49 protein-coding genes (2 of these 49 running past the window's edge) are annotated in these 57320 nt (G+C 57.7%); 24 read left to right on the top strand and 25 right to left on the bottom strand.

Annotated features, from left to right (window positions below):
- Nucleotides 1-109 carry the end of a GIY-YIG nuclease family protein gene (locus QPL98_RS05250; protein ID WP_014422188.1) on the top strand. 170 nt of this gene lie to the left of the window's left edge, so the window shows 109 of its 279 coding nt (coding positions 171-279); its start codon lies off the left edge, out of view; its stop codon occupies nucleotides 107-109.
- Here QPL98_RS05250 and QPL98_RS05245 read toward each other — a convergent pair.
- On the bottom strand, nucleotides 87-980 hold the full coding sequence (locus QPL98_RS05245; protein WP_023009116.1) for an alpha/beta hydrolase: 894 nt from the start codon (nucleotides 978-980) through the stop codon (nucleotides 87-89). The two genes, QPL98_RS05250 and QPL98_RS05245, sit on opposite strands and share 23 nt — an antisense overlap.
- 70 nt (nucleotides 981-1050) lie before the next feature.
- On the opposite strand from QPL98_RS05245, the gene QPL98_RS05240 reads away from it, so the two are divergent.
- Together QPL98_RS05240 and QPL98_RS05235 are read left to right on the top strand one after the other, a co-directional pair.
- Nucleotides 1051-2040, top strand: coding sequence for an alpha/beta hydrolase (locus QPL98_RS05240; RefSeq protein ID WP_011786266.1), 990 nt, complete (start codon nucleotides 1051-1053; stop codon nucleotides 2038-2040).
- A 57-nt stretch (nucleotides 2041-2097) separates the two neighbouring features.
- Nucleotides 2098-2754 (top strand): OmpA family protein, encoded by a 657-nt coding sequence (locus QPL98_RS05235; RefSeq protein ID WP_014422186.1) that lies wholly within the window; start codon nucleotides 2098-2100, stop codon nucleotides 2752-2754.
- A 69-nt stretch (nucleotides 2755-2823) separates the two neighbouring features.
- Here QPL98_RS05235 and QPL98_RS05230 read toward each other — a convergent pair whose 3' ends face one another.
- Complete coding sequence (locus QPL98_RS05230; protein WP_011786264.1) at nucleotides 2824-3108, bottom strand: hypothetical protein; 285 nt, start codon at nucleotides 3106-3108, stop codon at nucleotides 2824-2826.
- A gap of 188 nt (nucleotides 3109-3296) precedes the next feature.
- Complete coding sequence (gene serA, locus QPL98_RS05225) at nucleotides 3297-4526, bottom strand: phosphoglycerate dehydrogenase (protein WP_011786263.1); 1230 nt, start codon at nucleotides 4524-4526, stop codon at nucleotides 3297-3299.
- A gap of 189 nt (nucleotides 4527-4715) precedes the next feature.
- On the opposite strand from serA, the gene QPL98_RS05220 reads away from it, so the two are divergent.
- Both QPL98_RS05220 and QPL98_RS05215 read left to right on the top strand, forming a co-directional pair.
- Nucleotides 4716-6119 carry an FAD-binding oxidoreductase gene (locus QPL98_RS05220; protein ID WP_303292851.1) on the top strand — a complete coding sequence of 468 codons (1404 nt, stop codon included), beginning with the start codon at nucleotides 4716-4718 and terminating at the stop codon, nucleotides 6117-6119.
- Nucleotides 6119-6796, top strand: coding sequence for a Sir2 family NAD-dependent protein deacetylase (locus tag QPL98_RS05215; protein ID WP_303292850.1), 678 nt, complete (start codon nucleotides 6119-6121; stop codon nucleotides 6794-6796). The genes QPL98_RS05220 and QPL98_RS05215 overlap by 1 nt, the downstream gene beginning before the upstream one ends.
- Before the next feature lie 8 nt (nucleotides 6797-6804).
- Here the strand turns inward: QPL98_RS05215 and QPL98_RS05210 are convergent, their stop codons facing one another.
- The 5 genes from QPL98_RS05210 to QPL98_RS05190 all read right to left on the bottom strand — a co-directional run bounded on the left by QPL98_RS05210 (nucleotide 6805) and on the right by QPL98_RS05190 (nucleotide 11469).
- A complete protein-coding gene (locus QPL98_RS05210; RefSeq protein ID WP_303292849.1) occupies nucleotides 6805-8109 on the bottom strand; it encodes an AarF/ABC1/UbiB kinase family protein in 1305 nt (434 codons plus the stop codon).
- Between the two features lie 60 nt (nucleotides 8110-8169).
- Nucleotides 8170-8832: a fumarylacetoacetate hydrolase family protein gene (locus QPL98_RS05205; protein ID WP_303292848.1), complete on the bottom strand. Its 663-nt coding sequence runs from the start codon at nucleotides 8830-8832 to the stop codon at nucleotides 8170-8172.
- Between the two features lie 14 nt (nucleotides 8833-8846).
- A complete protein-coding gene (locus QPL98_RS05200) occupies nucleotides 8847-9389 on the bottom strand; it encodes an adenine phosphoribosyltransferase (RefSeq protein WP_011786258.1) in 543 nt (180 codons plus the stop codon).
- A gap of 31 nt (nucleotides 9390-9420) precedes the next feature.
- Complete coding sequence (locus QPL98_RS05195; RefSeq protein ID WP_011786257.1) at nucleotides 9421-10719, bottom strand: NCS2 family permease; 1299 nt, start codon at nucleotides 10717-10719, stop codon at nucleotides 9421-9423.
- 132 nt (nucleotides 10720-10851) lie between these two features.
- On the bottom strand, nucleotides 10852-11469 hold the full coding sequence (locus QPL98_RS05190; RefSeq protein WP_303292847.1) for a trimeric intracellular cation channel family protein: 618 nt from the start codon (nucleotides 11467-11469) through the stop codon (nucleotides 10852-10854).
- A 120-nt stretch (nucleotides 11470-11589) separates the two neighbouring features.
- Between QPL98_RS05190 and QPL98_RS05185 the strand changes: the two genes are divergently transcribed.
- On the top strand, nucleotides 11590-11724 hold the full coding sequence (locus QPL98_RS05185; RefSeq protein WP_303292846.1) for a hypothetical protein: 135 nt from the start codon (nucleotides 11590-11592) through the stop codon (nucleotides 11722-11724).
- A 155-nt stretch (nucleotides 11725-11879) separates the two neighbouring features.
- Nucleotides 11880-12860, top strand: coding sequence for an NADPH:quinone oxidoreductase family protein (locus tag QPL98_RS05180; protein WP_303292845.1), 981 nt, complete (start codon nucleotides 11880-11882; stop codon nucleotides 12858-12860).
- A gap of 396 nt (nucleotides 12861-13256) precedes the next feature.
- On the opposite strand, the gene QPL98_RS05175 is transcribed toward QPL98_RS05180, so the two are convergent.
- From QPL98_RS05175 to QPL98_RS05140, 8 genes are all read right to left on the bottom strand, one after another.
- Nucleotides 13257-15086 (bottom strand): long-chain-acyl-CoA synthetase, encoded by a 1830-nt coding sequence (locus QPL98_RS05175; RefSeq protein WP_303292844.1) that lies wholly within the window; start codon nucleotides 15084-15086, stop codon nucleotides 13257-13259.
- 68 nt (nucleotides 15087-15154) lie between these two features.
- Entirely contained in the window at nucleotides 15155-15979 is an 825-nt protein-coding gene (locus QPL98_RS05170) for an NAD(P)-dependent oxidoreductase (protein WP_199452362.1), read from the bottom strand.
- A complete protein-coding gene (locus QPL98_RS05165) occupies nucleotides 15976-17934 on the bottom strand; it encodes an acetyl/propionyl/methylcrotonyl-CoA carboxylase subunit alpha (RefSeq protein WP_303292843.1) in 1959 nt (652 codons plus the stop codon). Before QPL98_RS05165 ends, QPL98_RS05170 begins: the two co-directional genes overlap by 4 nt.
- Nucleotides 17935-18162: 228 nt before the next feature.
- Nucleotides 18163-18987: an enoyl-CoA hydratase/isomerase family protein gene (locus QPL98_RS05160; protein ID WP_303292842.1), complete on the bottom strand. Its 825-nt coding sequence runs from the start codon at nucleotides 18985-18987 to the stop codon at nucleotides 18163-18165.
- Between the two features lie 181 nt (nucleotides 18988-19168).
- Nucleotides 19169-20329 (bottom strand): citronellyl-CoA dehydrogenase, encoded by a 1161-nt coding sequence (atuD, locus tag QPL98_RS05155; protein WP_014422173.1) that lies wholly within the window; start codon nucleotides 20327-20329, stop codon nucleotides 19169-19171.
- Nucleotides 20330-20359: 30 nt separating this feature from the next.
- Complete coding sequence (locus QPL98_RS05150; protein WP_303292841.1) at nucleotides 20360-21976, bottom strand: acyl-CoA carboxylase subunit beta; 1617 nt, start codon at nucleotides 21974-21976, stop codon at nucleotides 20360-20362.
- A gap of 9 nt (nucleotides 21977-21985) precedes the next feature.
- The gene (locus QPL98_RS05145) at nucleotides 21986-22852 is read right to left on the bottom strand and encodes an SDR family oxidoreductase (RefSeq protein ID WP_121207154.1); all 867 of its coding nucleotides are present in this window, start codon (nucleotides 22850-22852) and stop codon (nucleotides 21986-21988) included.
- Between the two features lie 224 nt (nucleotides 22853-23076).
- A complete protein-coding gene (locus tag QPL98_RS05140; RefSeq protein ID WP_183576520.1) occupies nucleotides 23077-24873 on the bottom strand; it encodes an acyclic terpene utilization AtuA family protein in 1797 nt (598 codons plus the stop codon).
- Between the two features lie 132 nt (nucleotides 24874-25005).
- Here QPL98_RS05140 and QPL98_RS05135 point away from each other — a divergent pair, with 132 nt between their 5' ends.
- From QPL98_RS05135 to QPL98_RS05100, 8 genes are all read left to right on the top strand, one after another.
- Nucleotides 25006-25635, top strand: coding sequence for a TetR/AcrR family transcriptional regulator (locus QPL98_RS05135; protein WP_183576517.1), 630 nt, complete (start codon nucleotides 25006-25008; stop codon nucleotides 25633-25635).
- A gap of 294 nt (nucleotides 25636-25929) precedes the next feature.
- Nucleotides 25930-26994 carry a hypothetical protein gene (locus QPL98_RS05130; RefSeq protein WP_199452358.1) on the top strand — a complete coding sequence of 355 codons (1065 nt, stop codon included), beginning with the start codon at nucleotides 25930-25932 and terminating at the stop codon, nucleotides 26992-26994.
- A 63-nt stretch (nucleotides 26995-27057) separates the two neighbouring features.
- Nucleotides 27058-28068, top strand: coding sequence for a putative solute-binding protein (locus tag QPL98_RS05125; RefSeq protein WP_022991428.1), 1011 nt, complete (start codon nucleotides 27058-27060; stop codon nucleotides 28066-28068).
- A gap of 15 nt (nucleotides 28069-28083) precedes the next feature.
- Nucleotides 28084-30135, top strand: coding sequence for a TRAP transporter large permease subunit (locus tag QPL98_RS05120; protein ID WP_114434156.1), 2052 nt, complete (start codon nucleotides 28084-28086; stop codon nucleotides 30133-30135).
- A gap of 150 nt (nucleotides 30136-30285) precedes the next feature.
- Nucleotides 30286-32898, top strand: coding sequence for a S8 family serine peptidase (locus tag QPL98_RS05115; protein WP_303292840.1), 2613 nt, complete (start codon nucleotides 30286-30288; stop codon nucleotides 32896-32898).
- Nucleotides 32895-33392, top strand: coding sequence for a protease complex subunit PrcB family protein (locus QPL98_RS05110; RefSeq protein ID WP_303292839.1), 498 nt, complete (start codon nucleotides 32895-32897; stop codon nucleotides 33390-33392). Before QPL98_RS05115 ends, QPL98_RS05110 begins: the two co-directional genes overlap by 4 nt.
- A 94-nt stretch (nucleotides 33393-33486) precedes the next feature.
- Nucleotides 33487-35382, top strand: a complete 1896-nt coding sequence (gene parE, locus QPL98_RS05105) for a DNA topoisomerase IV subunit B (RefSeq protein WP_303292838.1) — start codon at nucleotides 33487-33489, stop codon at nucleotides 35380-35382.
- Nucleotides 35383-35478: 96 nt separating this feature from the next.
- Nucleotides 35479-37245 carry an SLC13 family permease gene (locus QPL98_RS05100; protein ID WP_303292837.1) on the top strand — a complete coding sequence of 589 codons (1767 nt, stop codon included), beginning with the start codon at nucleotides 35479-35481 and terminating at the stop codon, nucleotides 37243-37245.
- On the opposite strand, the gene QPL98_RS05095 is transcribed toward QPL98_RS05100, so the two are convergent.
- A complete protein-coding gene (locus QPL98_RS05095) occupies nucleotides 37233-38516 on the bottom strand; it encodes an EAL domain-containing protein (protein ID WP_011786237.1) in 1284 nt (427 codons plus the stop codon). The two genes, QPL98_RS05100 and QPL98_RS05095, sit on opposite strands and share 13 nt — an antisense overlap.
- A 580-nt stretch (nucleotides 38517-39096) precedes the next feature.
- Here QPL98_RS05095 and QPL98_RS05090 point away from each other — a divergent pair.
- Both QPL98_RS05090 and QPL98_RS05085 read left to right on the top strand, forming a co-directional pair.
- Nucleotides 39097-39645, top strand: a complete 549-nt coding sequence (locus QPL98_RS05090; RefSeq protein WP_303292836.1) for a cytochrome b — start codon at nucleotides 39097-39099, stop codon at nucleotides 39643-39645.
- 60 nt (nucleotides 39646-39705) lie between these two features.
- Nucleotides 39706-40287: a YceI family protein gene (locus QPL98_RS05085; RefSeq protein WP_303292835.1), complete on the top strand. Its 582-nt coding sequence runs from the start codon at nucleotides 39706-39708 to the stop codon at nucleotides 40285-40287.
- Between the two features lie 177 nt (nucleotides 40288-40464).
- Here QPL98_RS05085 and QPL98_RS05080 read toward each other — a convergent pair whose 3' ends face one another.
- Together QPL98_RS05080 and QPL98_RS05075 are read right to left on the bottom strand one after the other, a co-directional pair.
- The gene (locus QPL98_RS05080) at nucleotides 40465-40689 is read right to left on the bottom strand and encodes a hypothetical protein (protein ID WP_303292834.1); all 225 of its coding nucleotides are present in this window, start codon (nucleotides 40687-40689) and stop codon (nucleotides 40465-40467) included.
- A 92-nt stretch (nucleotides 40690-40781) separates the two neighbouring features.
- The gene (locus QPL98_RS05075; RefSeq protein WP_303292833.1) at nucleotides 40782-41036 is read right to left on the bottom strand and encodes a hypothetical protein; all 255 of its coding nucleotides are present in this window, start codon (nucleotides 41034-41036) and stop codon (nucleotides 40782-40784) included.
- Between the two features lie 173 nt (nucleotides 41037-41209).
- On the opposite strand from QPL98_RS05075, the gene parC reads away from it, so the two are divergent.
- Complete coding sequence (gene parC / locus QPL98_RS05070) at nucleotides 41210-43516, top strand: DNA topoisomerase IV subunit A (protein WP_303292832.1); 2307 nt, start codon at nucleotides 41210-41212, stop codon at nucleotides 43514-43516.
- Nucleotides 43509-44741, top strand: coding sequence for a phosphoserine phosphatase SerB (gene serB, locus QPL98_RS05065; RefSeq protein ID WP_222196950.1), 1233 nt, complete (start codon nucleotides 43509-43511; stop codon nucleotides 44739-44741). Before parC ends, serB begins: the two co-directional genes overlap by 8 nt.
- 51 nt (nucleotides 44742-44792) lie before the next feature.
- Here the strand turns inward: serB and QPL98_RS05060 are convergent, their stop codons facing one another.
- The 3 genes from QPL98_RS05060 to epmB form a co-directional block, all read right to left on the bottom strand.
- The gene (locus tag QPL98_RS05060; RefSeq protein WP_303292831.1) at nucleotides 44793-46877 is read right to left on the bottom strand and encodes a GGDEF domain-containing response regulator; all 2085 of its coding nucleotides are present in this window, start codon (nucleotides 46875-46877) and stop codon (nucleotides 44793-44795) included.
- Between the two features lie 102 nt (nucleotides 46878-46979).
- On the bottom strand, nucleotides 46980-48794 hold the full coding sequence (locus tag QPL98_RS05055; RefSeq protein ID WP_303292830.1) for a GTPase: 1815 nt from the start codon (nucleotides 48792-48794) through the stop codon (nucleotides 46980-46982).
- 177 nt (nucleotides 48795-48971) lie between these two features.
- A complete protein-coding gene (gene epmB, locus QPL98_RS05050) occupies nucleotides 48972-50039 on the bottom strand; it encodes an EF-P beta-lysylation protein EpmB (RefSeq protein WP_183576509.1) in 1068 nt (355 codons plus the stop codon).
- A 45-nt stretch (nucleotides 50040-50084) separates the two neighbouring features.
- On the opposite strand from epmB, the gene efp reads away from it, so the two are divergent.
- Together efp and epmA are read left to right on the top strand one after the other, a co-directional pair.
- Nucleotides 50085-50660, top strand: a complete 576-nt coding sequence (gene efp, locus QPL98_RS05045; protein ID WP_011786227.1) for an elongation factor P — start codon at nucleotides 50085-50087, stop codon at nucleotides 50658-50660.
- A 9-nt stretch (nucleotides 50661-50669) separates the two neighbouring features.
- Nucleotides 50670-51638 carry an EF-P lysine aminoacylase EpmA gene (epmA, locus tag QPL98_RS05040; RefSeq protein ID WP_303292829.1) on the top strand — a complete coding sequence of 323 codons (969 nt, stop codon included), beginning with the start codon at nucleotides 50670-50672 and terminating at the stop codon, nucleotides 51636-51638.
- Between the two features lie 6 nt (nucleotides 51639-51644).
- On the opposite strand, the gene asd is transcribed toward epmA, so the two are convergent.
- Nucleotides 51645-52505 (bottom strand): archaetidylserine decarboxylase, encoded by an 861-nt coding sequence (asd, locus tag QPL98_RS05035; protein WP_303292828.1) that lies wholly within the window; start codon nucleotides 52503-52505, stop codon nucleotides 51645-51647.
- A 195-nt stretch (nucleotides 52506-52700) separates the two neighbouring features.
- On the opposite strand from asd, the gene motA reads away from it, so the two are divergent.
- Nucleotides 52701-53552: a flagellar motor stator protein MotA gene (motA, locus tag QPL98_RS05030; RefSeq protein ID WP_141067191.1), complete on the top strand. Its 852-nt coding sequence runs from the start codon at nucleotides 52701-52703 to the stop codon at nucleotides 53550-53552.
- A gap of 30 nt (nucleotides 53553-53582) precedes the next feature.
- On the top strand, nucleotides 53583-54542 hold the full coding sequence (gene motB / locus QPL98_RS05025) for a flagellar motor protein MotB (RefSeq protein WP_303292827.1): 960 nt from the start codon (nucleotides 53583-53585) through the stop codon (nucleotides 54540-54542).
- Nucleotides 54543-54558: 16 nt separating this feature from the next.
- Here motB and rsgA read toward each other — a convergent pair whose 3' ends face one another.
- Nucleotides 54559-55614, bottom strand: coding sequence for a small ribosomal subunit biogenesis GTPase RsgA (gene rsgA, locus QPL98_RS05020; protein ID WP_113879997.1), 1056 nt, complete (start codon nucleotides 55612-55614; stop codon nucleotides 54559-54561).
- A 105-nt stretch (nucleotides 55615-55719) separates the two neighbouring features.
- Here rsgA and orn point away from each other — a divergent pair, with 105 nt between their 5' ends.
- Nucleotides 55720-56262, top strand: coding sequence for an oligoribonuclease (gene orn / locus QPL98_RS05015; protein WP_011786221.1), 543 nt, complete (start codon nucleotides 55720-55722; stop codon nucleotides 56260-56262).
- On the opposite strand, the gene queG is transcribed toward orn, so the two are convergent.
- Nucleotides 56257-57320, bottom strand: partial view of a tRNA epoxyqueuosine(34) reductase QueG gene (queG, locus tag QPL98_RS05010; protein WP_226595641.1) — the 3' portion only. 25 nt of this gene lie beyond the right edge of the window; the window shows 1064 of its 1089 coding nt (coding positions 26-1089); its start codon lies beyond the right edge, outside the window; the stop codon is at nucleotides 56257-56259. The two genes, orn and queG, sit on opposite strands and share 6 nt — an antisense overlap.

The raw sequence follows: 57320 nt of genomic DNA, 5'->3' as shown, positions 1-57320 counted from the left end.
CGGCGACAGGAGCCGCGCCTCCCGACTGGAATGGCAGGTCAAGCGCTGGCCCAAGGTTCGAAAGGAAGCTTTGATCCGGGGTGTCGTCAGGCTTGAAGATGATGCCTGATGTGACGCCCGGCAACGGCCAGAGCGTCTCTGGCCCGGTCAAGCTGCGCGGCGTGCACCTGGAATACATGCCAGAGATTGTTGTAGATCTCCAGCGTGGTTTCCACGTGTTCCTGTTTGGCCGCCTCCGCCAATCGACGGGCGTCGTTGAGCAGAACTTCCTGGCTTCCGACCTGAATCAGCAGGGGAGGCAGGCCACTCAGGTCACCGTAGACAGGCGACACCAGCGGGTGCGTCAAAGGCACGCCGTTGGCATACATTTTCGCGGCTTTGAAGGTCCAGGCAGCGTGCAGGACCGGTTCACATTCCGGAGTGTAAAGATCCTTTTCTGACAGATCTGTCCAGGGCGAGAAGCAGGTGACGGATGAGGGTAGTGGATGACCGTGGTCGCGCAATCGCATGGCCAGTACCACCGACAGACCGCCGCCGGCGGAATCTCCGGCCAGGGCAATGGAGCCGGGGCTTACCCCCTGGTTGATCAAGGCCAGATATACGGCTTCGGCATCGTCCGGCGCGGCTGGAAACGGATGCTCCGGCGCCAGCCGGTAATCCGGGATCAGTACGTCGCAGCCAGAGAATTTGGCCAGATGGCCGGCAATGCCCCGGTGGGTATCGGCAGAGCCCATAACATAGCCTCCGCCGTGAAAATACAGTACGGTGCCGCCAGAACGGTCTTCCGGGGAGGCGCGCAGCACCGGTACATCGCCCAGGTCTTCCCACGCGAAACTGACGTCTTTAGGCGGGTAGGATGTTCGATAAGCTTCCCGGGTGTATCGGCGCTGCACCGATAACGGAAACGCCCGGGACAGGACGGGCTTCACAAAACGGTGCATGGTCCCTCTCAACCCGGCCTCAAGAAGCGGCTGGAACATCTGTGTTCTCCCTTGTGAATGCGTTAGGATGACTGGCATTTATGGATTCATGACAGGCGTTTAACTCTACGTGTACTGGAAAACAGATACCATAGAAATACCGAATTGGGACAGACATTCCCTGCTGGACCGTCTGGAACCGTTTGATCCGTCCGCCAGCCGGGAACTGAGTTCCGAGATGGAGGCGTATTGCCGGTTCTATGGCCTTGATCTTTGGGTTGAGCATCCGGATGTGGTCTACCATCAGGGGTACATCTGTGCCGAGCGGCATGAAGTGATGGTGCATTACTTCCGGCTGCCGGAGAGCGCCAGCCCGAAAGGCACGGTGTTCATTCTGCATGGTTATTTTGATCATGTGGGTCTGTATACCCAATTGATTGACCGCTGTCTTGGTGCAGGCTTCGATGTTCTGGCCTACGATCAGCCCGGGCACGGATTGTCGAGTGGCACGCCGGCCGCCATTGGCAGTTTCCTGGAGTACCAGGCCGTACTGTCGGAAGTAATGGCGAAGGTCAGGGACAAGATTCGGGGGCCCTGGTACGCAGTGGGGCAGAGTACGGGTGGCGCAATATTGATTGACTACCTGCTGTCGAACCACCACAACCGGGAGTCCTCGGCGTTCCGCAAAGTGGTGTTGCTGGCGCCACTGGTAAGGCCTATGGGCTGGCTGGGGGCAAAGATTCTCCACAGTCTGGTCAAACCGTTCCTGACTCGCTGGAAACGGGTATTCGGCCCGAACAGTGGCGATACCCGCTTTCTTCGGTTCCTGCGGGAACACGACCCGTTGCAGGCAAGAGCGGTTCATGTCGATTGGGTGACTGCATTGCGACAATGGGTGCCGCACATTGAGTCGGCGAGGCCGGTGGATTTTCCGGTCACCGTGGTGCAGGGTGAGAAGGATCTGACGGTAGACTGGCAGCACAATCTGAGGATTATCCGGAATAAATTCTCCTCAGTGAAGGAACGAAGAATACCGGACGGTCGTCATCATCTTGTGAACGAAGCGCAGGATTTGCAGGCGACGGTATTCAATACCATTATCGATACATTCTCGGAGTAAGCAGTGGCTGTAGTGCCAAAAGCTCCGGACCAACGATTACAGAAGCGGGAGAAGACAGTGAAAAAGACAATTCTTGCCTTTGCGGTAGCAACTGTTGGCCTGAGTGGCTGTATGACCTATGACCCGTATACCGGGGAAGAGAAAACTTCGAACGCCACCAAGGGCAGTATTATTGGCGCGATCGGTGGTGCTGCTATTGGCGCAGCAACCTCCAGCAGCAGTGATCGTGGCAAAGGCGCACTGATTGGTGCCGCTGGCGGTGCGGCCGTGGGTGGCGGTATCGGCTACTACATGGATCGCCAGGAAGCCCAGCTGCGCCAGAAGCTGGAAGGTACCGGTGTTCGCGTCGTCCGTAATGGTGACCAGATCGACCTGATCATGCCGGGTAACATCACCTTTGATACGGATCAGTCCACCATCCGTTCCGGTTTTACCGGCACTCTTGAGTCTGTGGCTCTGGTTCTGAAAGAGTTCGACAAAACCATCATCCAGATTGAAGGCCATACTGACAGCACCGGTTCAGACAGCTACAACCAGCTGTTGAGCGAGCGTCGCGCGTCTTCTGTCCGTGACTTCCTGTTGAATCAGGGCATTGAGCCCCGTCGTACCCGGGCCACCGGTTATGGCGAGCGCTACCCGATTGCTTCCAACGATACGGCGGCTGGTCGTGAGCAGAACCGTCGCGTTGAGCTGACGCTGGTGCCGATGCAGTAATATCCTGCTCAGCATTCAACAAAAAAGCCCCGGTTTATGCCGGGGCTTTTTGCTTTCTGGCTGTCGCAATCAGTTGGTGTTGCTCGGCAGCCATTCGTCGATTCGCTTCTTCAGATCCTCCAGCTGATCTTCGCCGGAGTCCTTGAGTTCGCCCAGTTTGCTTCGGGCAGTCTCGATGTGGTCTTCAACGGCCTGAATGCGCTCTGAAAACTCTCTTTGAATTTCGGCTTCCGCTTGGTCATCCTTTGCCTTGGCCATCTTTTCGTCGGCTTCGGCACGCAGGCTGTCGATCTGTTTGCTCCAGTACTCGGTCTGGGTTTCCAGTTTCTTCTGCAGAGATTCCTTCAAGGACATAATTACCTCCATGCTGGGCCTGTTCCGGCCCGGTTTGAATGACTGGTACTTTTCAGCATGGCTACGTATGGCCGAATCTCAAGGGCGGCAGCATGAAGTTTTGTTGAAATGCGGCGTTGTGGCCCGAAATGGCATAAAAAAACCGGAGCTCCCAGGGGGATGCTCCGGTTCTTGAAGGCAGCTGTCTGTCAGAACAGTACGCGGCAGCGAATAGTGCCTTTTACCTGGCGGAGCTTTTCCAGCGCCAGCTCACCGTAGGCCTTGTCCACATCGACCACCACATAACCAATATCTTCCTTGGTTTGCAGGTACTGGCCACAGACGTTGATGCCGTTTTCGGAGAACACCTGGTTGATTTCCGACATTACGCCCGGCACGTTCTCGTGAATGTGCAGCAGGCGGTGCTGGTTCGGGTGCGACGGCAGCGCCACTTCCGGGAAGTTCACCGAAGAAACGGAGGTGCCGTTGTCGCTGTACATGGCCAGCTTCTCGGCCACTTCGCGCCCGATGTTTTCCTGGGCTTCAATGGTTGAGCCACCCACGTGCGGAGTCAGGATGCAGTTGTCGAACTCGCGCAGTGGCGAGACAAACTCTTCGTCGTTGGACTTGGGCTCCACCGGGAATACGTCGATGGCCGCGCCCAGCAGTTTACCGGAGCTCAGCGCATCGGCCAGGGCGTCGATATCCACCACGGTACCGCGGGAAGCGTTCATCAGAATGCTGCCCGGCTTCATCTGGGCAAACTGCTCGGCCTTGAACATGTATTTGGTTGCCGGAGTCTCCGGTACGTGCAGGGAAACCACATCGGAAATGTTCAGCAGTTCCTGTAGCGTGCCCACTTGCGTGGCGTTACCAATCGGCAGTTTGGAAACCACGTCGTAGAAATAGACGTCCATTCCCAGGCTTTCGGCCAGCACGCTGAACTGGGTGCCGATGTTGCCGTAACCGATGATGCCAAGCTTCTTGCCACGAATCTCATAGCTGTTCTTGGCGGATTTCAGCCACTCGCCACGGTGGGCTTTGGCGTTTTTTTCCGGCACGCCGCGCAGCAGCAGGATGGCCTGGGCCAGAACCAGTTCTGCCACGGAACGGGTGTTGGAGAAAGGCGCGTTGAACACGGCCACGCCACGGCGGGTCGCGGCCTGCAGGTCAACCTGGTTGGTGCCGATACAGAAGCAGCCCACAGCCACCAGCTTCCTGGCGGCTTCAAATACTTTCTCGGTCAACTGGGTGCGAGAGCGGATACCAACGAAGTGCGCATCGGCAATCTTCTCGATCAGCTCTTCCTCACCCAATGAATGGGTCAGATACTCGATATTGGTGTAACCCGCGGCATTCAGGGTATCAATGGCAGATTGATGCACGCCTTCCAGCAGCAGGATCCGGATTTTGCTCTTTTCGAGAGACGTATTTGACATGGGCTTGCTTCCGAACCTTTCGTCACGTGAAATGACCTGCAGCCAGGGATCGTCGGCCTGGCTCACAGAACAGGGGCGGTATGATACCATAAACGCAGATTTTCACAGCGCGCCGGTTTGCCTGAATCAATTCTTTGTGAGTGATCTCTGAACAGGCCCTGGCCCAACTTCGAAGAGACTGACACATCCATGAGTTCCGAACAGATCATCGCTTCCCTTAAAGAGCTGGTTGCCACCTCTGAAAACCCGGGCAAGGTTCTCACCGATCCTGCGGATCTGGACAATTACGGCAAGGACTGGACCAAAATCTACCCGCCCAAGCCGCTGGCCATTGTCCTGCCGAAAACCACGGAGCAGGTGCAGGCGCTGGTGAAGTTTGCCAATGACAATCAGGTGGCTCTGGTACCTTCGGGCGGACGTACCGGCCTGAGTGCAGGCGCCGTGGCCGCCAATGGCGAAGTGGTGGTAGCGTTCGACAACATGAACCAGATTCTGGATTTCAACGCCAGTGATCGCACCGTACGTTGCCAGGCCGGGGTGGTGACCGAGCAACTGCAGACCTTTGCCGAAGAAAACGGCCTGTACTATCCGGTGGATTTTGCCTCCGCCGGGTCGAGCCAGCTCGGTGGCAACCTGTCCACCAATGCCGGCGGCATCAAGGTCATTCGCTGGGGCATGAGCCGGGACTGGGTTGCCGGACTGAAAGTGGTGACCGGTAAAGGTGATGTGCTGGATCTGAACAAGGATCTGGCCAAGAACAACACCGGCTACGATCTGCGACATCTGTTCATCGGTGCCGAGGGCACCCTGGGTTTCATTACCGAAGCCACCATGAAGCTTACCCGCAAGCCGGACGACCTGACCGTGCTGGTGCTGGGCCTGAATGACCTCACCAACACCATGGATGTCTTGCAGGCTTTCCAGAAAAAACTGGATCTGACCGCCTACGAGTTTTTCTCTCACCAGGCCATGGGGCATGTACTGGCCCACGGCCAGGTTCAGGCACCGTTCGAGACCGAGGCGCCATATTATGCGTTGCTGGAGTTCGAGGCTGTTTCTGATCAGGTGATGGAAGATGCCATGGCACTGTTTGAGCAGTGTGTGGAAGAAGGCTGGGTGCTGGATGGCGTCATCAGCCAGAGTGAAACCCAGGCACAGAACCTTTGGCAACTGCGTGAGCGGATTTCCGAATCCATCGCGCCGCGGATTCCCTACAAGAACGATATCTCGGTGGTGGTGTCCAAGGTTCCGGGCTTCCTTCAGGAAATCGATAGTGTGGTTACCGAGCACTACCCCGATTTCGAGATAATCTGGTTCGGCCACATTGGTGACGGCAACCTGCACCTGAATATCCTCAAGCCTGAGGATATGGCGAAGGAAGACTTCTTCGAAAAATGTCAGCAGGTGAACAAGTGGGTGTTTGAAATTGTCGAGCGTTATCAGGGCAGTGTCTCTGCCGAGCACGGTGTGGGCATGACCAAAAAACCCTACCTGCAGTACACCCGCAGCGAGGCGGAAATTGCCTACCTGCGCGGTATCAAGCAGGTATTCGATCCCAATAACATCATGAACCCGGGCAAGATCTTCGACTGATGCAAGAGCACATTGTCGTACTCATCGGCGCTGGAATCAGCGCCGAAAGCGGCCTCTCCACCTTCCGGGACAACGGCGGGCTGTGGGAGCAGCACAGTGTGTACGACGTGGCCACGCCGGAGGCGTTCGAGCGCAATCGGGATCTGGTGCTGAGGTTCTATAACGAGCGCAGGCGGCAACTTCAAACCGTTCAGCCCAATCCTGCGCACCGCTTGCTGGCGGAGCTGGAAAGCCGTTTTCAGGTGACCGTGGTCACCCAGAATGTGGACGACCTGCATGAGCGCGGCGGTTCCAGCAATGTGCTGCATTTGCACGGTGAACTCACCAAGGCCCGCAGCTCCGCCTATCCGGACCTCATTTACGACATCGGCTACAACGACATCAATCCCGGGGATATCTGTGATCGCGGTGCCCAGCTTCGGCCCCACATCGTCTGGTTCGGCGAAGAAGTCCCGATGCTGGATGCGGCGGCAGAGGTGGTGCGCACCGCAGATCAGTTGCTGATTGTGGGTACGTCGCTGCAGGTATATCCAGCGGCGGGGCTGGTCTACGAGGTGGACATTGATGTGCCCATCACGGTGATTGATCCCGGCGAACCTGCGTCCGTCTCCCGGGCACGGGTGATTCGCAAAGGGGCCTCGGAAGGGGTGCGGGAGTGGGTTTCGCGTTATTTGTGAACTTGGCGTTAGCCTCGGAGGTATTTCTCCAGTTCACTTCTGAATGCTGCCTGGACACCTAAGCGTTTTAGCATCCAGTAATGCCCCGCAATCATCCGGTCTATGAAAATACTCTCGACCGGTGGTTTGAAGTAATCCAGGTATTTGAACACAGTACTGGTTTTTGCGGCCACGTGTTTATGGATATCGGCCTCGGCGAAGTCGTAGGGCTCATCGTTCAGGAACGGGATGATCAGGATGTCCCTCCACATGGCGTAATAGGCTTCATCGACCGCCGGTTGGCTGTCGACGCGAGCGCCCAGGTCGATCAGGTACTGGTCCAGGGCCTGGTAGTCCTCATCCAGCGCTGCGATCAAGGCTTTGCGGTAGGCTTCTACAATCTCTGGTTTGAGCTTTTTCACGCAACCGAAGTCGTACATGATAATGGTGCCATCCGGTCGGTAGGCGAAATTGCCGGCGTGAGGGTCGCCGTGAATGCACTGGAACCGGAACAGCTGATCGGCCATGATCGTGAAAATGCGGTGGCCAATCAGGTTGAGGGTTTCCTGGGAGTAGTGCGCCGGTGTGACCTTGCTGACGTGGTCGCCCTCCACCAGCCCCAGGGTCAGGACCCGACGGGTTGAATGGCTGTCGACCACCTCCGGGATGATCACCCACGGCTGATCCTTGTGGAAATCATGGAACAGCTTGAGGTTTCGTGCCTCGTTTTTGTAATCCAGCTCTTCCTTCAGTCGCACCCGGATTTCGCCGAACAGCTGGTCAACCGTCTCCTTGGGCATTTTCAGCAGGCCGCCGAGCTTCAGGGCCAGTCGTAGCTGTTTGAGGTCGGAGTCGCAGGATTCATCCACGCCGGGGTATTGCACTTTCACGATCACATCCGTGCCATCGTGCAGGCGGGCGCGGTGTACCTGGCCGATGGAGGCAGAGGCGTAGGGTGTTTCCTGCAGGTATTCAAACAGCTCGCCAACCGGCTTGCCCAGCTCACTTTCCACCTGTTCCAGAATCACCTCGAATGGCATCGGTGGTGCTTCTTTCTGGAGTTTTTCCAGCGCGTCCGAGAATTCTTTGGGCAGGAAGTCCTGGGTCTGGGAGGCTATCTGCCCCACCTTCATCACCGCCCCCTTGAGCTCCCCCAGGGTATCGGCAATTTGCCCGGCCATCCGGGTGTAGCTTTCGCTCTGGGCGCCTTCGTCATTTTCGGTGCGGAACATGCGCCGCGCTCTCTGGCCGGCGTACTGGCCCGCCACCGTGGCGGTCATGCCTGCGAGTTTGAAGAAGCGTCCTGTGCGTGAAGTAACGGGTTTCCTGGCCATGGTAGTGCCTGTTCTACGGGAAGTTTGCAGCTCGTCTGAATATCCGTATCCGTGTTGCGTTCAGACCACTGTGGTCTCCACAAATAACACATCTTCCAGCTCCAGGGACAGAGTCTGGCCGCTGACAAGCGGGCCAACGCCTTTGGGCGTGCCAGTCAGCACCACATCGCCGGGTAACAGGGTGAACTGGGTGCTCATATGAGCAATCAGGGGCACGATCGGGTTCAGCATGGCGCCGGTATCCCCGGTCTGCTGGCGCTGGCCGTCGATATCCAGTGTGAAGTTCAGGTTGCCCTTGGCAAGTTGGTCGGCGGCAACGAACGGTGAAAGCGGGCAGGCGCCGTCGAAGGCCTTTGCGCGCTCCCAGGGGTGCCCCTTTTCTTTCAGGCTGCTTTGCACGTCCCGCAAGGTGAGATCCAGGGCCAGGCCATAACCGAGAATGGCACTTTCCACTTCGCTGGCGGAGGCATTGGTCAGGGGGCGGCCGATAAGTACGGCCAGTTCGGTTTCAAAGTGCACCGCACCCTGGCCTTTGGGACAGACCAGCGGGCGGGTGATATGAACCGCTGCGGTGGAGGGTTTGATAAACAGCAGCGGCTCTTCCGGTACCGGGTTGTTCAGCTCCCGGGCGTGTTCGGCGTAGTTGCGCCCCACACAAACGATTTTGCCAAGGGGAAGATGAACCGGTGTTCCATCTTTCCAGTGATGCTGATAATCGCCCATGGTGGCGCCTCCGCTCAGTCTCCTTCGAATGAGCAGACAGTATAAACCTGCAGACCTTCTTCCTGCAGCTTGCGTGAGCCACCCAGATCCGGCAGATCAATCATGGCGGCTACCTCAACGATTTCAGCACCGATACGGCGGATCAGACGGGTTGCGGCCAGCATGGTGCCGCCAGTGGCAATCAGATCGTCCACCAGGATGACCTTGTCGCCGGGTTTGAAAGCGTCTTCGTGCAGCTCGACGGAAGCCGTGCCGTATTCCAGTTCGTAGTCTTCCACCAGGGTGTCGAAGGGCAGTTTGCCCTTCTTGCGCACGAGTACCAGAGACGCATTCAGCTCGTAGGCCAGCGCCGAGCCAATAATGAAGCCCCGGGCATCGACGGCGGCAACCGCATCAATGTGCTGGCCATGGTAGCGATGGACAAAGGCATCGATCAGTTTACGAAATGCCGTTTTGTCCTGAAGGACCGTGGTGATGTCCCGGAAGGAGACGCCGGGTTTGGGCCAGTCCGGCACAGTGCGGATGGCTTTCTTGATGCTCTCGGAAAAATAGTCCATGGGCGGATCCGGTGATTACTCTGGGCGCCGCTCAGGCGGCGTCCAGGAACATGAATTTCAGAACAAATACAACGGCAATGGTAACGACACTGGCGTTAAGATCGGACCAGCGCCCAGACAACGCCTTGATCACGGCGTAGGTGATGAAACCCAGGGCAATGCCGTTTGCAATAGAGAAGGTCAGCGGCATGGTCAGTGCCGTGACGATCGCTGGTGCGGCGTCGGTGATGTCATCCCAATCGATCAGTTTGAGGCCGCTTGCCATCAGCACGGCGACGTAGAACAGGGCCGGTGCGGTCGCATAGGCAGGGATGATGCTCGCGATCGGTGACAGCAGCAAACAGGCGAGGAAAAGCAGGGCGACGACAACCGCCGTCAGTCCTGTGCGACCACCGGCGGAAATGCCAGCGGTTGATTCGATATAGCTGGTGGTGGTTGAGGTACCCAGGGCTGCGCCTGACATGGTTGCGACGGAATCCGACATCAGAGCGCGTCCGAGACGGGGCAGCTTGCCATCTTTATCCAGCAATCCACCACGCTGGGCTGCTCCGATCAGGGTGCCGGAGGTATCGAAAAGATCCACGAACAGAAAGGCAAAGATAATGCTGATCATGCCAACATTCAGTGCGCCGGCCAGATCAAGTTGCATAAAGGTGGGGGCAAGGCTGGGTGGGGCAGACACAAAACCTTTGTATTCCACCATGCCAAGCATCATGGCGGCCACGGTAACAGCAAGGATGCCGATCATTACGGCGCCGGTGATTCTGCGGAAGGAAAGTGCACAGATCAGTACGAATCCTGCGAAGAACAGCAGGCTCTCAGCCACTTTAATGTCGCCTAGACCCACAAGGGTCGCAGGGTTATCTACCACGATGCCGGCGTTTTTCAGTGCGATCAGAGCAAGAAAGAATCCGATGCCGGCGGAAATGCCAAAGCGTAAGGACATCGGAATGCTGTTGATGATCCATTCCCGGATCTTGACCACACTCAGAATGAAGAAAATAAACCCGGAGAGAAAGACAGCGCCCAGCGCCACTTCCCAGCTGTATCCCATACTGCCGACGACCGTGAACGAGAAAAAGGCGTTCAGGCCCATGCCGGGGGCCAGGGCAATTGGATAGTTTGCCCAGAGGCCCATAATCAGCGTACCGATGGTTGCGGCCAGACAGGTGGCCACGAAAACGGCTCCGAAATCCATGCCGGTGGACGACAGGATGCTGGGGTTGACCACGATGATGTAGGCCATGGTCAGGAAGGTGGTAATGCCAGCTACCACTTCTTTACGGACGGTGGTGCCGTGGGCCTGGAGTTGGAACAGTCGTTCAAGCATGACTTGGGTCTGCCTCTAGAATGCCTGGATTAGGGAGTTTGAAAGTCAGTTTGCGTGCGGAAAACGTGAATTGGGTGAAAAAACGGCAATGTTACCGGCTCAGGCGCCTCACGCCAAGGGATGATTCAGAGTTCAGTTCAGCATCTGGTCTCGTTGCAGGCGGATATCAAAGCGCACCGCGAGCATGCGAACAATCACGATAAACAGCAGGCCAATAGTCAGCGCCATGGATTCGCTCTCCAGCAACCACTGGCACACAAAGTACAGCCAGCAACCGGCGAAGGCGATAGAGGCGTAGATCTGGTCCTTGCGGAAAATAAAGGGAACTTCGTTGCACAGGGTGTCACGCAGGGCGCCGCCGAAGCAGCCTGTCATTACACCCAGCATGGAAGCGATAAACCAGGAGTGGCCCAGATCGAGAGCCAGTTGCGCACCGAGAATGGAAAAAATGCCAAGGCCGATGGCGTCCGGGAACACGATTCTCGATTCTTTCAGGGAATGGGCCCGGCTCCAGTAGCTGAACACGATTGCCATGGCCAGGATCATGATCGGCTGCTCCTGGTGCTTGATCCAGTACAGCGGATGATTGTCCATGATCAGATCCCGCAATGTGCCGCCACCCAGAGCGGTAATAAAACCGATGGCAAAAACACCCACCGGATCCATGTTTTTGGACCGGGCGACGATCATGCCGGAAATGGCAAACGCCACAATGCCAATCATTTCAAGAGTATAGATGATGTCAAACATGGGGCAGCTCTGATTTGACGAAATTCGGTCCGGGGCGTGGGTGAAAGGCTGGAAGAATAGCGGAATTCGTCCCGGGATTCATCTTCAGGCGTTGATGGCCGATTCGGCCAATGTGATCTGTTGCGCGACAGTTACGCGTATCACTGCCTTGTTTCCCGTTTGATTGATCCGGAGTACTGCAATATGGCCCTGATGCGTCTGGCCGCTGGCGTGATGATTATCGTCGCCATGGTAGCGGGTGCTGTACTGTTCTGAATCCGCCGGCTTATCAGCCGGGCTTATTGCCATGAATAAGCAGCCTTGATTTGCTTCACGGGCTCTGTGCGTTTAGCTTGATCCTGGTCAATTACAACATCAAATCAGACCCGCCCTGACGCCATCAGGGTAAGACAGACAGCCCAGGAGCAACCATGAAAGCCATTCTGTGCAAAGACTATGGCCCGGCAGAGAATCTGGTCATCGAAGACATTGCCAGCCCGGACGTAAAAGGCAGCGGCGTAAAAATCCGGGTCAAGGCTGCAGGCCTGAACTTCCCGGACACCCTGATCATTCAGGGCAAATACCAGTTCCAGCCGCCCATGCCGTTTTCCCCCGGTGGCGAACTGTCCGGTGAAGTGCTTGAAGTGGGCGAAAAAGTCAGCCGTTTCAAACCCGGAGACCGGGTAGCCGCCCTGACCGGCTGGGGTGCGTTCGCCGAAGAAGTGGTTGCTCCCGAATCCAACCTGTTGCCAATCCCGGACTCCATGTCCGATGAGAAAGCCGCGGCTTTCATGATGGTGTATGGCACCTCCTATTACGCGCTCAAGCAGCGTGGCAACCTGCAGCCCGGCGAAACCTTGCTGGTACTCGGCGCCAGCGGCGGCGTCGGCCTGGCGGCCGTGGAGCTGGGCAAGGCCATGGGAGCGAAAGTGATCGCGGCGGCCAGCTCTGCTGAAAAACTCGCGGTGGCGAAAGAAGCCGGCGCCGATGAACTGGTGAACTACACCGAGGAATCGCTGAAAGATGCGGTGAAGAAACTGACCAAGGGCAAAGGTGTGGATGTCATATACGACCCGGTCGGCGGAGATTTCACCGAACAGGCCCTGCGCACCATGGGCTGGAACGGCCGCCACCTGGTGATCGGCTTTGCCGCAGGGGATATCCCCAAGATTCCTGCCAATCTGACGCTGCTCAAGGGCTGTTCCGTCGTAGGCGTGTTCTGGGGTAGCTTCACCCAGCGCGAGCCGCAGACCAGTGCCCAGAACATGATGGAGCTGCTGCAGATGTATGCCGACGGCAAGATCGATCCCAGGGTCAGTGAGGTTTTCGCATTCGAGGAATATGCCGCGGCACTTGGGGCGCTTACGGGACGTCGGGCCACTGGCAAGATCGTTTTGCGGGTTGAAGAATAGTTCTTGGAGCCTGAGGGGTAGCCTCCCTCCTAGCCTTTAGGTTTCGGTGTGGGCCGCGCTGGGGAACGCTTCCAAAAAACCGCTACAAGCACATCCATGTGCGCTTATTTCGGGCCATCCATGGCCCTCAAAATTTTTTGGAAGCGTTCCCCATCACGGCCGATCAGCTTCACAGTAATAGTCAGGGAGAAAAGCTAGGTTTTTCAGTAAACTGACTATCACTCCTTGGCTCGGAAGTGAGTGCGGGGTGCCCCTCCCAAAAATGTCGGAGGCCATGGATGGCCGGAGAGAAGCGCACATGGATGTGCTTGTAGCGGTTTTTGGGAGGGGCACCCCGTACTCACTGTCACCAAGCGTTGCAGGCTAGGTTATGAGGCCCCTCTCCAAAAGTCAGGATCAAAACCGAACATCCCCCGAATCAATATCCGAGACTAGCTCCGGAGTCAGCAAAGTATAACCGGACGAACCGGGCAGCCAGGCGTAAACATCGTCTTCCGGCCGCTCCAGCGAATAGCCGAGCTTCTGGATATCCACCTTCCGGTACTTGAACGTCCCCGTCTTCTCGATGGCATTGGTCACCCGCACAAACACCGGCACCGCATAGGCCGGCAGATTCTCCTGCAGATAGTCAAACAGCTTGTTGATATCGAAGGCCGAACCATTGGACTGAGGCACCAGCGTTACCATGCCCGCCTTGCCGTTGGTTTTGGGAATCTCGACCCCGTACACAATGGCTTCCTCCACCATGCCGGAGCCATCAATGATATTTTCCACCTCCGTCGTCGATACGTTCTCTCCCTTCCAGCGGAAGGTGTCGCCCATGCGATCGACAAACTGCAGGTGACGGCAGCCGATTTCTTTTAATACATCACCGGTATTGAACCAGGCATCGCCTTTCTTGAAACCATCGCGCAGGATGGATTTCTCGGTGGCTTCCTTCTGGGTGTAGCCCTCGAACGCCCACTTCTTGTTGATCTCACCTATTAACAGACCAGGCTGGCCTTTTTCTACTTCCTCCAGGCGGCCCTTGTCGTTGCGGATCGGGTCCCGGGTGCCTTCGTGGTACTTGACCAGCTTGTAGGGCGCGGTGGAGAAACCCACGGTGTTGTCCATGTTGAAAAAGTTGCTGAAGCCGATATTGCCTTCTGATGAGGCATACAGCTCAGCCACCTTGTCGATGCCAAAGCGTTCCTTGAATTCTTTCCAGATGGAGGGGCGCAGGCCGTTGCCGATCATTTTGGTCAGGCCGTGGTTGCGGTCCTGGCTGCAGGGAGGTTGATTCAGCAGGTAGCGGCACAGCTCGCCCACGTAGCCGAAAGTGGTGGCGTTGTAGCGGCGGACGTCGTCCCAGAAGGCGCTGGCGGAGAATTTTCGGCGCAGGGCGATGGCAGAGCCACCGGCGAGGACCGAGCCCCAGCACACCAGCAGGGCGGTGCCATGATACAGCGGTAGTGTACAGTACAGAACGTCTTCCGGTTCCATGGCCAGGGAGAGCATGCCAAAGCCGCCGTAGGCTTTGATAAATTTGCGATGTGAACCGGGCGCCGCCTTGGGCAGGCCTGTGGTGCCTGAGGTGTAAAGATACACGGCGGTATCGCCCATGGTTACCGGGTTGCTCAGGACCGGGCGGGTTGAGGGTCGGCGGCTGACTTCCAGGGCCAGATTGACGTAGCCCTCCGGCGCGTCACCAAAGGTGTTCAGAGTGTTGCCGTCGTGCAGGTAGAGCAGGGGATGCGTGTGCCGGAGCTGAACCTCTCCACGAACCGACTCGGCATTGTCGATCAGTTCGCTACCAACCACCAGCAGTCGTGGCTCGATCAGGTTGATACTGTGGGCCAGCACTTTGCCTTTCTGGGAGGTGTTCAGCATGGCGCAGGCCACGCCGACCTTGGCTGCGCCAACCACGGTCGCCAGTAGTTCCGGTCGGTTTTCCAGCAGTACCGCAATGGCATCGCCCTTTACCAGCCCCTGATCTTTCAGGTAATGGGCAATTCGATTGCTCCAGGCATCCAGTTCTGCCCAGGTAATGCTGCGATCATCGAAGAGAATGGCAGGGCGCGTGGGGTGTTTGTCAGCGTTGCGCTCTACCAGCTTGCCAAGGGTCAGCTCTTTTTTGTCGTCCTTTACCCGGTAGTAGTAAAGCCCTTTTGCCACGAAGGGAAATTTTTTCAGAACCGTGGGCAGGCTGCGCATGATGTCGCGTGCGGTTACGATGTCTTGGCTCATGGTGCGTCCGTTTCAGTCGTCATTGTCTTTGTAAGTTTTGAACCGCGGACCAACCCATTGCTCCGCGGCTAATCCAGGAACAGATCCGGCAGCAGTGGCTTGTTGCCTGCGGCATACCGGTAGTGTTCGAAGTCCTTCACGCCATCCTGGCGAAGTACATCCTCGTCAATCAGCGCTTGCCCGGTCAGTTCGTCCGCACTGCGGGACAGTATGCTGACCGCGGCATCGGCCATGATTTCCGGCTTTCGTCCCTGCGCCATCAATTGAGGTCCGCCCACTTCGTGTTCTATGGCGGCAGTGGCAATCAGAGTCTTTGGCCACAGGCAGTTCACGGCAATGCCATAGCGTCGGAACTCCTCGGCCATGCCCATGCTGAGCATGGTCATTCCGTATTTTGTGGTGGTGTATGGCCCGTACTGGGAAAACCACCGGGTATTCAGGTTCAGCGGCGGCGACAGGCTGAGAATGTGGCCACCGGATTCCTTCAGCCAGGGCAGGGCCGCCTGACTGCAGGTGAATACGGCCCGGGCGTTGACCTGATGCATCAGGTCGTATCGGCTCACTTTCAGGTTTTCGACACCGGTCAGGCGTATCGCCCCGGCGTTGTTCACCAGGGCATCGATACCGCCAAAATAACCGGCGGCTTCGTCTATTCGCTGGCGGACCTGTCGTTCATCCCGCACGTCCAGTACCAGCGGTAGCGCCTGGCCTCCGGCGTTGCGAATTTCCTCAGCGACCGTGTGGATGGTGCCGGGTAGTTTCGGATGCGGGGTATCGGTTTTTGCTGCAATGACCACGTTGGCGCCTTCCCGGGCACAGGCCAGGGCAATGGCCCGGCCGATTCCCCGGCTGCCGCCGGTTATAAACACTGTGCGCTGCTGTAGCCGGCTCATGATGCTGCCTCCTCAGTGGACTGCACGTCTGCCAGAAGTTGGCCACGCTTGACCTGGTCTCCTTTGCGGGCGAGCAACTGGCCAACGGTGCCCCTGCGATCCGCCTTAACCGGATGCTCCATTTTCATGGCTTCCAGAATCACCAGGGTCTGGCCCTGTTCCACCTGATCTCCCTCTGCCACCAGTACATCAATAATGGCACCGTCCATAGTGGCCTGGACCTTGCCGCTGCCGGTGCCCAGGGCACCTTGGGCGGGTTGGTGCGTAATATCCCGAACGCACCAGGAACGGCCGAACGCCTGCAAATATAGGGAATCTCCGCTCCGGTAGTATTGGCACCGCTGACGAACCCCGTTGTCGATAATGCACAGCAGGCCTGGCTCCTGGCTTTGCAGTTGCAGTTCATAGTGCTCTTCGCCGTGGGCCACCAGCAGTTTGTGGCCACTGTGCCGAACCAGCAGTTCCAGGGCTTCATCCCGGGCCTCAAGCTTCATCGGCATGACGGTGGCGGGTGCGTTACTCCAGCCCTCCTGGGCGGATTGGCCGAGGCTCAATGCGCAGGCGCTGAGGGCCAGCTCGCGGATGGTGAGCGGTTGGGGCGCCAGTGACGGATCATCCCTGAAGGCCTGCTGCAGGAAGGCCGTGGTGGCTTCACCGGCACCAAAGGTGTCATCGGCGATGATGCGGCTGAGGAAATGGCGGTTGGTGGTCACACCAAAGACTGTGGTGTCTTCCAGCGCCCGTATCAGGCGGCGACGGGCTTCGTCCCGGTTCTGGCCCCAGGCGATGACTTTCGCAAGTATGGGATCGTAGTGGGGGCTGACCACGTCGCCGGAGCGCACGCCGGTATCAAACCGCAGTCCTTCGCCTTCGGCCGGAGTGAACTGGTGCAGGGTGCCGGTTTGCGGGGTGAAACCACTGGCCGGGTCTTCGGCGTAAAGTCGCACTTCGATGGCGTGGCCATTGAGTTCGATGTCGTCCTGGGCCAGCGGCAGTGGGCGGCCCTCAGCGACCATCAGCTGCCAGGCCACCAGATCCTGCCCGGTAATCAGTTCGGTAACCGGATGCTCGACCTGCAGGCGCGTGTTCATTTCCAGGAAGTAGAAATTGCGGTCTTTGTCGACCAGAAATTCCACGGTACCGGCGCCTTCGTAACCGCAGGCCAGGGCCGCTTTAACAGCAGCTTCGCCCATGGCTTTACGCAGTTCCGGGGTAACAAAAGGTGAGGGCGCCTCTTCGACCACTTTCTGGTGCCGGCGCTGTACGGAGCAGTCCCGCTCGCCCAGGTATACGGCGTTGCCGTGGCGGTCTGCAAAAACCTGGATTTCCACGTGCCGGGGTTCGATGACCGCTTTTTCGATGATCAGCTCGTCGTCACCAAAGGCCTGTTTGGCTTCTGAGCGGGCCCTTTTAATGTTGTCGGCCAACTCGCTCTCGCTCTCGACCAGGCGCATGCCCCGGCCACCGCCACCTGCGGAGGCTTTGAGCATGAGGGGGTAGCCGATGTCCTGGGCGGCGGCGATGAGTTCATCATCACTAGCGTTGTTGCCTTCGTAGCCAGGGACTACGGGCACGCCGGCTTCCTGCATGGCGATTTTCGAGCGGCGTTTGCTGCCCATGAGTTCAATGGCGTTCTCGGGAGGGCCTACAAAGGTGAGGCCGGCCTGTTTGACGGCTTTGGCGAAGCCGGAGTTTTCAGAGAGGAAGCCGTAGCCCGGGTGGATGCAGTCGGCGCCTGTTTTCCTTGCGGCATCGAGGATGGCGTCGGCGTTGAGGTACGACGCGGCAACCTGTGCCGGGCCGATGCAGACAGCTTCGTCGGCTTGTTCAACGTGCAGGGCGTTGGCGTCGGCTTCGGAGTAGACGGCAACGGTTCGGTAGCCCAGCGCCTTGGCTGTACGGATGACCCTGACGGCGATTTCGCCTCGGTTAGCGATGAGTAGTTTTTTTAGCATTTGTATGTCACCTGCCTTGATGCGCGACTGCGCATTTGGGTGCTCGTGCGCACCACTGGCGGGGAGGGCCTCCGGAAAAACGCTACGAGCACATCCGTGTGCGCTTCGCTCCGGCCATCCATGGCCTCCGAGATTTTCCGGAGGCCCTCCCCGCCAGCGGCGCTCCCGCTGACTTTGTTCGTGCCTGCAGACATGCTTTGTAAACGGTCTGCTGCTTGTGGTTGTTGATTAGCTGTCGTTGCCTGCCCACTTTGGCTCACGCTTTTGCATGAACGCCATAGTGCCTTCCATACCCTCCGGCCCCCGGATGGCGGCCGCGAATTTTTCAGCGGCGTCATCGAGTAAACCGGCCATGGCTTCGTGGCCGACTCGGTGCAGCAAGGCCTTGGTTTCTGCCGTGGCGTCGGGGGCGCACAGGCGTACCCGTTCCAGAGCCTGGTTCAGCATGTCGCTTAGCTGCTCTTCGGATTCCGCAACCTGGTGAACGATGCCGAGTGTGCAGGCTTCCGTTGCGTCGATTCTCAAACCCAGCAGCGCCAATCGACGGGCCTGGGTCAGGCCGATGCGTTCGACAACGAACGGGGCGATCTGGGCCGGGATGACGCCGAGGGTGGTTTCCGGCATGCCGAATTTGGCAGTCGGGCCGGCGATGGCCAGGTCGGAGACGCAGGCCAGGCCGAAGCCGCCGCCCATGACGGCGCCTTCGGTGATGGCGATGACGACTTTGGAGGATTCGTTGACTTGCTGGATCATCTGGCCGAAGGCGCGGTTGAGTTTGTAGAACGGGTCATCGCGGCCTTCGCCGGCTTTCTGGCTCCGGGCGCCGGCCATGTCTTTGATATCGCCGCCGGCGCAGAAGTGTCCACCTGCGCCGCGGATGACGGCGGCGCGGATGCTGGTGTCGTTTTCGATCTCGCTGAAGATGGTGGACAGTTCAGCGACCATCTGCAGACTCATAGCGTTGCGGACGTCCGGGCGGTTGATGGTGATGAACAGGGTAGGGCCCTGTTTTTCGAGAATCAGGGTTTCGCAATGTGGTAGCTGCTGTTCCATAAAAGGACTCCACGTAAAATGTTCGGGGCTATGAGGCGGGGATCCCTTTTCGGGACCGTTGAGGGCCATGGACGGCCCGAAACGAGCCCACATGGATGTGCTTGTAGGCGTGTCCCGAAAAGGGATCCCCGCCTCATGGCCCTCCACCAAGCCCTGCCTGCCCACAAGGCCTTGCACAGCGTCAGTCGCGTTTCTTTCCAGGCAAGGTGCCCATCAGCTTGCAGATGATGCCCAGCATGATTTCGTCGGCACCGCCGCCGATGGAGACCAACCGCACATCGCGGTAAGCCCGTGACAGGGGGTTGTCCCACATGTAACCGTTGCCACCCCAGAACTGCAGGCAAGCATCGGTCACTTCGCGACCCAGACGCCCGGCCTTCAGTTTCGCCATCGACGCCAGCTTGGTGACATCTTTGCCCTCAACGTGCAGTTCACAGGCCTGATAAGTCAGCGCGCGCAGCGCTTCGATTTCGGTCTGTAACTCCGCCAGGCGGAAATGAATGTACTGGTTGTCGATCAGCGGCTGGCCAAAGGTCTTGCGCTCGCGGCAGTATTCAATGGTCTGCGTGACACAGTTTTCCAGGGCCTTGATTACGTTGGCGGCCCCCCACATGCGCTCCTCCTGGAACTGCAGCATCTGCATCATAAAGCCGGTGCCTTCTGCGCCGATGCGGTTGCGTTGGGGAATTCGCACGTCGTCCAGAAACACCTGGGCGGTTTCTGATGAGCGCATGCCCAGCTTGTTCAGGTGCGGGCTGAAGGTGATGCCCGGTGTGTTCATGGGCACGATCATAAGGGTTTTATTCTTGTGGGGTTTGTCGTCGCTGGTGTTGGCCAGCAGACACATGAAATCCGCTTTCGGGGAGTTGGTGATCCACATCTTGGAGCCGTTGATGACGTAGTCATCGCCGTCTTTCTTAGCCGTGGTTTTCAGGCCGGCCACATCGGAGCCTGCGCCCACTTCACTCACACCGATACAGCCCACCATATCGCCGGCAATAGCCGGGGCCAGGAAATCCCGTTTCAATTCATCGGAACCGAAGCGCGCAATCGCGGGGGTACACATGTCGGTCTGTACGCCCACGGCTAGCGGAACACCGCCGCACTTGGCCATGCCCAGTTCTTCAGCAGCCACGAGGTTGTAGCTGTAATCCAGGCCCATGCCGCCGTATTCCTCCGGCTTCTGGATGCCCAGCAGGCCCAGGTTGCCGAGTTTCTTGAACAGGTCGTGAATGGGAAATTCGCCGGCCTCTTCCCATTCATCGCAGTGAGGATTGATTTCCTTTTCGACAAAATCGCGGACGGTCTTTCTGAGGGCTTCGTGTTCGGCTGTGAATTTCATTGTTGTTCTCCCGGTAAATCAGTGTGGAAATCAGAAACGGGCGACGCCGTAAACGTTGGGTCGCAGTGGTCGTTGTTCGGCTTCACGGCAAACGGAAAGCACCATGGCCAGGACACGGCGGGTATCCCGCGGATCGATCAGGCCGTCGTCCCAGAGCCTGGCCGTGCCGTAAAGGGCGGTGGAACCGTCTTCCAGCTTTTTGGCGGTCGCCTGTTCCAGGAACGACAGGGTCTTTTCGTCCGGCTCGATACCGCTTTTGCGTTGTTTTTCTTCAGCCACGATGCGCATGACTTTCCCGGCCTGCGCGGGGCCCATGACGGCGGTGCGGCTGTTGGGCCAGGCGAAGATGAATCTCGGGTCCAGGCCCCTGCCGCACATGGCGTAGTTGCCGGCGCCGTAGGAACCGCCCACCACCACGGCGAGTTTTGGTACTCGGCAGTTCGCCACGGCCTGAATCATCTTCGACCCGTGTTTGATGATGCCGTTCTGTTCGGAGTGGGTGCCGACCATGAATCCGGTGGTGTTATGCAGAAACAGAATAGGCGTGCCTGCCTGATCGCAAAGCTGGATAAACTGCGCAGCCTTGGTGGAGCCGGCAGGGGTGATCGGGCCGTTGTTGCCGATAATACCTACACTGTGGCCGTGAATCCGGATGGTGCCGCACACCGTCTGGCTGTCGTAATCGTTCTTGAAAACCAGGAATCGAGAGCCGTCGGCGATGCGGGCGAGGATCTCGCGCACGTCGTAGGGTTTCTTGGTATCGGAAGGAATTGCGCCCAGCAGCTCTTCCGCCGGATACAGCGGCTCATCCCACTGTGGTTCCTGGCGTAGTGGCAGATTTTCGTTCCAGGGCAGGGCGCCCAGAATCTCCCGGGCCTGGCGGATGCCATCCGCATCGTCTTCCGCCAGGTATTCGGCGGTGCCGGCAACGGTGGCGTGCATTTCTGCTCCACCCAGTTCCTCATCGGTGGCGACCTCACCGGTCGCGGCTTTTAAAAGCGGCGGGCCGGCCAGGAACATCTTCGCCTGCTCGCGTACGGTAATTACGTAATCCGACAGGCCCGGCTGATAGGCCCCGCCGGCAGTGGCGTTGCCATGGACGACGGTTACCTGTGGAATACCGGCTGCAGACATCCGGGCCTGGTTCGCAAAGCCCCGGGCGCCCAGCACGAAGATATCGGTGGCATAGTTCAGGTTGGCGCCGCCGGATTCTGACAGCGATACCACCGGCAATTTGTTCTCCATGGCGATCTGCTGCAGTCGCAGGGTTTTGTCCAGACCGGCGGGAGTAATGGTTCCGCCCTTGATGGCACTGTTGCTTGCGACCACCAGGCAGCGTACTCCGGCTACTCTGCCGATGCCGGCAATAATCCCGCCTCCGGCCATGGAACCGTCTTTGTCATCATGCATCTTGTAACCGGCCAGGGAGCACAGCTCCAGAAACTCACTGCCACGATCCAGCAACCGATTGATGCGATCCCGCGGTAGCAGCTTGCCTCGCTTGGTAAACTTCTCCCGGGCCGATTCCGCCAGGTCCAGAACCTTTTGCTCCACATCCCGGAAAGTCGAGATATGCGCTTCCATGGCCTCGACATTGGCCCGGAACTCGTCGGACTGGGGGCTTATTGTTGTTTCCAGTACCTGCATGGGAAACCCTCAGTCGTCACTCAACACTTTCGGCGTTACCGCCCGATGGAAACCGTTATAGGGCTCGTTATTCTGCGCCTTCGGCATCGGCCACACACGCCCACCCTGGGACGCCGCGCCGTCAATCCGCAGACAATCACCACTGATAAACGCCGCGCCCGGGCTAAGCAGGAAACAGATCGCCGAACTCACCTCTGATTCTGTACCCATCCGCTTGATCGGCACCGCATCCGCCAGGCTGCGAATCCACGACTTCATATGGGTCGGGTAGTTGTCCATCCCGCTGGACGCAATCCACCCCGGCGCCACCGCATTCACCCGAACCCCGGACGGCGCCCATTCGACCGCGGCCGTCTGGGTAAAATTCACCATCCCGGCCCGTGCGGCCCCTGAGTGGCCCATGCCAGGCATACCACCCCACATATCTGCCACAATGTTCACAATCGAACCGCCGGTTTTACTCAAGGCCTGGGTATAGGCCTCCCGGGAAATCAGAAAACCGCCGGTCAGGTTCGTGCGCACCACGGTTTCCCACCCCTTCTGGTTAATGCCTGTTAACGGAGACGCAAACTGCCCGCCGGCATTGTTCACCACCCCGTTCAGACCGCCGTGGGTCTCAATAATGGCCTTCACCGTGGTCTTGACCGACTCCTCCTCGCGAATATCGCAGGCATGGGCGCTGGCAATACCGCCGTCTTCCTCAATTTCGGCCTTAACCGCGTCTACCTTCTCCTGCTTACGACCCACCAGCGCAACCCGGGCACCGAGCGCCGCCAGTTCGTGAGCCGTGCAGCGGCCAATCCCCGAACCGCCACCGGTGACAATAAAAACCTGGCCTTCAAACAAGCCCGGGCGAAGAACAGACTGATAACTCATACAAAATTCCCTATTCCAATCCAAAGAATCCACGAAAAACGTTCGGGCGCTCCGCCGGGGTACAGCCTTCCGGGACTGTGCGCAGCAGGGAAGCTGCGCTCAAGCCTACACGGACGCATTTACGGCGTGTCCCGGAAGGCTGTACCCCGGTGGGGCGCTTGCACCCAAGCTCAGGGAAGTAATGCCCTGTCGGGGCTCTTGCCCCAGAACCGGGGTTAATACATTCATTGAGGAACCAGATTCGAAGGCACAGGCACCGGAAACTCCAGCAACTGCTGAGCAAACGCCTTACCCTGCGGATCAATCCGAAGCGACGCCACACCGCCGCCACCTAGACTGTGCTCCAGCAAGAAATTGAACGCATGCAACCCAGGCATAGACCAGCGAGTCACCTTGCCGGACTCAGGATTCAGCGTATGAGCCATCCACTCGGCCACCGCCTGTTCCGTTAACGCAGCCTCAATATAAGGAACATACTCTCGATCCCGCGCGATCACCCCGATATTGCTGTGATCGCCCTTATCCCCGGACCGCGCCCAAGCCAGCTTGAGCAGCGGCACTGTGGTATCCGTTGCCACCTCCATCCGGGACTCCGGCTCAGCCGCGAGATCGCCCGGATTGAAACCACCTTCGGTCGCTACCTCCACCTCAGACTTCTCACTTGCCAGATCCACCGAAACCGCCACCTCCGATTTCGGTACCAGACAGGAATACAAACGAATCTTCGGCCACACGGTTGGCCGACCGCCGACAATACCGGTGATGCCAGGCGCCATACCGGTAGCGGCCTGGGCAATTTCCCTGGAAAACAGCACCAGGGCTTCTTTCTTCGGATGGGCGGTGGCAATCTTCACCACCACTTCCCGGCATTGGTCGCCCTTGCCATGGGGGCCATAGGTAGTCTCGGTGCCCAGCAATTCGATACTGGTTTCGGAATAATCCGGCAGGCCGCGCTCGGCAAACATCGCTGACGTCCTGGCCAGAATAGCTTGCGCCACTCGTTGTGCTTTGGCGCGGGCATCAAGGCCGGCCAGCAGGAACGTCACCGTGCACTTGAATCCATCTGGCCAGGTGCCTGACACCTTGTAGCTGTCCGTCGGCGGCACTCCCCTGGCACCGGAAACCCGGACCTGGTCCTTGCCGATTTCCTCCAGTGTCACCTGAGTGAAATCGCAGGTTACATCTGGCAGCAGGTAAGCCCGTGGGTCGCTAATCTCATACACCAGTTGCTCGCCCACAGTGCCCCGGCTGACCATGCCGCCGGTGCCCTCGGGTTTGGTCATCACAAAATCGCCAGAGGCGCTGACCTCGGCGATGGGAAAACCCATATTGGCGTAGCCATCAGCCACCTGTTCCCAGTCGGTGAAATTACCGCCGGTAGACTGGGCGCCGCATTCCAGCAAGTGCCCGGCCAGGCTGCCCTGAGCCAGTTTGTCGTAGTCGTTCCAGCGCCAGCCGAATTCATGCACCAGCGGCGCCAGCACCAGCGCACTGTCTGCGACACGGCCGGTGATAATGATGTCGGCACCCTGTTCCAGGGCCGCCACCAGGCCGGGCGCACCCAGATAGGCGTTCAGGCTCACCATCATGGCGGGGAAGGGCTGACCGGTGGTCATTTCAGTAATGCCGGCATCGGCCAGCTTTTTCTTTTTCATCAACAGATCATCGCCGAGCACCAGCGCAATCTTCAGATCGACGCCGGCCTTTTCACACAGGGCCTGCAGAGCATCGCGGCAAGCCACCGGGTTTACTCCACCGGCATTGGCCAGAACCCGGATGCCTTTATCCTTTATCTCGCCGAGCAGAGGCGCCATCACCGTCTGCACAAAATCCCGGGCGTAGCCCTGAGTCGGGTCTTTCATCTTCTGGCCGGCCATGATCGACATGGTGATCTCGGCCAGGTAATCGGCGACCAGGTAATCAATATTGCCCTGGCGTACCAGTTGGGCAGCGGCTGTTTCGGTATCGCCCCAGAAAGCGGCGGAGCAACCGATACGGATGGTTTTGTTGGCGTCTGACATGTTCTTGGCCTTGTTCTGATACCCGCACTGGCGAGAGGTTATCCAACGATCGAAACGACAATACCAAGCAAGCGCTTGGTTTGTAAACAGGCAAATCTCGGGTAGAATAAAAAGTCCCAGCAAGACAACCGGATGGCCTTTGTGAACCAGAACCCAATCCTGCAATCCCTCATTGCCGAGCAACTTGTGTCTGATCCCTCCAGCGCCCGCGGGCGCCTGTTAAACGAAGCAGCAAGACTGTTCAGGGATAAAGGCTACGAGCGCACGACGGTGCGGGATCTGGCGGCGGCTGTGGGTATTCAGTCAGGGAGCTTGTTCCACCATTTCCGCACCAAAGAGGAAATTCTCAAGGCGGTGATGGTCGAGACCATTCGGCTGAATACCGCCTTGATGCAGGCCGCTGCCGACCAGGCGGATTCAGCGAGAGAAAAACTGCGGGCGCTGATAAGGGCGGAACTGGAGTCGATTAACGGCCAGACCGGAGAGGCCATGGCGGTGTTGGTGTATGAGTGGCGCAGTCTTTCGGAAAGCTCCCAGGCTGAAGTGCTGGAGTTGCGGGATATCTATGAAGACCTGTGGTTGTCTACGCTCCAACAGCTGTCGAAGGAACACCAGCTTGGAGCGGACCCTTTCATTACCCGAAGAATGTTGACCGGCGCCCTGAGCTGGACGGTCACCTGGTATCGCCCGGAACGGGGTGGTCTGACCCTCGATGGACTGACCGATCAGGTGATGGCGATGCTGGGTCTTGATCAATGTTAATGTGCACAAGTCACAAAGTGGCACGCTTGTTCCGAAATGCGCTACATATTTAACTCATTGTTATAAATCAATAAATAATAAAATAATTCGATTCATCCCGGGCCATTGGCCTGATCGGCATGTCGGTTTCGGCAATAAAGCCATTTCTGTCTGACAATATTCCTCGCATTCTTGCTCTCGTTCGAGCTCTGGCCAGAGGTATCCGGAGCTGGTTCACGGATTGACGAGAATTAAATGTGATAAGAATTTCTCGCACTCCCTTACATACAAAAACAATGTCAGACAGGTCGAATTATGATCTCCTCAATGGTCTCTCAAGCGCGTCGGTTCTCGGCTCGTGTTCGCCAGGCAATGCTGGGAAGTTCGGTACTGCTGCTGGCCGGATGTTCTGCCAACCCTATCTACACCACCACCGGCATCGTGTTGTCGAACTACTCGGAGTCCGAGGCAACCCCCTACGTTATGCAGATGTCCGATCCGGGCATGGCCTGTGCGCTGGGTGAGGGCACGGATCCACTGGTTTACTCGTTTTCGAGAGTCACTGATGCACCGGACTCAACCGGTTCCCTGCTCATGCTGCTGGCGGCGAATTGCATGGAATACCGGGCCTGGGAGGCTGAACTGGCTTATCTGCGGGCGGAATACCGTGGCGATGTTCCCGCCGCCAAAGATGCCCGGGAAGTCTCCAAAAGACTCTACGCGCGCACCGCTGAGCGCCGCTACGAAGCCTTCAAGCGTGCCATGGCCGCCTACGATTTTGACCCGGCAGCCGAACCTCTGGAATGCCCGTTCCTTTTCAGTGATCAGGACGAACTCACGTTCCTGCTCGGGCTGCTAACGGGGATGCAGGGCATTGTGAACGACTCCAACTCCGGCGCCCTGGCGGGTGTGCCTCGCAACATTGCGCCCCAGGCCGAGCGTGCCGCCCAGTGCGTGGATAATGAAAAATGGGGCGGTTTGCCCAACGCCGTTCGCGCCCTCGTCTGGTTACTGTTGCCTGACACCCGACCGGACCTGTCTCCAGACCCCTGGCAGGTGATGGAAAACAGCGCAGAGCTGAGTGTTGAGTCCGGTATCCGTGCCTCTTACGCCGTTCAGGTAGTCGCTGCGGAAACCTTTGGGCGACCGCAGGTGCTGGCACAGGCCATTTCGGAATTCGCAGAGGCTGAAGAGCGCATCGAGGTTTGGGAAGAATATCGGCTTGTGGACGAAGTGGCCCGCAGGATTGTCCAGTTCGCATCGGACAAACACTGGAGCGCCAACTACGGCCACCGCACACCACGGACCTTCTTCGGCAAGATGAGTCCGGAGCGCAATACCGAGAACGTTGAAACCATGGATCTGGAAGGCCTGCTCTGAGGCTGGCCTTTCAGTTATCTATGACTTAAAGATCAAAAACACAAGAATGACCCGGAGGTCGTCATGATTCGCAAATCCCTTGCAGCCTTGTCTCTTGCCATTGTCGCACCACTGGCATCTGCCCAGTCGGTTTCCATGTGTGTGTTTGATGTCATCGGCGCTAACGGCGACGTCTACAACATGGTCAAGGACTACGCTCTGGAAATGAAAGCCCATGGGGTCGATTTCCAACTCAAGCCCTACACTGATGAAGGCGTGGCCATTGGCGACTTCAACGCGGGCCAGTGCGATGCCGTCGCCGCGACCGACATCCGTATTCGCCCATTCAATCGTTTTACCGGAAGCATCAGTGCCGTCGGTGCCCTGCCAAGTTACGACGACCTGAAAACCCTGCTGGCCACCCTGGCACAGCCCAAGGCAGCGTCCCTCATGAAGGACGGTGGCTATGAGGTACTGGGCATTGTACCGGCGGGTGCCGGTTATCTGTTTGTGAATGATCGCAGCATTGATACAGCGGGCGAACTGGCCGGAAAGCGTATTGCCACCCTGGACTACCAGAAAGACGCCATTCACATGGTGAACTATGTAAAAGCGACGGTGGTTCCCTCTGATATCACCAACTTTGCTGGCAAGTTCAACAATGGGTCGGTCGATACTGCCTATGCGCCTGCGTTCGCCTACCAGGCTCTGGAGCTGTACAAAGGGATCGGCGACAAGGGTGGCATTGTCGACTACCCGCTTGCCCAGCTGACCATTCAGATCATTGCCCGTGATGGCGTGATCGAAGACGACACGGCCCAGAAGGCCCGGGAAGTTGCCTGGGGCATGTACCCACAGGCAATGAATCTGATTAAAAGCCAGGAAAACGGGATTCCTGACGAGCAGTGGATACGGATCCCGGAAAAGGACATCGTTGGTTACCAGGAGATGTTCCGCCAGAACCGTCTGGAAATGCGCGATGGGGTTGACGGAGCTCCCAACGTTTATCACCCGAAAATGCTGAGCCTGCTCAGCAAGATCCGATGTGCCAGCAATCCCGGCGCCTCCGAGTGTACAGCGGAAAACCGGGAATAAGCGGAGAGCCTGACCATGAACTGGCGCGCAATGACTGCAACCGGCGTAAGAACGTTGTATCCCATGCACAGACTGCATGGGATGATTCTGCTGCTGTTGCTTCTGGCCACCCTGCTGCTGGGGATGGGCAACTCGCTCCACTCCCGGTTGCTATGGGTCGGCGAGCAGGTATGGCCTAACTATTACCTGCTCAATCCGGATGCAACAGAGCCTACCTGCAACCTTTTCATGGACATTGATAAAGAGGTAGAGCGACGGGTCCAGGCCTATAAGCCAGACCCGGACGACCTGTTCAGTTCGCCGCCGGATCCCCAGGCTATCCGGCAGTCCCTGCAGAGTAACCTGGCGCTGTGTGAGCAGCGCCACCTGCAGTTTGCCGAAAACCAGAAACACGCCACCTGGGCGCTCGGTGTCTACAAGGCTGTAGAGCAGGGTTTGGCCGACTTCCTGCTCGATAACATAGACCTGACTAAGTTCCTGTTTATCGGCATGTTTGCTCTGGCTGCCGCCATTGCCGCAATGGATGCCGACCACATTGCTTTGCGTCTGCCCCGCAATCGGGCGGAGTGGCGTTTAAGCCAGGGCGTGCAGTTCGTCATCAACGGCCTGATGGTGCTGTCATTGAACGCTTACATGGGCCGGCTGGCTCAGTCTCCGGGGTCTGAGGCGAACATTGTCCTGCAGTACGCCTGGGCAGGCGTGTTCGGGCTGTTCATGATCATCAATGCTTTTCGCTTCGTCTATGTGCCGGAGCGAATGAGGGCGGGCAGTCTGGCGCTGGCTTCCGGCCTTGTGGTGCCGCTGTATTGCACCATGGGCTTCATTGCCATGAGCTATTTTTTCTTTGTGGATGGCTACTCCTCCGGGCTGGCAATCTACTTCGGCATGATGTCGAACCTGTCCTCCATGTTCATCAACATCGGACTGTACGTGCTGGTGGGCATGATGCTCAAACAGACCCGGGTTCCAGAGCTGTTGCTGAACTTGGTGAAGCCCTTCAATCTGCCTGCACCCTTGCTGGCTTCGGTAATCATCTTTGCCACTGCCTTCCCGACAGCATTTACCGGAGCCTCCGGCATTTTCATTCTGGCCGTGGGCGGGGTTGTCTACGACGAGCTTCGGCGGGCCGGGGCAGGGCGTCAATTGTCACTGGCCACGACCGCCATGTCGGGCAGCCTTGGGGTGGTGCTCAATCCCTGCCTGCTGATTGTGGTGGTTGCCGCACTGAACAAGGAAGTGACCACCACCGAAATGTATGGATGGGGGTTCTGGGTGTTCATCATGTCGGCCACCCTGTTCTCCTTTGTGGTGTGTAAGACCGAAGGCAACTGGAGACCAAGGCCGGCCCCGGGTGCATTCCGCGCGGCCGTCATGGAGCTGCGACCGTTGTTGCCTTATGCACTGACGGCAACGGCAGTGATCCTGGCCATCTGGGCGATCCTGGGGCTTCAATTCAACGAGTACAGTGCGCCTTTGATTTTGCCGCTGGTAATGCTGGCGCTGGTTGCCCTGGACGCCGGCCGGAATAGCCGTGACGAAGGCCAGAGCCGTACCAGTGCGTTTTTCTCCCGAAGCACAGCGGCTGCCAGCGATTCGGCTGTGCACATTGGCGCACTACTGGCGCTGATTGGTTTCTCGATTTGCCTGGGCGGTATTCTTGAGCGTTCTGATATTGTTCATGCCCTGTTCCCGGAGGATCTGACCAGCCCCTGGATTGCCATGCTGGTAATCGTGGTCATGCTGACGGTGATCGGGATGGTGATGGATCCGTTCGGTGCCGTCATACTGGTTTCCGCCACTATTGCCCAACCGGCCCTACAGATTGGCATTGATCCACTGCATTTCTGGATCGTCTGCCTGGTGGCATTTGAACTTGGCTATCTCAGCCCGCCGGTTGCCCTGAATCACCTGCTGACCCGGCAGGTGGTGGGTGAAACCGAAGTGCTGGCAGCGGAACGTACCGGCACCTTCTGGCACCGCTATGAGAGATTGTTGCTGCCGCTGGTTGTGATGATTCCCACGCTTCTGCTGGTGGCCTTTGTGCCCATGCTTTTCTACGCTTTGTAAGGCCAGGAGAAGCGAAGTACTATGAAAGAACCCGCGATGCCAAGGCCCGCGGGTTTTTTCATGGGGCCCGTGAAGGTCTGACACAGGTCGATCAGGGATGTCTGGCCGTATACTCTGTGAACAGTTTCAACAAAGAATAAGAGAGACGCCGTGAGATTGTCGATTCTTGCTTTTGTTGTGGTGCCAGGGATGGCATTGCTCACCGGTTGTGGCGGTGGTTCGGGCGGTTCCGATGCCGTTGCACCGATAGCGCCGCCCAGTCCGCTTTCCGGGGTTATCAGTATTGAAGCCAACAGCCGGGTTGATCAGGACACGATGGACCAGTTGGGGCTGGATGGGGCGAGACCTGCGACCGTTTCACTGGGACTGCCGGACAACTTTGTACTGGCTGGTTACCTGGCGGGTAGTGGTGGAAACTATCCGACGTTGACAGATCAAGGCGTTATTTTTAGCTACGAGAGCGATGCCGAGGACCGCTTTAACGTACCGATGGCAAAAGATCAGGTGATTGTGCTTGAGGCTTTTGGCAGTCGGGCCGGGAACCCAGCACTAAGGATTGAACTAACGGATAACGGAAGTTTAATAGATAGTGGCGAGACAGGTGATGCCGGGTCGCGTGTGGTTGTTGAGTTGGGAGATGAGGCGGAAGGAGAATACACCCTGACAGTGCGTGCTCTGCTGGGTAGTGGGCCTACGCGTTATGTAATATCCAAAAATTCCGTTGGTACCTCAACACAACTAAATTTTGATTGGCCTGACTATGACTTTATTCCGGGCGAGGCACTGGTCTCCATGGCGGAGGGAAAGACCAGTAGTTTGGCCGCAAATGCTGGAGTCTCAGGGCGGCATTTGGGCGGAGCGGACTGGCTGGTATCAATGCCTGTAGCGGCGACTTCATCAGCTGCAAGTAGCGAGACCGCCGAGCAACAGCTAACACTTGAATGGATCAGAGAGCTCAGGAAGCGGCCGGAATACAAGTCGGTCGATCCGAATTATTTCTTTCGCACCCAGGCTACGCCGGTTAATGAGCCAGATTATTCCCTGAATTGGCACTACGACCTCGTTAACGCGCCAACTGCCTGGCAGATCGGTAACGCCGGTCTGACGCCTGTTCGAGTTGCAGTATTGGATAGTGGACTTCTGCAAGATGATGACGGTCAGTGGCATCCGGACCTTCAACAGAATGTCGCCCCGGAAGGTCGAGATTTTATTGATGGTGGTGAGCCGGTCGATCCCGGAAGCAGTGTTGGCGGTGATGTTTACCACGGCACTCATGTGGCGGGCACGATTGGGGCAGCAGTTAACGACGAGGGGATCGGCGGAATCGCTTTTGAGAGCAAGATTGTTCCGGTGCGTGTTCTTGGTGAAGGTGGCGTTGGTACGTCTGATCAGCTCATAGCTGGAATTCGCTGGGTAACAGGTGAAACCAGCGGTGGATCGCCAAAAGCCCAGGTCGTCAACATGAGTCTGGGGGGGCTGCCCCGGATCTCAGCGCTGGAAAGTGCACTGCAGTATGGAGTGAGTGAAGGCCTGCTGTTTGTGGCTGCAGCCGGAAATTCGGCAACGTCAGTACCCTCCTACCCGGCGGCATCTAGTCGTGTGTTTTCAATCAGTGCCGTTGATGCAGGAGGCCGCCCCGCCTCCTATTCCAATTTCGGTAGCTGGATTGACCTTGCGGCTCCTGGTGGCGATGCGAGCCGGGACGGCAATCTTGATGGCCTGGCCGACGTGGTCTGGTCAACAAGCGGAGAGCGTCGTGGAGGTGTTTCCGTGCCGGGTTACCGTGGGCTGCAGGGCACCTCCATGGCATCGCCGCATGTAGCTGGTATTTTAGCCTTGATGAAATCGGAAATGCCGGACCTGAATACAGCAACCGTTAGGGGCTGGTTAGAATCCGGACTGCTAACGCAGCCTCAGGATGGCAGATCGGATCGCTTGGGTTGGGGGATTGTTGATGCAGGTAAAGCTGTGGCCGAGGCTATCGACGGTGAGCCTGTCACTGTTCTTTCAGCTTCACCCGCCGTGGTTAGTCTGAGCAATGAAGGGATATCAACTCAGTTGGTTGAGATTCAGAAATTTGGAGATGCCTCGGTTTCCGCCGAAATGGTCGCGAGTCAACCTGAATGGCTGGACGCTGAACTATCCGGTAGTGCAGAAAATGGTGATCTGGAATTATTGCTGACACTCAAGCCAGATCTCCTGAACCCAGATGAGCCAGCCAGAGGGGTCGTTGATATTGCATACGAGGTCGATCTATCTCAGAACACATTGAGCATCCCTGTCATCGGGCAGCTGCTCAGCGATGAGCAGGCTCGAGATGCCGGGCGACATTTCGTCTTGCTCGTAGGCAAAGAGCCGACGGATGACGGCTTTTATCTTGCGCAGTCCCAGGTCGTTGCAGATGTAGAGAACGGACAGTATCGGTTCAGGTTTGAGCCGGACGATGGAGAAGAACCTAGGCGGCTTTCTGAAGTCACTCCTGGCGAGTACTTTCTGGTTGCCGGAACAGATTTAGACGGAGATGGATTGATCTGTCAGGCGGGTGAAGCTTGTGCGGAGTACCCTGTTTCTGGCTTGCGAGAAGTGATCACCATAGAAGAAGGTCAAAGCCTCTCTGATATCCGCATGACCACCAGTTTCTCGCGTCCAACAATATCTGAGTCCACCCCCGATATCCTCCCGAGGCCCGGCTTCAAAGGCTACAAATTGCTGGAGACCAGCCCAGCAGCCTCAACCAACGACGGAGCAAAAGCAGTTCAATGAAAAAGACCCTGGTTCGATCACTCATCACATCCGCTGTGCTGCTGCTTTTAACAGCGTGCAGCGCCACGGGCGGTCCCGGCGAGGGTGAGGGTGTCATGGTGCGGCAGATTACCCAGTCCGCTTATTGCGGCCTGACGGGGCCGGGGGTGGCGTTTGTGCGTTCGGAGGCCGGTCGCGAAGCACTCCTGGATGTCAGTGGCCAGAATATGGCCACGGATGTGGTGCGCAAGGTTGATCTGGCCCGGGAGGCACTGGTGATGGTCACGCTTGGCCAGAAGCCAACCGCCGGTTACAGCGTCGGGCTCCAGTCTGCGCTGGCGCAAGGCGAGAGTCTGGTGCTCGACATGCGGGTGAATGAACCGGCGCCGGACATGATGGTGGCCCAGGTAATCACCTCGCCCTGTGCGGTACTTGCGGTTGAGCCTCGGGGCTGGCGGCAGATTCGTGTGCAGGGTCTGACTGAGCAGCCACTGGTTCGGACGCTTGAAAACTGAAACCACTTGGCGCCGCCACAAAACAACCGTTGATCTTTCAGCCTGAATCCCTAAGCTATGGCGCAACGATCATTTGCGGAGCCATGCCATTCCTATGAGCGAGCAACAGTACAACGCCGATGCCATTGAAGTCCTGAGCGGTCTTGATCCGGTGCGCAAGCGCCCGGGGATGTATACCGACACGTCGCGGCCCAACCACCTGGCCCAGGAAGTCATTGATAACAGCGTTGACGAGGCCCTCGCCGGCCACGCCCGGCGGATTGATGTGGTGCTGCACAGCGACAATTCCCTGAGTGTGGAGGACGACGGCCGGGGCATGCCGGTCGATCTGCACAAGGAAGAAGGACTGCCCGGGGTGGAGCTTATCCTTTCCCGGTTGCACGCCGGTGGTAAATTCTCCCAGGGCAACTACAACTTCTCCGGTGGTCTGCACGGTGTGGGTGTTTCCGTGGTCAATGCCCTGTCCACGCGTCTGGAAGTGACCATAAAGCGGGATGGTCAGGTGCATCGGATGACGTTCGCCAACGGTGACAAAGCCTCCGAGCTGGAAGTGGTTGATACCGTAGGCAAGCGCAACACCGGTACCCGCCTGAAGTTCACGCCCGACCCCAAATATTTTGACAGTCCCAATTTTTCGGTCAGCCGCTTGCGCCACAACCTTCGTGCCAAGGCGGTTCTTTGCCCGGGACTGACGGTGACTTTCCTGCAGGAGAAGACCGGCGAGAAAGACGAGTGGTTCTACGAGGACGGTCTTCGGGATTATCTGCGAACGGCTCTGGCCGATATTGAAGCGGTGCCGCTGGAACCCTTCACCGGCAGTTTCTCCGGCAACAAGGAAGCCGTGGACTGGGCTATCCAGTGGCTGCCGGAGGGCGGTGATGCGGTACTGGAAAGTTATGTCAACCTGATTCCCACTGCTCAGGGCGGTACCCACGTCAATGGTTTGCGCACCGGCCTGCTGGAAGCCATGCGGGAGTTTTGTGAATTCAGAAACCTGCTGCCCCGGGGGGTAAAGTTGTCGCCCGAGGATATCTGGGAACGGGTGGCCTATGTGCTGTCGTTCAAGATGCAGGAGCCCCAGTTCTCCGGCCAGACCAAGGAACGGTTGTCTTCCAGGGAAGCCGCAGCCTTTGTATCCGGCGTGGTGAAAGATGCCTTCAGCCTGTGGCTGAACCAGCACACCGACATTGCCGAAGCCCTGGCGGAACTGTTTATCAGTAATGCCCAGCGCCGGTTGAGGGCGAGCAAAAAAGTGGCCAGAAAGAAGGTGACCTCTGGCCCGGCGTTGCCCGGCAAGCTGGCGGACTGTTCCGGCGGTGATACCGAGAGATCGGAGTTGTTCCTGGTGGAAGGTGATTCCGCCGGAGGTTCCGCCAAGCAGGCCAGGGATCGGGAATTCCAGGCAGTCATGCCGTTGCGGGGTAAAATTCTGAACACCTGGGAAGTGGACTCGGGTGAAATCCTGGCGTCCCAGGAAGTACACGATATTGCTGTTGCTATTGGTGTGGATCCGAGCTCTGACGACCTTGCCGGCCTGCGCTATAACAAGATCTGTATCCTGGCCGATGCGGATTCGGACGGCCTGCACATCGCCACGCTGCTGTGCGCTTTGTTTGTGAAACACTTCCGGCCGCTGGTGGCGGCCGGGCACGTGTTCGTGGCGATGCCCCCGCTGTACCGCGTGGATCTCGGCAAGGAAACCTTCTATGCCCTCGACGAACACGAGAAACAGGGCATCATCGACCGCCTGGCCGCGGAAAATCGCAAAGGCAAGATTCAGGTGACGCGCTTCAAAGGCCTGGGTGAGATGAACCCGTTGCAGCTGAGAGAAACCACCATGGCACCGGACACCCGCCGCCTGGTCATGCTCACCCTGGAAGAAGGGGATGACACCGATGAGCGGATGGATATGCTGTTGGGCAAGAAGCGCGCCTCGGATCGCCGGGCATGGCTGGAAGCTTACGGAAACATGGCCGACGTGGCGGTTTGATATTCCATAATCAGCTATAAAAATCGATAGTTATTCTTTCTCAGAATTGCTTTGCCTCGCTATCCTGCCAGTTTTCAAACCGGAAAAGACCGAGTTATGGACTGGCAAGGATGGTTTTCCCTGGGGTTGGCGCTTACCGCCCTGCTATTGATGAGTTCAGGCCGCTTTGCACCGCATCTGGTGATGATGGCGGTGCTTGTGGTGCTCAGTGCCAGTGGCATCATCTCCGCCGATCAGGCGTTGGCCGGCTTTAGTAACAGCGGCTTGATCACCGTGGTGGCCATGTTTGTGGTGGCCGCAGGCATTCATCATTCCGGCGGTGTCGATCTGCTGGTTAACCATCTGCTTCGTAATCCCAAATCGGTTCGTTCCGCGCAGGCACGCATAGCTCTGCCGGTTTCCCTGCTGAGTGGCTTCCTCAACAATACACCGGTGGTTGCCACCATGATTCCCGCCGTCCATGCCTGGTCCCGGAAGATCGGTATTTCACCCTCCAAGTTGATGATTCCGCTGAGTTACTCAGCGATTCTGGGCGGTACACTGACACTGATTGGCACCAGCACCAATCTGGTTGTTAATGGCCAGTATCAGCAACTGACCGGTGAGGCCGGGTTCTCGATATTCTCCATTACAGCGGTTGGTTTGCCTGTGGCTATTATCGGGCTAGCGGTCATGCTTCTGGTCATGCCTCGGGTTCTGCCAGACCGCAAGGATCAGCAGAAGTTTGGCTCCATGAGGGAGTTCACGCTGGAGGTGGCGGTGTCTTTTGAAGGTCCGCTGGTGGGCCGGACCGTGGGCGAAGCCGGCTTGCGGGAACTGGAGCGATTGTATCTGGTGGAAATCGAGCGGGATGGCAGTGTGGTCACTGCCGTCCCCTCGGAAGAACGGCTGCGTGGCGGTGATCGGCTGGTGTTTGCGGGCGATACCCAGGCGATCTCAGACCTGTTGCGCATCAATGGCATCGTGCCGTCGGTGCACGACGATGAGCCCAGTCTCAGTCAGGATCGTGCCGAGCGGCGGTTGGTGGAAGCCGCTTTGTCTCCGCAATCGGATGTGCTGGGCCTGACCATCCGGGACGCAAGGTTCCGGGACCGATACGGCGCCGTGGTGCTGGCGGTTGCCCGGGGTGGCGAGCGGGTGTCGGGGAACCTCGGCAACATCCGCCTGAAACCCGGCGATGTCCTGCTGCTGGAGGCGCGTCCGGCGTTCGTCAGCCGTCAGCGCTACAACAAGGATTTTCTGCTCATCAACGACCTGGAAACGGAAACGCCCCGCCATGACCGGGCCTGGCTTTCCTGGGGGATCCTGCTGGTACTGGTGGGTCTGGCGGCCTGCGGGGTGATGAGTATGCTCAACGCCGCCTTACTGGGAGCCGCTCTGATGATCCTGTCCGGCTGCTGCTCGGTGGGGCAGGCTCAGAAATCGGTGGATGTGCCGGTCATCCTCACCATCGCAGCGTCCTTTGCGCTGGGAGCGGCATTGGAGGAAACCGGAGCAGCGGCGTTTATGGCCGAGGGTATTCTGGCTTTCAGTGCAGGTCAGGTGCTGCTAACACTGTTTCTCGTATACTGCGCTGTGTCGTTTCTGACCGAGGTCATCACGAACAATGCCGCAGCTGTACTAGTGATTCCCGTTGTGCTGTCGATGACCGGGAGCATGGGGGTGCCTGCAGAACCCTTTGTTATTGCAGTGATGATGGCAGCCTCCGCCAGCTTCGCCACGCCATTGGGGTATCAGACCAATATGATGGTGTTTGGTCCTGGTGGCTACCGGTTTTCCGATTTCGTGAAAGTGGGGTTGCCCATGAATGTGCTGGTGGGGTTGGTAACGGTCGCGGTGATTGCGGTGGTTTACGGGTTGTGATCCGCGTTGGCAAGAATATCGCAGCAGAGTACCCGGAGTTTGCCGTCCTGACGGAAGGCCAGTGACAGGGTCACGCACATGTAGGCGCCAGTGACGCACAGATAGGGAGTGGTCACATGAATGTTCTCTGGCTGGGCCAGGGCCTGGCGGAGATACTGCTGGCGAAACCAGTCTGCACTGCTGGTGTTTTCCAGTGGTCGGAATCTTGGGTCCTGCTTTTTAACGGCGGACTCGGAAACCAGAGTGTCTTCCAGCTGAACGCCCTGATCGTCCACCAGATAGCAGCGGGAAACCGTGTGGTGGCTGAGCAGCTCAAAGCAGGCCTGATCCATGGACAGACCCTTCTGCAGGCGTTCGATCACCCGCCGGAAAGGCCCGCTGAAATGGTTGACGACCAGTTGGGTCGGGTCGTGGCTAATCTGCTTGCTGCTTTTGTACTCTTCGAGCAAATCCTCGAAATTCATTGTGCTTTGGGGCAGTTCGTCCAGTTCCAGGCAGGGTCGGCGAAAGTAGAAGCCCTGTACAAAGTCGACACCGGCATCAATGGCAATCATGGCCTGATCCCGGGTTTCCACTCCTTCCAGCAACACCAGGCAGCCAGATTGATGCAGCAGGGATACCATGCCGTTCAGTATCTGCCTGGCGCGGCGATCTTCGGTTGCCCGGGTCAGCAGGGTACGGTCCAGCTTGACGATGTCCGGTGACAGATTCCAGATGCGCTCGAAATTGGAGTGCCCGGCACCAAAATCGTCAATGGCGGTCAGACACCCCAGTTTGCGGTAGTAGGCAACGGTATCCCGTAGCCGTTCAGCATCGTCGGTTGGCTGTTCAACGATTTCCATTACGATTCGATGTGGCGGCAGCCCGGTTTTCTCAAGCAATTGTCCAAAAAAGGAATCGGATTGAGAGCCAGAGGTGACCACCCTCGGGGAGACGTTCAGGAACAGCCAGTTGACCTGATCCTTGATCTCGCTGTAGTTGCGAATGTGCAGGTACCGGCAGAGTCTGTCCAGCAACAGATTTTCGGCTTCGGATGCGGGCAGCTCGAACAGGTGCAAAGGCAGAACAGCTGAATTGTCGTTATCGAAGGCCCGGATCAGGGCTTCATAACCGACGGTACGTTTGTGGGAAATGCTGTAAATCGGCTGAAGGGCGGTGCGCAGTTTGAGCCCGCGAAAATCCGCTGTCCACACCTGACCCTGCTGATTAAGCATGGGGGAAAGCAGGTCTACTTCCGGCGCGGGTAGCGAATCGGGAAGATTGTGGGACATAGGCAGGTCTGTACCCTTCAACGAATACATTGGCGCAGTACTGAAGTACACGCCAATCTGTTAGCCACTGTGCCTGTGTCCCTGGCACGGACGCCTGAAATTCAGGCGTTACCTCATCAATTCGTCGAAGGTTGCCAAAAAACAAGAACCATTACCACTACTTAATGCATAAAAGACGAAACAGTTTGTATCTTTCAGGCATTAAAACGGTGGTAAAGAAAACCCGGCAGTAGCCGGGTCTGTATCAAATCGGTTGTTGCTGGGTACTACCACAGACTCGTCAAATTCAAGTTCCATGTCGTTTCCTCTCGGTCACTGAGGCCCCGGACGGGGCGGATTAAAAGTATGGTTAAAGTTTATCGCTGTCATAATTTTCAACAATCCGTAAAACCGCATACGACCAAAGTGGTTGCTGTCAAGTGTTTGCGGATCGTGGATGCTATGGTCAGAAAATCTGATGCAGGCCAGCAAAACATTTTGATTTTGGTCAGCTCTCTGTCCTTCTAGACTATGCTGATCTTATCTGAAGGACGTGGAAAAGCCGTTCGGGCCCACATCAGCAGCGGAGGCGATTGTTTTTATGCAGGCAAAGAATTCAGAAGACGCATATGGGTGGGTGGCAATCCTGCTGCATTGGCTGGTGGCCGTCACCATTATCGGCCTGTTTGCCCTGGGCTTCTGGATGGTCGATCTCTCTTATTATGATCCTTGGTACCGACAGGGGCCGGACATCCACCGCAGCGTGGGTATTCTCCTGTTCATGGCGATGGTGCTCAGACTGGTCTGGCGGCTGTTAAGCCCGCCGCCCAGGCCTTTGCCCAATCACCAGCGCTGGGAGGTGGTTTCTGCTCACCTGGCACATGTGGCTCTGTATCTGTTGATCTTTGTCGCCATGGTCAGTGGCTATCTGATTTCAACGGCTGACGGCTCTGCGATCCATGTGTTCGGCTGGTTTCAGGTGCCATCGGTGACAGGCCAGGTGAAAGGGCTCGAAGATACGGCGGGAGCCATTCATTACTGGAGCACCTGGGCGATTGTTGTGCTGGCCGGCGTTCACGCGCTGGGGGCGTTGAAGCATCACTTGATCGACCGGGACAGTACGCTTCGCAGAATGCTTGGGTTGGCCTGACAGTTCCGGGACAGCTAACTCTCTTAACGCAACGCAAAACAGACTCAAAAGGAGTGAATAATGAAAAAGATTCTTCTGGCTTCAGCCATTTCAGCCGCGATGGTTGCCTCTGTGCAGGCAAACGAGCACAGCGGTACTTACGCCTTCGATACCCAGGGCACGCACCAGTTCGTAACCTTCAAGATTTCTCATCTGGGCTACAGCTGGCTGTACGGTCGATTCAACGATTTTGATGGTGAGTTCACCTACGATGCGGACAATCCCGAAAACAGCTCTGTATCAGTAACGATCGATACCTCCAGCGTCGACAGCAACCATGCCGAGCGCGACAAGCATTTGCGCAGCGAAGACTTCCTGTACGTAACTGAGTTCCCGGAAGCGACGTTCAAAAGCAAGCGTGTGGTGGTTGACGAGGCCGGTGAGGCGGACATCATTGGTGATCTGACTCTGCGTGGCGTTACCCGGGAAATCACCCTGGACGCCGAGCTGGTTGGCCACGGTGAAGACCCCTGGGGAGGCTATCGCATGGGTTTTGAGGCTGAAACCGAGTTGCGCCTGAAGGATTTTGGCATTCCCATGGATCTTGGCAAAGCCTCCGAAACCGTGGAAATCGAAATCTCGGTAGAAGGCATCCGGCAGTAATCGGATCCCTCCGGCAATGACGCGGCGGTCCGGTTAAACCCGGAACCGCGCTGTCTGTTGCTCCAGCTCCCCGACATAGCTCTCGACGAGTTGCGGATGATCTGGGCGCTGTTGTTCCCCTTGGTTTCCGCTTCGCGAGTGATCTCTGCGGCGCGGGAGGCGTTCCCGGCTACTTCTTCAATCGCACTCTGCATTTCGTTGATAGCGGTCGCCACCATGGAAATGGAGTCGGCAGCGATCAAAGGCGGTATTGAAACCCTGGGTGACATCGGAGATGCCAGTTCCCGCCAGACGTTGCGCGCTGTCCTGGAAGCGTTGCCTGGACTGTTCGGCATTTTCATTGAAATCCGCCAGAGCTCCGGAGGTGTCCTCATTGTTGAAGGCCTGGTCCAGCAGAGTCATCTAACCCCCCGGGATTCGACGTTATTGTCTTATCCCAAGCGTAGCAGGGGGGCAGATTTGTCACATTTGAGGACCCAGGCCCTTGATATAGGTCAGGATTTGCCGGCGGTTTCGGGGGATGAAGGTTCGTTGGTCTGTTCGCAGGCTCGGCAAAGATGCCGTTGGCGGAGGAACTGGGCGGCGAAAATAACGGCCCAGATCAGTACACCCGCCCAGATATAGGGCTTGGGAATCTGGAAGGTACCACTGATGGCAAACTCCACCAGGAGCATCAGGGCAACGGCCAGAACCGCATTGACCATGGCCGTAACCATGGCTTGCCCGCAGGCTTTGAGATTGGGTTTCATAGGTTTCCGCTTGTTCAGAGAGTAAACGGCGTTCTAATCACTGTGGCGAGAATACGGCTCACCTTACAGACTCTCCATGCGGGAATTCCGCTATTGGAAATTGGTGTATCGGGGCTGGCGTCCATATAATGTGCGCCACATCATTGATAGGCATCCAAGGCAAAGAGGCGTCCATGCCAGAGTTTCAGACAACGGATGAAGGTTTCGAGCGGGTATCACTCCGGGACTACACCGAGAAGGCGTACCTGGACTATTCCATGTATGTCATTCTGGACCGGGCTCTGCCCAACGTAGGGGACGGGCTCAAGCCCGTACAGCGGCGGATTGTATACGCCATGTCGGAGCTGGGGCTGAAGTCCACCTCCAAATACAAGAAATCGGCTCGTACCGTGGGTGATGTGCTTGGTAAGTTCCACCCGCACGGCGACAGTGCCTGTTACGAGGCCATGGTGCTCATGGCCCAGCCGTTTTCTTACCGCTACCCGCTGGTAGACGGGCAGGGTAACTGGGGGTCTCCGGATGATCCCAAATCCTTTGCCGCCATGCGATATACCGAATCGCGGCTGGCCCCCTTCGCGGAAGTGCTGCTCAGTGAGCTCGGGCAGGGAACCGTGGATTGGGTGCCAAACTTTGACGGCACCATGGAAGAACCCTCGGTGCTTCCGGCCCGGCTTCCGCACGTGCTGCTCAACGGTACCACGGGTATTGCCGTTGGTATGGCGACGGATATTCCGCCCCATAATGTTCGGGAAGTCACAGCCGCCTGTATTCGTCTGCTGGATCAGCCCGATGCGTCCGTTGATGAGTTGTGCGAACACATCAAAGGACCGGACTTCCCGACCAGGGCTGAAATCATCACTCCTCGCAAAGACTTGCGCCAGATTTACGAGACCGGTCGGGGGTCGCTGCGGATGCGCGCACGCTGGATTCGCGAGAATGGCGAAGTGGTGATCACTGATCTGCCCCACCAGGTCTCAGGAAACCGGGTGCTGGAGCAGATTGCCCAGCAGATGCAGACCAAGAAGCTGCCCATGGTGGCAGACCTGCGCGATGAATCGGATCATGAAAATCCGACCCGTCTGGTGATTGTGCCCCGCTCCAATCGGGTTGATCTGGACGGGCTGATGGCTCACTTGTTTGCCAGTACCGATCTGGAGAAGACCTATCGGGTCAACATCAACGTGATTGGCAACGATGGCCGGCCAGGCGTGAAAGGCTTGTACACCATTCTGACCGAGTGGCTGGCATTCCGGAAGACAACGGTAACACGCCGTTTGCAGCATCGCCTGGACAAGGTGCTGGCGCGGTTGCATCTTCTGGAAGGCCTGTTGATTGCCTACCTCAATATTGATGAGGTGATTGAGATTATCCGCACCGAAGAGAAGCCCAAGGCCGAACTGATGGCGCGCTTTGGTTTGTCGGCGGAGCAGGCCGAGGCCATTCTGGAGCTGAAATTGCGGCACCTGGCCAAGCTGGAGGAAATGAAGATCCGCGGCGAGCAGGATGAGCTCTCCACCGAGCGCGATGAGCTGCAGGCCATTCTGGGCTCTGAAGACCGGCTTCGCGAACTGATCAAGACCGAACTCGAGCAGGATGCCGAGACCTTTGGTGATGACCGCCGTTCGCCGATTGTCGAGCGGGAGGAAGCCCGCGCCTTCAGTGAAACCGATCTGGTATCCAACGATCCGGTGACGGTGGTTCTGTCGGACAAAGGTTGGGTTCGTGCCGCCAAAGGGCATGACATTGACCCCGCTGGTCTCAGCTACAAGTCTGGCGACCGTTTTGCCCTGGCGGCGAAGGGGCGCAACAATCAGCAGGCGATTTTCCTGGATTCCACCGGCCGGGCCTATTCATTAATGGCCCACAGTCTGCCGTCTGCCAGGGGGCAGGGCGAGCCCCTGACCGGGCGGATCAATCCCCCCTCCGGAGCTACTTTCTCCGGTTTGTTGATGGGTAATCCCGAACGTAAGACACTGCTGGTCACCGACGGTGGCTATGGTTTCGTCACGTCGCTGAACGACATGATCAGCAAGAATCGCGCGGGCAAGGCCGTGGTCAGCGTGCCCAAAGGCGCCAGAATCATGCCGCCGGTGATGATTCCGGAAACGGCATCTACCCTGTACCTGGCGGCCATATCCAATGAGGGCCGCATGCTGGTGTTCCCACTCAGCGAGCTGCCGGAGCTGGCCAAGGGTAAAGGTAACAAGATCATCAGCATTCCCTCCGCACGGGTGCAGAATCGCGAAGAATACGTGGTTGCGGTCGCCGTGTTCGGTGAAGAGGATCAGCTGGAAGTGAAAGCGGGTAAGCGCAAGCTGGGCCTGCGGTTTGGCGATCTTGAGCACTACCTGGGTGAACGGGGCCGTCGTGGTCATAAGCTGCCCCGGGGCCTGCAGCGTGTGGATGGTATTGATGTGATTCCGTCGGCGGCGCGAGCCGAGGAAGAAGCCCAGAGTGGGGAGACGACAGACAGTGAGTGAGCTGGTACTGGTAAACGTATCGGGCCGGGACAAACCCGGCCTGACCTCGGAAATCACCGGAATCATGGGGCGCTACGATGTCCGCATTCTGGATATTGGCCAGGCGGTTATTCATGACCATCTGACCTGGGGCATTCTGATCGAAATCCCGGATGAATCGAAATCCTCTCCGGTGATCCGTGACTTGCTGTTCCGGCTGCACGCGCTCGATCTGCAGGTGCATTTTGCGCCGATCACCGAGCAGGAATATCAGGCCTGGGCCGAGGGCCGCAACCGGGCCTGCTACATCGTGACCCTGCTGTCCCGGGACATCAAGGCTGAGCAGATTGCCAGGGTGTCGGCGATTACGGCGCGCCATGGCCTGAATATCGACAATATTACCCGGCTGTCAGCACGGCCATCACTGAATACCTCGGAAAACCGCATTGCCTGCGTCGAATTCTCGGTACGGGGAACACCCTCGGATCTTGAACAGCTTCGTGCCGATTTTCTGCACATTGCCGGCGAGATGAATGTGGATATCGCCTTCCAGGAAGATTCAATCTTCCGGCGCAACCGCCGGCTGGTGGTGTTCGACATGGACTCCACGCTGATTGAAGCGGAAGTGATCGACGAGCTGGCCCATGAAGCCGGGGTCGGAGAACAGGTGGCTGAAATCACCGAGCGTGCCATGCAGGGTGAGCTGGATTTCAGTCAGAGCTTTGCCGAGCGCCTGGCCCTGCTAAAGGGGCTGGACGAGTCTGTGCTTGAAGGTATCGCCAACCGGCTGCGGATGACCGAGGGGGCCGAGCACCTGATTCGCAGCCTGAAGGCACTGGGGTATCGGACCGCCATCCTGTCTGGTGGTTTTACCTATTTTGCCCGTCATCTACAGAGTAAACTGGGCATTGACTATATCTACGCCAACGAGCTGGAGATTGTCGATGGCAAAGTGACCGGCCAGGTGAAAGGACAGATTGTAGACGGTAAGCGCAAGGCGGAGCTGTTGCTGGAAATAGCTGAGAAAGAGCACATTTCCCGGGAGCAGGTGATTGCCGTTGGCGACGGCGCCAATGACCTGCCCATGCTCAGTCAGGCGGGCCTGGGAGTTGCCTTCCGGGCCAAGCCGCTGGTCAAGGAGTCGGCACGCCACTCCATCTCCACCCTGGGGCTGGATGCCATCCTGTACCTGATCGGGTTCCGGGAAAGCGAGACCAATCAAACGCTTCAGAATACCCACCTCTGAAACCAAAAAGGGCGAGAATGATCTCGCCCTTTTTGGTTAAGCGGCCGTTGATCAGTTGTCACCGAAGTCGTAGTTCATCTCCGGTACCGGCGCCTGCAGGTAGTAGCCCTGAATGTAATTCACGCCAGCCTGCCAGAGCGTCGCCAGAACACCAGCGTTCTCCACCAGCGGAATGATGGTCAGCTTGCCGGCGTTCTGCAAGCTCTTGACCATTTCCTTGACCTGCTCTTTGGCTTCGTCACTCTTCTGGATCTCTTCGGTGAAGGAACCGTCGATCTTCACATAGTCCGCTTCAATGTGCTTGAGGGTGTTGAACGGATTGAGTGCGCAGCCGAACTGGGAGATGGATACCTTGCTGTGCAGTTCGTGCACCGCCCTGGTGAATTCCTTGGCCTGCTTCATGTAGTTATTGGCATCGCCCTCGCGGATCTGGAAGATCAGCGAATCTCCCGGCAAACGGGCGGCCTTGAGGGCAACGCTGAGCCAGGGAGTGAAGGTCTTGTCCTGCAGTGTCTCGGCTGTGATGTTCAGGAACAGGCGAGTGTCGTGGCCCCGTGAGCGGTGGCTCGACAGCTGCTTGATGGTTTGCAGGATAACCCAGCGGTCGATCTTGATGGCGGTATCGCTGGGCCCCATCGGTGGCAGGAAGTCATAGGGCGACACTTCTTCGTCGTCCTTGTTGAGCATCCGGACAAAGGCCTCGTAATGCTCCTCACCTTCACCGCGCAGGTTGATGATGGGCTGGAACAGCAGCCGGAAACGGTTGTCGTCCAGGGCCTTGAGAATGGCTTCTACCGAGTTGCTTTCATCCAGGCTTTCATATTCAGCCGGGTTGTAAACCAGGACGCCATTGCCGCGCTCGTGACCTTCCTGTTTTTTCACTTCGGCCGAGGCGGTATGGGCCCGGCCCATGAGTTCTTCGGCCTTGGGAGAGTTTTCCGTGATCGCGGCAATACCGATGGAGACGGTCAGCGGAACCGTCCGGCCGTTGATATCGAACAGGTGGTCCTCGACCGATTTGCGAATGCGCTCGCACAGCTTTTCCATACTGGCTTCATCGCAGGGCAGGCACATGACGCAGAAGGCATCGTCGCTCAGGCGGGCCAGGGTAACGTCGTCGCCGGCCTGTTCCCGAAGCAGTGTGGCGAGATCGCCCAGCAGCAGATCCGCGCCCGAGATGCCGACCTGGCTCTTCATGCTCAGGAAATTATCCAGGGCAATGTAGGCGAGGGCGCCGGTCTGGTTGTTCTTGCCTGCGGTGGCAATGGCCTGGGCCAGAGCATCCATCAGGTACTGACGGTTGTACAGGCCGGTCAGCAAATCCTGGCTGCTGATCTGTTTCAGCTTTTCTTCCAGCTCGGCATCGCTGTGTTCCGGCTGCAAAACAATCTGGGTACAGGCCTCACCGTCGTAGGTGGCGGCCGATACCGACATGGTGACATTCAATTCGTGGTCGTCACTGCGGCGGGCAGTGCAGTTGAGAGTCATGCCATCTTTGCGCTCTTCGGCGAAGGCTTTCATGAACTCCTTGTATTTCTCCTGGCTGTCCGGTGTCAGGGTATCGAGTACCGGAATACAGATCAGCTCGTCGATGTCGTCGTAGCCCAGGAAGTCCATGTAGGACTGGTTGGCATAAATGTGCATGCCATCATTGATGTAGGCGATGGCATCTTTCGAGCTTTCCAGCAGCAACTGGCAACGCTGCTCGGCCTCACGCAGATGAGATTCCAGTACCCGGCGTTTGCGGCGCTCATCAAGAGCTGCCAGCTCCCGCTTGACCACCAGAACGAGCTGGTCGGTATACTGAAAGGGTACGGCATCCTGGGCACCGGCACGGATGATGTTGACGGTACGCTCGCGGCTGTATTCCTCGGTCAGCAGAACGAAGGGGATGTCCTTGTCCATGCGCTTGACCATGGCCAGAGCATCGTCTGCCCCGAATTCCTGTTCCAGGTCGCGTGCCAGCAGCAAGTCCCAGTTGGAGGTCTTGAGCGCTTCTTCCAGATCTTCTTCCGAGGTAATCCGGTGAGCGCGGGTAGCCTTGCCGGAGTTGCGGAGCAAGCTGACCATGGATTCCGCATCGTTTTGTGATGGGTCAAGAATCAGCAGGTGTACGGTCGTGTTTTTCTTCTGCATTCGTCAGACGTCTCGTGGTGCCGGATATTCACGGATGAATGATGCAGGGGTTGGCCAGCAATAACAACCCTGGCCATGCCGGCAGTTGACGGGCCGCACTATTTAAAGCGACGGCCACAGTGAGTCAAATTCGTCTTCCGTAGTGCCTGGCGTTGATGGGGGAGCACCACGGCCGGCAGTTGGGGTGATGGGATTCTGGAGTTTCAGCTCGAACTGGCTGATGCTGCCAGTGGCCGAGACCTTTTTCAGCAGCTGCCCCTGGTCTTCCCGACCATCGTGCAGCAGCGAAATCCGGCTGCCGGTCTGGAACGGCAGTCGCGGGGTAATCAGTGTCGCGGCCTGATTGACCACGCTGATTTCGGGCAGCAGCAGGCCCCTGAGGTACTCGCTGCTGTTGCCGACTTTCTGGATAAGTCGCACGGCACAGGGCGCGGCGCTCGGCGCCAGTAGCTCAATGCCCACCTGAGTGCCCTGGTTGCGGATCTGGCGCAGCCAGCGCACAACGGCAATGCTCCAGGGGTGGGAGCTTTGTTCTCGCACGCCCAGAATTTCACCGGCCTGCAACGACGCCGGTACATTGCTCTCCCAGGCCACACAGTAGCCGCCGGGGCTGGTGTTGACCAGCAGGGCGTGGTGCGATCTTGGTCTGTTTTTATCCTGGGCCGCTGATGGTTGTTGACTGCCGCCACTGGTGCGGAAGTTGATCGGGGCATCGGCAGAATGCAGCCGGTCTTCGTTCGGGCCGGCATCGTGTGCGCCGGACCAGGCATCTGCCTTGCGATTGGCATTCCGGATAAACAGGTTATCGGATTCGAGATGACTGCTTTCGTTGCCATCCAGAAACTCCGAGAACGCTTTCTGGCCGGCTACGAAGTAGTGCGCAGCGGTCAGACCTACGCACACTTCCAGCGTGCCCTGGCTGGCGATGCGGTTAAAGTTGCGCTTGGCCAGAATGCCGAGTGCCTGGCTCAGGTGCGTAAGTAAGGTATCGCTCACCGTGGAGGGAATCTTGAGGGCTTCGCCTCCATGGCCGTCTTGGCGCCTGGCGTGCAGGGTCTCTGCCAGCAGGGTGGATAGATCGCGGGTGTCGAAGCTGAAGCTTTCATTGCCCGGTGTATTTTCGAGCAGGCTGCGGTAGACCGGCGGATTGTCTTTTTCCATATTGATGACGAACAGGCTGTCGGGGCCCAGATCCGGGGCACACTGGCAGTGCTCGGTCCAGGATTCGAACAGGTCATATACCTGTGTCAATTCGGCCTGACGCAGTTGGTTAGGCCGCGCACAGCCAAGCAGAAGAATACGTTTGTAGCTGTCGACAACCGTACTGGCTCGTCGGTGCGTGAGGGTGTCGTCATCCACCTCCATGTTGGCCAGTTTGTTCCGGTGCGCAAAACGGAACATGCGATGGCATTCCAGCCAGCTGTTGGCCGGGCTCGGACAATACAGTTGATGGGACCGAAGTATGGTGGCGGCCAGCTCCGACATTGCCCTATGGATTGCCGTGGCAATTTGGCGCCGGTGTTTGTCTACTCCGCCATTGTCGACGTATTCCAGCAGACAAAGCTTGTATCCGGCGGCCAGGTGCAGCTGAAGTGCCTGGGTCAGATTGGCAATCTTTCGTTGTTTTTCAGGCAGCGCGATGGCCAGCCCGAGAAAATGCCTTGACAGTTCATTGCAGACAAAATGAATCTTGTCCCGCACGATCTCCAGAAACTGCATGCGTTGGAGCGGAGACAGGAACAGATGGTTCAGCTCAATGATCGCGTGATACAGCTGACGCGAAGCCTCACCGGTATTGGCCATCGGCAACTGATCCGCCCACACGCGAAAGGCCTTGGGGGTGGTGTCGCAAAACGACAGGCTCGCTGTTTTCTGTTCAGGAACCTTAAGCTCGGGTTTCAGGATCTTACCATCCATGTTCTCACGCCAATGTCGGGACTGCGTTAGTTGTAACTCAGCGAAAACGCCGAAAATACAGGTCGTTATTGTTTATGGATATTGAACTTTAAGATAGCAAAGCAACGACAAAAAGCGAGAAAATCATGAGTTGACAATGTTTGACAAGTGAAAGTGGGCCAGCTTTTACGACAGGTCTCATGAGCCCAGGTCCAGCGGGGTCTTGCTGGCGCGGCCGGGAAGCTCCCGAACCAGCTTTGGAACCAGGAAGCCGGGCAGATTTTCCAGCATTTCGTTAACTATCCGGATGGCGTCGGTGTCACTCACGGAGAAGTGCCGGGCACCGGAGACGGGATCAAAGGCGTGCAGGTAATAGGGCATAACCCCCGCTTCGAACAGCGTCTCGCTCAAGGCTGAGAGTGTGGCGCTGCTATTGTTGACACCTCTGAGGATTACGCTCTGGTTCAGCAGGGTAACCCCGGCCTCGCTCAGACGTCGGAATGCCTGGCGGGTGGCCTGGTCTATTTCTGCCGGGTGATTCACGTGCACCACCAGGACCTTTTGCAGTCGGGTTCGGGACAGCCAGTCAATCAGGCTGTCGCATACCCGCTGTGGTATCACCACGGGCAGGCGGGAATGAATGCGTAACCGGCGAAGATGGGGGATGTCACCAAGCAGTTCGGCCCATTGCGAGAGCAGGCGGTCGTTCACTGCCAGTGGGTCACCACCACTGAAAATCACTTCGTTGATTTCCGGGCTGGCGGACAGGCTGTCGATGACCTGGCGTCGGTCTTCCGGCCCAAGACGGTGATCGCCGTAGGGAAAATGCCGACGAAAACAGTAGCGGCAATTGATAGCGCATTGTCCCGTGATCATGAGCAAGGCACGGCTGGTGTATTTGCGAATAAGGCCGGTGGTCTGGATGGCCGACGCCTCTTCCAGCGGGTCCGATACGAAATCGGGATGGACCTCCGCCTCCTGGGCGACAGGAAGTACTTGCCGCAGCAAGGGGTCATCCGGGTTGCCTGGCTCAATCCGTGCCAGGTAGGGCTCGGGCACCCGGATCGGAAACAGTCTGTGGCCGCAGGCGGCGCCTCTGTACCAGTCCTCCGGAGCGAGCCCCAGACGTTCCAGCAGTTGTTCCGGCGTCGTGACCGATTGGCTCAGTATCTGTTGCCAGTCCGGTGTGTTGCCTGGTTCAACCCGGACATCGGGTGGATGGCTGGCATCGCGGGCTTCTATACGGGCGGGGGTTCGCTGTATCATAGCGACCTTTGAAATTTTAACGACAGTCTGTCAGGTGGACATTTCATGGCTTCATATTCTACCAACGAATTTCGCAGCGGTCTCAAGGTTTTGCTGGATGGCGACCCTTGTATCATGCTCGAGAATGAATTCGTCAAGCCGGGCAAGGGCCAGGCATTCAACCGGGTCAAGCTGCGCAACCTCATGACCAACCGGGTGTGGGAACGTACCTTCAAATCCGGAGAGTCTCTGGAAGCGGCCGACGTTGTCGAGCAGGATATGGAATACCTGTATACCGATGGCGAGTTCTGGCACTTCATGCTGACTGATGGCTCATTCGAGCAGTACGCGGCTGATGCCAAGGCGGTTGGCGATACCGTCAAGTGGCTGAAAGAGCAGGACGTTTACACCGTGACTCTGTACAACGGCGCGCCGCTGACCGTGACCCCGCCGAACTTTGTCGAGCTGGAAGTGGTTGATACCGATCCGGGCATGAAAGGCGATACGGCTCAGGGCGGCTCCAAGCCCGCGACCCTGTCTACCGGTGCCGTTGTGAACGTGCCCCTGTTCATCACTATTGGTGAAGTGCTGAAGGTTGATACCCGCTCCGGTGAATACGTCAACCGTGTCAAAAGCAGCTGATCACCGATCATGACTGATGGCCCTGTCTGGCAGCCCTCTGCCTCCCGGGCCGCTCTGGAAAGCCGAGCACAGCTTCTGGCCCACGTGCGCGGCTTTTTTTCTGAGCGGCAGGTGCTGGAAGTAGAAACACCGGTGCTGGGACGCCACGGTGTGACTGACGTCAATCTCGACGGCATTCCTTCTGCGGTCGACGCTGGCGGCGTTCAGGGGGGCTGGTTGCAGACGTCCCCTGAGTATCACATGAAGCGGCTGCTGGCCGAAGGTTCAGGATCAATATTTCAGATTGCCCGAGTGTTTCGTAACGGTGAGCGCGGCAAACGTCACAATCCGGAATTCTCCATGCTGGAGTGGTACCGCGTTGGCTTTGACGATCAAAAACTGATGCGGGAAGTCTCGGATCTGGTCTGTGGCTGGCTGGAGTGCTCGCCTCCGGAAACCCTGAGCTACCGTGAGGCGATGCATTCCATTGCGGGTATCGACCCGATGACCATCACCGACCGGGACCTTGAACGCTACTGTGAACAGTGGCTGGAGCCGGAACAGCTGGCCGGCCTCGGCCGGGATGGCTGCCTGGATCTGGTGATGAGTTTCGTGGTGGAACCGGAATTGGGCCGAGAGCAACCGGTTTTCATTAACCGCTATCCCGCCTCTCAGGCAGCTCTGGCGCGCATCTCTGAGCATCAGGGCTTTAGAGTGGCGCACCGGTTTGAGCTCTACATCAATGGTCTCGAGCTGTGTAACGGTTACTGGGAGTTGACGGATCCGGCCGATCAGCGAGCCCGTTTTGCCGCGGATAACCGGCTCCGGCGTGCCAGTGGCAAGCCGGAGATGGCAATAGACGATGCTTTTCTGGCGGCGCTGGATAACGGCTTACCGGACTGCGCGGGTGTGGCTCTCGGCCTGGACCGGCTGCTGATGCTCAAGCTTGGCAGTACCGATATCCGGGACGTTCTCGCGTTTCCGATTGAGCGGGCCTGAGCCTTGCTATTCGACGTGTAGTTTGCCGAAGGCTTCGCCCAGCTGAACGGTCTTTTCGGCCACCTGATTCGGCTGCCATTTAACCGCACCCTTGGGCATCACCATTACCACGGTGGAGCCCAGGCGGAAGCGGCCCATTTCCTGACCTTTTTCAAACTTAACGGCATCGTCTCCGTGGTACTGCCATTGCATAACTTTGCCGGAATTGGGCGCTACCACGCCGGCCCAGGTGGTTTCCACGCTGCCAACAATCATCGCGCCGACCAATACCATAGCCATGGGGCCCGCCTCGGTGTCGAACAGGCAAGCCACCCGTTCGTTTCGGGCGAACAGGTTCGGCACATTTTCGGCGGTTACCGGATTGACTGAGAACAGCTTCCCGGGTACGTAGACCATTTCTTTCAGGGTGCCAGCCATGGGCATGTGAATACGGTGGTAATCCTTGGGCGACAGGTAAATAGTGGCGAACTCGCCTTCCCGGAAGGGCTCGGCCCGTTCGTCATCGCCGCCGAGCAGTTCGGTGAGACTGAATGACTGTCCCTTGGCCTGGAATACACGGTCTGTGCTGATCTGGCCAATCTGGCTGATGGCGCCGTCCACCGGGCTGGTGAGGGTTTCCGGTGCGGGGTCTATGGTGCGAGCGCCCGGCTTGAGTGCACGGGTAAAAAACGCGTTGAACGTGGGGTAGGCGGTAAAGTCTGGCTCAGCGGCCTCGCTCATGTTCACGCCATAGCGGCCGATAAACCATTTGATCACACGGTTTTTCAGGGCTGGAGTGCTCTCGCTGTCGGCCAGACGGCCTGCCAGGCGGGAAACCGCCAGCTGGGGTGTGACGTATTGGCTAAGAACAAACAGTTTATCAAGCATTCCGGGAGACTCTTGCGATCATAAAGCGCGGTAGTCTACCAAACCCGGCGCAGTGTATAGAAATTGTTTCACAGCTTCGCTGTTACGGTTGATGCTTGCTATTATCAGATCACATTTTGGGTGTTCCCGGCTGAGCCAGCTTCGGGTAGTAACCGGCCCCGGCCGTTAACCAGACAAAAGGCGTGCATAGTCACCATGTTATTGATCATTGGAGCTGTGGTCGTTGTTGCGTGCGTTCTTGGTGGGTACGTTCTGCACGGAGGCAATCTGGCGGTTTTGTGGCAGCCGACAGAAATCCTGATTATCGGCGGAGCGGCCGTTGGTTCATTTATCATCGCCAACCCGTTACACACGGTAAAAGAGGTGTTTCAGGCGTGTATCCGGTTGCTGACCGGGTCTCCTTTCAATAAATCCTATTATATGGATTTGCTCAGTCTGCTCTATGAGGTGTTTGACAAGTCCCGCAAGCAGGGCGTCATGGCCATTGAGGAGGACATCGATAACCCGGAGTCGAGTCAGATCTTCAGTCGTTATCCGGCGATTATGAAATCCCGGCACCTGCTGGATTTCATCACTGATTACCTGCGCATCATCAGCTCCGGCAATATGGCCCCGCATGAGCTGGAAGGCATGATGGAAAACGAAATCGAAAATCGACAGCACGAGCTTGAAGAGCCTGCTCATGCGGTCAACAAGATTGCCGATGCTCTGCCAGGGCTGGGTATTGTCGCCGCCGTGCTCGGGATCGTTATCACCATGGGGTTCCTCACGGAAGGGCCGGAGAAAATCGGCTTGAGCGTTGCGGCGGCACTTGTTGGTACCTTTCTCGGCATCTGGATGGGGTATGGTTTTGTCGGGCCAACCTCGATTGCGCTTGAGCATGCCGCCAAATATGAGCTGAAAGCCTACGAGTGTGTTAAATCGGCCATTGTCGCGACGGTGTCAGGACAGGCTCCCCAAATGGCAATCGAATTTGGGCGCAAGGCACTCCCTACCGAAAAGCGACCGGGATTTCAGGAGCTCAATGACCACGTTCGCTCAAAGTAACAAAAAGCCTGGTTAGCCTCGGAGAGTATCTTGGAAGAACAGCCGATCATCATCAAACGCAAGAAAAAGGTTGTCGGCGGACATCACGGCGGCTCCTGGAAAGTAGCGTTTGCCGATTTTGCGACCGCCATGATGGCGTTTTTTCTGGTGCTCTGGCTGACGGCGACGGCAACTCCAGAGCAGAAGCTGGCGGTGGAGGGCTACTTCAAGGATCCTGTGGGCTTTACTGAGGGTGGTTCACCGAATCCGGTTGATCTTGAGGGCAGTGCTTCGGTCATCGAGGAAGCTACCCAGGATCAGGAAGCCAGTATCATCCAGATTGAAGACGAGGTGGTGGATGAGCTCGCAGACACCCTGGAACAGCGTAGGATGCAGGAGCTGTTTCAGGACTTGCAGGAGCGGATTGAGCAGAACCAGACCCTGCAGGAGTTCAAGGATCAGTTGCTGATTGATATCACCGATGAGGGTCTGAGGATTCAGATTGTAGACCGGTCCGGTCGGCCCATGTTCGACAGCGGTCGTGCGGAGTTGAAGTACTACTCTCAGGACATTCTGTTTGAGTTGGCCAAGACCCTGGGGTCAGTCAACAACAAGCTCAGCATTACAGGTCATACCGACGCCACGCCGTTTAGCGGCCGACCGGGTTACACCAACTGGGAGTTGTCGGCAGATCGCGCCAACACAGCGCGTCGAGCGCTGGTGGCTGGCGGCGTCCGGCTGGAGCAGATCGCCCGGGTGGTGGGATTGAGTGATTCGGTGCTGTTCGACAGGAGTAATCCCACGGCTCCGGTAAACCGTCGCATTTCCATTATTGTTCTGAACAAAAAGACCGCCGACAGTATCGAGACCGGGGCAGGGCGCTCCGATCAGCCGCTGATTGATCTTACTCGCCCGACGGAGGAGCAGGAGCAGCAGGCTCTGGAACAGCTGGAAGGTGGCGACTGGTTCCAACCGAAAGAAGAACCCGCTCCGGGGGAGCTGAACTGGTAGCGTTGGTTCTGTGGGCTTAGGTGAGCTTGAGACCACGAGCCTGCTGATCGCTCATATCCTGAAGGATGCGATGAAAGCTCTTCAGGCGTTCCGCTGAAATCTCACCAGCCTCGGCAGCTGCGTCCAGAGCGCAGCCCGGATCTCCCATGTGCCGGCAATTGCGGAACTTGCAGAGCCCGATCAGCGGCCGGATTTCCCGAAAGCCGTATTCCACTTCCTGGGGCGTCATGTGCCAGAGACCGAACTCCCGGATACCCGGAGAATCGATCAGATCACCCCCGCCGGGCAGGTGGAACAGTTTGGCCGTGGTGGTGGTATGCACGCCCTTGCCGGTGCTCTCGGAGACCGCGCCTACCCGTAGCAGTTCATCCGGTAACAGCGTCTGAATGATGGAAGACTTGCCTACGCCGGACTGGCCCACAAAGACGCTGGTCTGATTCCGCACCAGAGCTTCCACTTCCGGGGCTGGCGTGCCTGCGGTTTCTGCGGCTGAAGTGCGCGCCACCTCATAGCCCAGCGCCTGATATCTGGCCAGCAGGGCTTCGATCTGATCCCGGTTGTCGTCGTTAATCAGATCTGTCTTGTTCAGGAGGATGACCGCCGGAATGTCAGAGCTTTCAGACGCCACCAGATAACGATCGATCAGGTTGTCGTGGGGCTCGGGCTCGGGGGCAATGACCAGAATGATATGGTCGATATTGGCGGCCACCGGTTTTAGCGCGCCAAAGTTGTCCGGGCGCTGCAGCAGGTTTTCCCGTTCACAGCGGGCAACAATCACGCCGGTTTTGCTTTTGCCTGGTCGCCAGACCACCCGGTCTCCGGTCACCAGGCTGTCAATGTTGGCTCTGACGAAACAGCGGAACACCTGCCCGGATTCCGGGCCTTCAAGCGCCTCGATATCCAGTTGCTGGCCGTAGTGTGCAATCACCAGTCCATTCTGCTCAGGACCAAGCTCACCGGCGGCGGCTTGTTCTTCCACCGCTTTTTCCTTGCGTGCAGCTCTCACCGTCCGTTCTTTCTGGATCTTTTCGATGCGCCATTGCTGGCGTTTGTTCAATCGTCGTTTTGCCATCTGCGTTCAATCGGTTAACCGGCGTTTGGGTATCACATCATACGTGAATCGTGGACAATACACAGAACTTCATCCACCCGACAAAACGGCATAGGTAACAGCGAGATGAGTAACGGCGACCGCCTGATCTGGATTGACCTAGAAATGACCGGTCTGGATCCCGAGCAAGAACGCATTATCGAGATGGCCAGCATCATCACCGACTCCCAGCTGAATATCGTGGCAGAGGGGCCGGTGATTGCCATTCACCAACCCGACAGCCTGCTGGAGCAGATGGATGAATGGTGTACCCGCACCCATGGTGCCAGTGGTCTGACCCAACGGGTCAAAGAGAGTACCATCAGCGAGGCAGAGGCCGAGCAGCAAACCCTCGAGTTTTTGGGCAAACATCTGGAGCCAGGACAATCCCCGCTCTGTGGCAACAGTATTGGTCAGGATCGGCGGTTTCTGGTGAAATACATGCCCAAACTGGAAGCCTTCTTCCACTACCGCAATCTCGATGTCTCAACGGTAAAGGAGCTGGCCCGCCGCTGGCGCCCGGACGTGCTGGAAGGAGTCAAGAAACAGGGCAGTCATCTGGCTCTGGACGATATCCGTGACTCCATCAATGAACTGCGTCACTACCGGGATCATTTCTTCAAGCTATAGTCCGTGCTGTTTCAAGGCCCAGGCCACGTGCTCGCGGACCAGTTCCGACGGGTGGTCGGCCCGGGCTTTGAGTGCCTCCACCACCGGAATGGTGCTGGGGGCGTTGCCCAGTCCCACCGCCAGATTCCTGAGCCAGTTTTCATAGCCGGTGCGCCGGATTGCTGACCCTTCCGTGCGCTTCAGAAACTCCTGCTCGGTCCACAGGAACAGCTCCGCCAGGGATGAATTGTCCAGGCCATGCCTGGGCTTGAAGTCTTCCTCGTCGGTAGGTTTGTTGAACTTGTTCCAGGGGCAGACCAACTGACAATCGTCGCAGCCGAATACCCGGTTGCCCATTTGGGAACGCAGCTCTTCCGGAATCGGCCCCTTCAGTTCAATGGTGAGATAGCTGATACAGCGCCGGGCATCCAGTAAGTGAGGGCCTACAAAGGCATTGGTCGGGCAGATGTCCAGGCAGGCAGCGCAAGAGCCGCAGTGTTGGCTGTCGAACGGTGCATCCAGGGGCAGGGGCGCACTGGTGAAGATTTCTCCCAGAAAAAAGAACGAACCGGCTTTGGGGTGAATCAGCATGTTGTTTTTGCCAATCCAACCCAGTCCGGCCCGTTGCGCCAGTCCTCGCTCAAGTACCGGCGCGCTGTCGACAAATGCCCGGTAGTCATAGCCGCTGACAGCCTCGTCAATCCATTTTGCCAGCGTGGCCAGGCGTTTGCGCATCAGTTTGTGGTAGTCGCGCCCCAGGGCGTAGCGAGTAACGTAGGCCCGTTCCCGGTCAGTAAGCACTTGTTTCGGGTTGTCTGGTGCTGGCAGGTAATCCAGTCGGACGGAAATGACGCGGGTGGTCCCGGGTACCAGGGAGTCGGGTGTGTAACGTTTGTCGCCATGGTCGGCCATGTAGGCCATCTGGCCGTGGTAACCTGCTGCCAGCCAGCGCTGAAGACGTTCTGCGTGAGGCCCCGTCTCCGCCCGGGTAATCCCGGCATCGGAAAAGCCCAGCTCCCGTGCCCACCGGCGGATCTGTTCGGGCAGGTCCGCGAGCTCTGTATGGAGCGTTTCTGAAG

The organism is Marinobacter sp. ST-43, from assembly GCF_030541085.1.
In the GTDB taxonomy this organism is placed as follows: domain Bacteria; phylum Pseudomonadota; class Gammaproteobacteria; order Pseudomonadales; family Oleiphilaceae; genus Marinobacter; species Marinobacter nauticus.
Note: the sequence above shows the minus strand (reverse complement) of the source record. Positions and strands in the feature narration are given on the sequence as shown.

What these genes read in the sequence shown, in the direction of transcription:
- QPL98_RS05245 (WP_023009116.1), bottom strand. Translation starts at nt 980, where the DNA reads ATGTTCCAGCCGCTTCTTGAGGCCGGGTTGAGAGGGACCATGCACCGT.
- QPL98_RS05230 (WP_011786264.1), bottom strand. Translation starts at nt 3,108, where the DNA reads ATGTCCTTGAAGGAATCTCTGCAGAAGAAACTGGAAACCCAGACCGAG.
- serA (WP_011786263.1), bottom strand. Translation starts at nt 4,526, where the DNA reads ATGTCAAATACGTCTCTCGAAAAGAGCAAAATCCGGATCCTGCTGCTG.
- QPL98_RS05220 (WP_303292851.1), top strand. Translation starts at nt 4,716, where the DNA reads ATGAGTTCCGAACAGATCATCGCTTCCCTTAAAGAGCTGGTTGCCACC.
- QPL98_RS05215 (WP_303292850.1), top strand. Translation starts at nt 6,119, where the DNA reads ATGCAAGAGCACATTGTCGTACTCATCGGCGCTGGAATCAGCGCCGAA.
- QPL98_RS05210 (WP_303292849.1), bottom strand. Translation starts at nt 8,109, where the DNA reads ATGGCCAGGAAACCCGTTACTTCACGCACAGGACGCTTCTTCAAACTC.
- QPL98_RS05205 (WP_303292848.1), bottom strand. Translation starts at nt 8,832, where the DNA reads ATGGGCGATTATCAGCATCACTGGAAAGATGGAACACCGGTTCATCTT.
- QPL98_RS05200 (WP_011786258.1), bottom strand. Translation starts at nt 9,389, where the DNA reads ATGGACTATTTTTCCGAGAGCATCAAGAAAGCCATCCGCACTGTGCCG.
- QPL98_RS05195 (WP_011786257.1), bottom strand. Translation starts at nt 10,719, where the DNA reads ATGCTTGAACGACTGTTCCAACTCCAGGCCCACGGCACCACCGTCCGT.
- QPL98_RS05190 (WP_303292847.1), bottom strand. Translation starts at nt 11,469, where the DNA reads ATGTTTGACATCATCTATACTCTTGAAATGATTGGCATTGTGGCGTTT.
- QPL98_RS05180 (WP_303292845.1), top strand. Translation starts at nt 11,880, where the DNA reads ATGAAAGCCATTCTGTGCAAAGACTATGGCCCGGCAGAGAATCTGGTC.
- QPL98_RS05175 (WP_303292844.1), bottom strand. Translation starts at nt 15,086, where the DNA reads ATGAGCCAAGACATCGTAACCGCACGCGACATCATGCGCAGCCTGCCC.
- QPL98_RS05170 (WP_199452362.1), bottom strand. Translation starts at nt 15,979, where the DNA reads ATGAGCCGGCTACAGCAGCGCACAGTGTTTATAACCGGCGGCAGCCGG.
- QPL98_RS05165 (WP_303292843.1), bottom strand. Translation starts at nt 17,934, where the DNA reads ATGCTAAAAAAACTACTCATCGCTAACCGAGGCGAAATCGCCGTCAGG.
- QPL98_RS05160 (WP_303292842.1), bottom strand. Translation starts at nt 18,987, where the DNA reads ATGGAACAGCAGCTACCACATTGCGAAACCCTGATTCTCGAAAAACAG.
- atuD (WP_014422173.1), bottom strand. Translation starts at nt 20,329, where the DNA reads ATGAAATTCACAGCCGAACACGAAGCCCTCAGAAAGACCGTCCGCGAT.
- QPL98_RS05150 (WP_303292841.1), bottom strand. Translation starts at nt 21,976, where the DNA reads ATGCAGGTACTGGAAACAACAATAAGCCCCCAGTCCGACGAGTTCCGG.
- QPL98_RS05145 (WP_121207154.1), bottom strand. Translation starts at nt 22,852, where the DNA reads ATGAGTTATCAGTCTGTTCTTCGCCCGGGCTTGTTTGAAGGCCAGGTT.
- QPL98_RS05140 (WP_183576520.1), bottom strand. Translation starts at nt 24,873, where the DNA reads ATGTCAGACGCCAACAAAACCATCCGTATCGGTTGCTCCGCCGCTTTC.
- QPL98_RS05135 (WP_183576517.1), top strand. Translation starts at nt 25,006, where the DNA reads ATGGCCTTTGTGAACCAGAACCCAATCCTGCAATCCCTCATTGCCGAG.
- QPL98_RS05130 (WP_199452358.1), top strand. Translation starts at nt 25,930, where the DNA reads ATGATCTCCTCAATGGTCTCTCAAGCGCGTCGGTTCTCGGCTCGTGTT.
- QPL98_RS05125 (WP_022991428.1), top strand. Translation starts at nt 27,058, where the DNA reads ATGATTCGCAAATCCCTTGCAGCCTTGTCTCTTGCCATTGTCGCACCA.
- QPL98_RS05120 (WP_114434156.1), top strand. Translation starts at nt 28,084, where the DNA reads ATGAACTGGCGCGCAATGACTGCAACCGGCGTAAGAACGTTGTATCCC.
- QPL98_RS05110 (WP_303292839.1), top strand. Translation starts at nt 32,895, where the DNA reads ATGAAAAAGACCCTGGTTCGATCACTCATCACATCCGCTGTGCTGCTG.
- parE (WP_303292838.1), top strand. Translation starts at nt 33,487, where the DNA reads ATGAGCGAGCAACAGTACAACGCCGATGCCATTGAAGTCCTGAGCGGT.
- QPL98_RS05100 (WP_303292837.1), top strand. Translation starts at nt 35,479, where the DNA reads ATGGACTGGCAAGGATGGTTTTCCCTGGGGTTGGCGCTTACCGCCCTG.
- QPL98_RS05095 (WP_011786237.1), bottom strand. Translation starts at nt 38,516, where the DNA reads ATGTCCCACAATCTTCCCGATTCGCTACCCGCGCCGGAAGTAGACCTG.
- QPL98_RS05090 (WP_303292836.1), top strand. Translation starts at nt 39,097, where the DNA reads ATGCAGGCAAAGAATTCAGAAGACGCATATGGGTGGGTGGCAATCCTG.
- QPL98_RS05085 (WP_303292835.1), top strand. Translation starts at nt 39,706, where the DNA reads ATGAAAAAGATTCTTCTGGCTTCAGCCATTTCAGCCGCGATGGTTGCC.
- QPL98_RS05080 (WP_303292834.1), bottom strand. Translation starts at nt 40,689, where the DNA reads ATGACTCTGCTGGACCAGGCCTTCAACAATGAGGACACCTCCGGAGCT.
- QPL98_RS05075 (WP_303292833.1), bottom strand. Translation starts at nt 41,036, where the DNA reads ATGAAACCCAATCTCAAAGCCTGCGGGCAAGCCATGGTTACGGCCATG.
- parC (WP_303292832.1), top strand. Translation starts at nt 41,210, where the DNA reads ATGCCAGAGTTTCAGACAACGGATGAAGGTTTCGAGCGGGTATCACTC.
- QPL98_RS05060 (WP_303292831.1), bottom strand. Translation starts at nt 46,877, where the DNA reads ATGCAGAAGAAAAACACGACCGTACACCTGCTGATTCTTGACCCATCA.
- QPL98_RS05055 (WP_303292830.1), bottom strand. Translation starts at nt 48,794, where the DNA reads ATGGATGGTAAGATCCTGAAACCCGAGCTTAAGGTTCCTGAACAGAAA.
- epmB (WP_183576509.1), bottom strand. Translation starts at nt 50,039, where the DNA reads ATGATACAGCGAACCCCCGCCCGTATAGAAGCCCGCGATGCCAGCCAT.
- efp (WP_011786227.1), top strand. Translation starts at nt 50,085, where the DNA reads ATGGCTTCATATTCTACCAACGAATTTCGCAGCGGTCTCAAGGTTTTG.
- epmA (WP_303292829.1), top strand. Translation starts at nt 50,670, where the DNA reads ATGACTGATGGCCCTGTCTGGCAGCCCTCTGCCTCCCGGGCCGCTCTG.
- asd (WP_303292828.1), bottom strand. Translation starts at nt 52,505, where the DNA reads ATGCTTGATAAACTGTTTGTTCTTAGCCAATACGTCACACCCCAGCTG.
- motA (WP_141067191.1), top strand. Translation starts at nt 52,701, where the DNA reads ATGTTATTGATCATTGGAGCTGTGGTCGTTGTTGCGTGCGTTCTTGGT.
- rsgA (WP_113879997.1), bottom strand. Translation starts at nt 55,614, where the DNA reads ATGGCAAAACGACGATTGAACAAACGCCAGCAATGGCGCATCGAAAAG.
- orn (WP_011786221.1), top strand. Translation starts at nt 55,720, where the DNA reads ATGAGTAACGGCGACCGCCTGATCTGGATTGACCTAGAAATGACCGGT.